The 56,299-nt window shown below is 69.8% G+C and carries 51 protein-coding genes (1 of these 51 only partly in view); 26 read left to right on the top strand and 25 right to left on the bottom strand.

Translation table 11 applies throughout. From position 1 onward, the window contains the following. Window positions 1–3,902, bottom strand: a 3,902-nt coding sequence (locus ACYVOK_RS33745) for an AAA domain-containing protein (RefSeq protein ID WP_460666657.1), incomplete at its 3' end; no start/stop codon positions are given. Then, window positions 3,899–5,068, bottom strand: a complete 1,170-nt coding sequence (locus tag ACYVOK_RS33740; protein WP_460666656.1) for a M48 family metalloprotease — start codon at window positions 5,066–5,068, stop codon at window positions 3,899–3,901. The genes ACYVOK_RS33745 and ACYVOK_RS33740, both read right to left, overlap by 4 nt. Before the next feature lie 70 nt (window positions 5,069–5,138). On the opposite strand from ACYVOK_RS33740, the gene ACYVOK_RS33735 reads away from it, so the two are divergent. The 3 genes from ACYVOK_RS33735 to ACYVOK_RS33725 are packed head-to-tail and all read left to right on the top strand — an operon-like array spanning window position 5,139 to window position 7,765. Next, window positions 5,139–5,558 carry a hypothetical protein gene (locus ACYVOK_RS33735; protein ID WP_460666655.1) on the top strand — a complete coding sequence of 140 codons (420 nt, stop codon included), beginning with the start codon at window positions 5,139–5,141 and terminating at the stop codon, window positions 5,556–5,558. A gap of 7 nt (window positions 5,559–5,565) precedes the next feature. Beyond that, a complete protein-coding gene (locus ACYVOK_RS33730; protein WP_460666654.1) occupies window positions 5,566–6,534 on the top strand; it encodes a hypothetical protein in 969 nt (322 codons plus the stop codon). Continuing rightward, a complete protein-coding gene (locus tag ACYVOK_RS33725; RefSeq protein WP_460666653.1) occupies window positions 6,443–7,765 on the top strand; it encodes a M20 metallopeptidase family protein in 1,323 nt (440 codons plus the stop codon). Before ACYVOK_RS33730 ends, ACYVOK_RS33725 begins: the two co-directional genes overlap by 92 nt. Window positions 7,766–7,819: 54 nt before the next feature. On the opposite strand, the gene ACYVOK_RS33720 is transcribed toward ACYVOK_RS33725, so the two are convergent. Continuing rightward, the gene (locus ACYVOK_RS33720; protein ID WP_460666652.1) at window positions 7,820–9,259 is read right to left on the bottom strand and encodes a M12 family metallo-peptidase; all 1,440 of its coding nucleotides are present in this window, start codon (window positions 9,257–9,259) and stop codon (window positions 7,820–7,822) included. A 198-nt stretch (window positions 9,260–9,457) separates the two neighbouring features. On the opposite strand from ACYVOK_RS33720, the gene ACYVOK_RS33715 reads away from it, so the two are divergent. Then, on the top strand, window positions 9,458–9,901 hold the full coding sequence (locus tag ACYVOK_RS33715; protein WP_460666651.1) for a YciI family protein: 444 nt from the start codon (window positions 9,458–9,460) through the stop codon (window positions 9,899–9,901). Here ACYVOK_RS33715 and ACYVOK_RS33710 read toward each other — a convergent pair. Together ACYVOK_RS33710 and ACYVOK_RS33705 are read right to left on the bottom strand one after the other, a co-directional pair. Then, complete coding sequence (locus tag ACYVOK_RS33710; protein WP_460666650.1) at window positions 9,883–10,989, bottom strand: zinc-dependent alcohol dehydrogenase family protein; 1,107 nt, start codon at window positions 10,987–10,989, stop codon at window positions 9,883–9,885. The genes ACYVOK_RS33715 and ACYVOK_RS33710 overlap by 19 nt on opposite strands. Next, window positions 10,986–11,402, bottom strand: coding sequence for an acyl-CoA thioesterase (locus ACYVOK_RS33705; RefSeq protein ID WP_460666649.1), 417 nt, complete (start codon window positions 11,400–11,402; stop codon window positions 10,986–10,988). Before ACYVOK_RS33705 ends, ACYVOK_RS33710 begins: the two co-directional genes overlap by 4 nt. 23 nt (window positions 11,403–11,425) lie before the next feature. On the opposite strand from ACYVOK_RS33705, the gene ACYVOK_RS33700 reads away from it, so the two are divergent. Further along, the gene (locus ACYVOK_RS33700; RefSeq protein ID WP_460666648.1) at window positions 11,426–12,058 is read left to right on the top strand and encodes an alpha/beta fold hydrolase; all 633 of its coding nucleotides are present in this window, start codon (window positions 11,426–11,428) and stop codon (window positions 12,056–12,058) included. Between the two features lie 52 nt (window positions 12,059–12,110). Here ACYVOK_RS33700 and ACYVOK_RS33695 read toward each other — a convergent pair whose 3' ends face one another. Next, window positions 12,111–12,461 (bottom strand): VOC family protein, encoded by a 351-nt coding sequence (locus ACYVOK_RS33695; protein WP_460666647.1) that lies wholly within the window; start codon window positions 12,459–12,461, stop codon window positions 12,111–12,113. A gap of 105 nt (window positions 12,462–12,566) precedes the next feature. On the opposite strand from ACYVOK_RS33695, the gene ACYVOK_RS33690 reads away from it, so the two are divergent. Both ACYVOK_RS33690 and ACYVOK_RS33685 read left to right on the top strand, forming a co-directional pair. Then, window positions 12,567–13,499, top strand: a complete 933-nt coding sequence (locus tag ACYVOK_RS33690) for an acyl-ACP desaturase (protein WP_460666646.1) — start codon at window positions 12,567–12,569, stop codon at window positions 13,497–13,499. Between the two features lie 70 nt (window positions 13,500–13,569). Next, on the top strand, window positions 13,570–14,928 hold the full coding sequence (locus ACYVOK_RS33685; protein WP_460666645.1) for an MFS transporter: 1,359 nt from the start codon (window positions 13,570–13,572) through the stop codon (window positions 14,926–14,928). Here ACYVOK_RS33685 and ACYVOK_RS33680 read toward each other — a convergent pair. From ACYVOK_RS33680 to ACYVOK_RS33665, 4 genes are all read right to left on the bottom strand, one after another. Next, window positions 14,830–16,020, bottom strand: a complete 1,191-nt coding sequence (locus ACYVOK_RS33680) for an ABC transporter permease (protein WP_460666644.1) — start codon at window positions 16,018–16,020, stop codon at window positions 14,830–14,832. The two genes, ACYVOK_RS33685 and ACYVOK_RS33680, sit on opposite strands and share 99 nt — an antisense overlap. 260 nt (window positions 16,021–16,280) lie before the next feature. Beyond that, window positions 16,281–16,973 carry an ABC transporter ATP-binding protein gene (locus ACYVOK_RS33675; RefSeq protein ID WP_460666643.1) on the bottom strand — a complete coding sequence of 231 codons (693 nt, stop codon included), beginning with the start codon at window positions 16,971–16,973 and terminating at the stop codon, window positions 16,281–16,283. Further along, window positions 16,970–18,265, bottom strand: coding sequence for a peptidoglycan-binding protein (locus tag ACYVOK_RS33670; RefSeq protein ID WP_460666642.1), 1,296 nt, complete (start codon window positions 18,263–18,265; stop codon window positions 16,970–16,972). Before ACYVOK_RS33670 ends, ACYVOK_RS33675 begins: the two co-directional genes overlap by 4 nt. Next, window positions 18,262–19,326, bottom strand: coding sequence for a hypothetical protein (locus ACYVOK_RS33665; RefSeq protein ID WP_460666641.1), 1,065 nt, complete (start codon window positions 19,324–19,326; stop codon window positions 18,262–18,264). Before ACYVOK_RS33665 ends, ACYVOK_RS33670 begins: the two co-directional genes overlap by 4 nt. Window positions 19,327–19,439: 113 nt before the next feature. Here ACYVOK_RS33665 and ACYVOK_RS33660 point away from each other — a divergent pair, with 113 nt between their 5' ends. Genes ACYVOK_RS33660 through ACYVOK_RS33650 form a run of 3 tightly spaced genes read left to right on the top strand, consistent with a single transcriptional unit; the run spans window position 19,440 to window position 22,430 of the window. Further along, the gene (locus tag ACYVOK_RS33660) at window positions 19,440–20,153 is read left to right on the top strand and encodes a response regulator transcription factor (RefSeq protein ID WP_460666640.1); all 714 of its coding nucleotides are present in this window, start codon (window positions 19,440–19,442) and stop codon (window positions 20,151–20,153) included. Further along, the gene (locus tag ACYVOK_RS33655) at window positions 20,143–21,999 is read left to right on the top strand and encodes a sensor histidine kinase (protein WP_460666639.1); all 1,857 of its coding nucleotides are present in this window, start codon (window positions 20,143–20,145) and stop codon (window positions 21,997–21,999) included. The genes ACYVOK_RS33660 and ACYVOK_RS33655 overlap by 11 nt, the downstream gene beginning before the upstream one ends. An 8-nt stretch (window positions 22,000–22,007) precedes the next feature. After that, a complete protein-coding gene (locus ACYVOK_RS33650; protein ID WP_460666638.1) occupies window positions 22,008–22,430 on the top strand; it encodes an MmcQ/YjbR family DNA-binding protein in 423 nt (140 codons plus the stop codon). Here ACYVOK_RS33650 and ACYVOK_RS33645 read toward each other — a convergent pair. The 6 genes from ACYVOK_RS33645 to ACYVOK_RS33620 are packed head-to-tail and all read right to left on the bottom strand — an operon-like array spanning window position 22,423 to window position 27,865. Further along, the gene (locus tag ACYVOK_RS33645) at window positions 22,423–23,370 is read right to left on the bottom strand and encodes an LLM class F420-dependent oxidoreductase (protein ID WP_460666637.1); all 948 of its coding nucleotides are present in this window, start codon (window positions 23,368–23,370) and stop codon (window positions 22,423–22,425) included. The genes ACYVOK_RS33650 and ACYVOK_RS33645 overlap by 8 nt on opposite strands. 2 nt (window positions 23,371–23,372) lie before the next feature. Then, window positions 23,373–24,116 carry an SDR family oxidoreductase gene (locus ACYVOK_RS33640; RefSeq protein ID WP_460666636.1) on the bottom strand — a complete coding sequence of 248 codons (744 nt, stop codon included), beginning with the start codon at window positions 24,114–24,116 and terminating at the stop codon, window positions 23,373–23,375. Between the two features lie 8 nt (window positions 24,117–24,124). Continuing rightward, entirely contained in the window at window positions 24,125–24,793 is a 669-nt protein-coding gene (locus ACYVOK_RS33635; protein WP_460666635.1) for a histidine phosphatase family protein, read from the bottom strand. Then, complete coding sequence (locus ACYVOK_RS33630; RefSeq protein WP_460666634.1) at window positions 24,794–25,840, bottom strand: phosphotransferase family protein; 1,047 nt, start codon at window positions 25,838–25,840, stop codon at window positions 24,794–24,796. Then, on the bottom strand, window positions 25,833–26,618 hold the full coding sequence (locus tag ACYVOK_RS33625) for an SDR family NAD(P)-dependent oxidoreductase (protein WP_460666633.1): 786 nt from the start codon (window positions 26,616–26,618) through the stop codon (window positions 25,833–25,835). Before ACYVOK_RS33625 ends, ACYVOK_RS33630 begins: the two co-directional genes overlap by 8 nt. After that, window positions 26,615–27,865, bottom strand: a complete 1,251-nt coding sequence (locus ACYVOK_RS33620) for an acyl-CoA dehydrogenase family protein (RefSeq protein WP_460666632.1) — start codon at window positions 27,863–27,865, stop codon at window positions 26,615–26,617. The genes ACYVOK_RS33625 and ACYVOK_RS33620 overlap by 4 nt, the downstream gene beginning before the upstream one ends. 56 nt (window positions 27,866–27,921) lie before the next feature. Between ACYVOK_RS33620 and ACYVOK_RS33615 the strand changes: the two genes are divergently transcribed. After that, entirely contained in the window at window positions 27,922–28,509 is a 588-nt protein-coding gene (locus ACYVOK_RS33615) for a TetR/AcrR family transcriptional regulator (RefSeq protein ID WP_460666631.1), read from the top strand. 112 nt (window positions 28,510–28,621) lie between these two features. Next, window positions 28,622–29,080 (top strand): GNAT family N-acetyltransferase, encoded by a 459-nt coding sequence (locus ACYVOK_RS33610; RefSeq protein WP_460666630.1) that lies wholly within the window; start codon window positions 28,622–28,624, stop codon window positions 29,078–29,080. On the opposite strand, the gene ACYVOK_RS33605 is transcribed toward ACYVOK_RS33610, so the two are convergent. Then, window positions 29,077–29,682, bottom strand: coding sequence for a hypothetical protein (locus ACYVOK_RS33605; RefSeq protein WP_460666629.1), 606 nt, complete (start codon window positions 29,680–29,682; stop codon window positions 29,077–29,079). The genes ACYVOK_RS33610 and ACYVOK_RS33605 overlap by 4 nt on opposite strands. Before the next feature lie 40 nt (window positions 29,683–29,722). Here ACYVOK_RS33605 and ACYVOK_RS33600 point away from each other — a divergent pair, with 40 nt between their 5' ends. Continuing rightward, entirely contained in the window at window positions 29,723–30,496 is a 774-nt protein-coding gene (locus ACYVOK_RS33600) for an aminotransferase class IV (RefSeq protein WP_460666628.1), read from the top strand. Here the strand turns inward: ACYVOK_RS33600 and ACYVOK_RS33595 are convergent. Next, window positions 30,493–31,953 (bottom strand): CCA tRNA nucleotidyltransferase, encoded by a 1,461-nt coding sequence (locus tag ACYVOK_RS33595; RefSeq protein ID WP_460666627.1) that lies wholly within the window; start codon window positions 31,951–31,953, stop codon window positions 30,493–30,495. The genes ACYVOK_RS33600 and ACYVOK_RS33595 overlap by 4 nt on opposite strands. 24 nt (window positions 31,954–31,977) lie before the next feature. On the opposite strand from ACYVOK_RS33595, the gene ACYVOK_RS33590 reads away from it, so the two are divergent. The 8 genes from ACYVOK_RS33590 to ACYVOK_RS33555 all read left to right on the top strand — a co-directional run bounded on the left by ACYVOK_RS33590 (window position 31,978) and on the right by ACYVOK_RS33555 (window position 42,055). Next, window positions 31,978–34,314, top strand: a complete 2,337-nt coding sequence (locus tag ACYVOK_RS33590; RefSeq protein ID WP_460666626.1) for a DUF6049 family protein — start codon at window positions 31,978–31,980, stop codon at window positions 34,312–34,314. Further along, window positions 34,307–35,953 (top strand): murein biosynthesis integral membrane protein MurJ, encoded by a 1,647-nt coding sequence (gene murJ / locus ACYVOK_RS33585; RefSeq protein WP_460666625.1) that lies wholly within the window; start codon window positions 34,307–34,309, stop codon window positions 35,951–35,953. The genes ACYVOK_RS33590 and murJ overlap by 8 nt, the downstream gene beginning before the upstream one ends. 161 nt (window positions 35,954–36,114) lie before the next feature. Beyond that, window positions 36,115–37,761 (top strand): protein kinase family protein, encoded by a 1,647-nt coding sequence (locus ACYVOK_RS33580; protein ID WP_460666624.1) that lies wholly within the window; start codon window positions 36,115–36,117, stop codon window positions 37,759–37,761. Then, a complete protein-coding gene (gene sigM / locus ACYVOK_RS33575; protein ID WP_460666623.1) occupies window positions 37,758–38,489 on the top strand; it encodes an RNA polymerase sigma factor SigM in 732 nt (243 codons plus the stop codon). The genes ACYVOK_RS33580 and sigM overlap by 4 nt, the downstream gene beginning before the upstream one ends. Before the next feature lie 135 nt (window positions 38,490–38,624). Further along, on the top strand, window positions 38,625–39,389 hold the full coding sequence (locus ACYVOK_RS33570; protein WP_460666622.1) for an anti-sigma factor family protein: 765 nt from the start codon (window positions 38,625–38,627) through the stop codon (window positions 39,387–39,389). A 143-nt stretch (window positions 39,390–39,532) separates the two neighbouring features. Beyond that, on the top strand, window positions 39,533–40,528 hold the full coding sequence (gene trxB, locus ACYVOK_RS33565; RefSeq protein ID WP_460666621.1) for a thioredoxin-disulfide reductase: 996 nt from the start codon (window positions 39,533–39,535) through the stop codon (window positions 40,526–40,528). Window positions 40,529–40,569: 41 nt separating this feature from the next. After that, window positions 40,570–40,887: a thioredoxin gene (gene trxA / locus ACYVOK_RS33560; RefSeq protein ID WP_460666662.1), complete on the top strand. Its 318-nt coding sequence runs from the start codon at window positions 40,570–40,572 to the stop codon at window positions 40,885–40,887. 43 nt (window positions 40,888–40,930) lie between these two features. After that, a complete protein-coding gene (locus tag ACYVOK_RS33555; RefSeq protein ID WP_460666620.1) occupies window positions 40,931–42,055 on the top strand; it encodes an N-acetylmuramoyl-L-alanine amidase in 1,125 nt (374 codons plus the stop codon). Window positions 42,056–42,116: 61 nt separating this feature from the next. Here the strand turns inward: ACYVOK_RS33555 and ACYVOK_RS33550 are convergent, their stop codons facing one another. Then, entirely contained in the window at window positions 42,117–44,267 is a 2,151-nt protein-coding gene (locus tag ACYVOK_RS33550) for an MMPL family transporter (protein ID WP_460666619.1), read from the bottom strand. A 78-nt stretch (window positions 44,268–44,345) separates the two neighbouring features. Between ACYVOK_RS33550 and ACYVOK_RS33545 the strand changes: the two genes are divergently transcribed. After that, a complete protein-coding gene (locus ACYVOK_RS33545) occupies window positions 44,346–44,672 on the top strand; it encodes a PadR family transcriptional regulator (RefSeq protein ID WP_460666618.1) in 327 nt (108 codons plus the stop codon). Here ACYVOK_RS33545 and ACYVOK_RS33540 read toward each other — a convergent pair. The 4 genes from ACYVOK_RS33540 to ACYVOK_RS33525 form a co-directional block, all read right to left on the bottom strand. Beyond that, the gene (locus ACYVOK_RS33540; RefSeq protein WP_460666617.1) at window positions 44,652–45,314 is read right to left on the bottom strand and encodes a permease prefix domain 1-containing protein; all 663 of its coding nucleotides are present in this window, start codon (window positions 45,312–45,314) and stop codon (window positions 44,652–44,654) included. The two genes, ACYVOK_RS33545 and ACYVOK_RS33540, sit on opposite strands and share 21 nt — an antisense overlap. Before the next feature lie 30 nt (window positions 45,315–45,344). Next, window positions 45,345–45,752, bottom strand: a complete 408-nt coding sequence (locus ACYVOK_RS33535) for a DUF2784 domain-containing protein (protein WP_460666616.1) — start codon at window positions 45,750–45,752, stop codon at window positions 45,345–45,347. Window positions 45,753–45,757: 5 nt separating this feature from the next. Then, window positions 45,758–46,414 (bottom strand): GNAT family N-acetyltransferase, encoded by a 657-nt coding sequence (locus ACYVOK_RS33530; protein WP_460666615.1) that lies wholly within the window; start codon window positions 46,412–46,414, stop codon window positions 45,758–45,760. 82 nt (window positions 46,415–46,496) lie between these two features. After that, a complete protein-coding gene (locus ACYVOK_RS33525) occupies window positions 46,497–46,688 on the bottom strand; it encodes a hypothetical protein (RefSeq protein ID WP_460666614.1) in 192 nt (63 codons plus the stop codon). Window positions 46,689–46,884: 196 nt separating this feature from the next. Between ACYVOK_RS33525 and ACYVOK_RS33520 the strand changes: the two genes are divergently transcribed. The 4 genes from ACYVOK_RS33520 to ACYVOK_RS33505 all read left to right on the top strand — a co-directional run bounded on the left by ACYVOK_RS33520 (window position 46,885) and on the right by ACYVOK_RS33505 (window position 50,552). Beyond that, window positions 46,885–48,195, top strand: a complete 1,311-nt coding sequence (locus ACYVOK_RS33520; RefSeq protein ID WP_460666613.1) for an aminotransferase-like domain-containing protein — start codon at window positions 46,885–46,887, stop codon at window positions 48,193–48,195. A gap of 134 nt (window positions 48,196–48,329) precedes the next feature. After that, window positions 48,330–49,277, top strand: coding sequence for a D-alanine--D-alanine ligase family protein (locus ACYVOK_RS33515; protein WP_460666612.1), 948 nt, complete (start codon window positions 48,330–48,332; stop codon window positions 49,275–49,277). A gap of 7 nt (window positions 49,278–49,284) precedes the next feature. Further along, window positions 49,285–50,199 (top strand): SURF1 family protein, encoded by a 915-nt coding sequence (locus tag ACYVOK_RS33510; protein ID WP_460666611.1) that lies wholly within the window; start codon window positions 49,285–49,287, stop codon window positions 50,197–50,199. Then, complete coding sequence (locus ACYVOK_RS33505; protein ID WP_460666610.1) at window positions 50,196–50,552, top strand: DUF3817 domain-containing protein; 357 nt, start codon at window positions 50,196–50,198, stop codon at window positions 50,550–50,552. The genes ACYVOK_RS33510 and ACYVOK_RS33505 overlap by 4 nt, the downstream gene beginning before the upstream one ends. 2,548 nt (window positions 50,553–53,100) lie before the next feature. Here ACYVOK_RS33505 and ACYVOK_RS33500 read toward each other — a convergent pair. Then, window positions 53,101–54,063, bottom strand: a complete 963-nt coding sequence (locus tag ACYVOK_RS33500; RefSeq protein ID WP_460666609.1) for a ParB/RepB/Spo0J family partition protein — start codon at window positions 54,061–54,063, stop codon at window positions 53,101–53,103. Between the two features lie 1,892 nt (window positions 54,064–55,955). Further along, on the bottom strand, window positions 55,956–56,299 hold the 3' portion of the coding sequence (locus ACYVOK_RS33495) for a ParA family protein (protein ID WP_460666608.1). 592 nt of this gene lie beyond the right edge of the window; 344 of the gene's 936 nt are visible here — the last part of the coding sequence; the start codon falls outside the window, past its right edge; its stop codon occupies window positions 55,956–55,958.

The raw sequence follows: 56,299 nt of genomic DNA, 5'->3' as shown, positions 1-56,299 counted from the left end.
GTTTGGTGGCGGGTGGGATGGGTTGGGGGGTCGGGGCGGACTTGGAAGTACTGGGTGGGGGGCAACTGCATTCGGTCGCCTACGACGATGAGTTGGGGGGCTCGGTGGAGGGCGGGGATGGCTTCTTCGACGGGGATCTGGCTGGCTTCGTCGTAGATGACCACGTCGAAGGAAGTTGTCAGCGGCAACGTATCCGAGACCGACGACGGACTCATCAGCCAGACCGGGCGGAGAAGGGAGACGACCGAGCCGGGTGCGCCGGAGGCCAGATCGCGGATGGAGCGGTAACGCATGACCTTGCCGAACTCGTGTTCCAGTTCGCGGCGGCCGGCGGCGAAGGTCTTCTTGCGGTCGCGGTCCTCGGGTGACATGCCGCTGGCGCTCAGTTCGGAGTGGGCCAGTTCGCTCAGGAAGCGGCGCCGTACGCCGGACACGACGATGGCGGCGTTGAGGGTGGTGAGCTCGTCGTACACCAGGCTCAGCTCACCGACGATCGAGTCGACTCGGGTTGACGAGAGTTGCAGCGGGGCGGCTGTGCGGCAGCGCTCCCACTCGGCCGCGCAGACTGCGTACTCGAGTTGGTCCGGTGTCGCCGCGAGCTGACGTACTGCGTTCTGCACGGATTCCGGCGTTGTCGCCAGTTCTCGCAACGCCGGTCCGACAGCACGCAGGACTGGCTCGGCAGCGGTCAGCTTGTCGATCACTTGACGTACGGCGGACACGGTCAGGTCCTCGTACTGCGTCGCCAGCAGGCTGGACGTGGATGCCTCGGCTCGTTCGAGGGCGTCGGCGATCCGGGTGAGGCCGGCGGAAACCCCGTCCTGCAAGGCGATCCGCCAGTCGGCGAGGTGCGGGTCCTTGCGGACCGCGGCGAGTTGGGCGGCGAGCCGGTGCGGGTCGTCGGTGCCCCATTCGCGGACCGTCTGCTCGGTGTGTTGCTTCACCGCTGCCGTCGCGTCGTGCGCGGCGATTAGGTCCGTGAGCAGTTCCATCACCGATGGCTGCACTGCTCGCGTCGTACTGTCGAAGCGGCTCTTGACCAGTGCCTTGACTCGGCGCCAGTCACCGCTGAGGAAGGAGAAGAGGCCACCTTCCTTGCTCTGAGCAACTTTGAGGGCGGAGCGAGCGTCGGCCGGCGCCAGTGGGTCGTTCCAGCCGGACGCTTGCTCCCAGGCCGAACGCTCCGCGGAGACAAGTTGTTCTCGCTCGGCGACCACGGCCGACAGGCGCTGCGCGGCAGCCGAGCGGGGGTCGATCGCGTCGGCCAGGTCGCGATCGGCGAGGGGGCCGATCACCCGGCCGAGCTCGCCGAGTGCGCGGGCCTGCTTGACCGACCAATCCCTTTCATCCTCGGCGGGGCCGGGCTCGGTGGGCGGGGGTTGTGGGACACCGGATGACGCGAGGGCGGTGGCGGCTGCGGTCCAGGCGGCTGCGAGTTCCCGAGCCTCGTCGGGTACGGCGGGATCGCCCCAGCGTGAGGGCGTGACGAAGGCAAGTGGGCTGCGCGCGAGCACTCCACCCGAGGCGGGGTCGGCGGACGCGAGATCCTGCGCAACCTTCCGAACCACCTCCCGCACCGGCCACCAATCACCCGGCGACGGAACCAACCGCCAAACCTCCGCCCCCACCCGCTCAGACCCGGCGGTGGTGGGCCAGGGGTGGAGGTGGGCTAGGCGGTTGATGAGGTGGCGGAGTGGGGGGTGGCCGGTGGCTAGGGATTGTTCGAAGGTGGTGACGGTGGTGAGGAGGTGGTTGACGCGGGCTAGCAGTTGGTCGCGGCGGGCGGTGAGGGTGTCGAGGTCGTCGTCGGCGGTGAGCCAGGATTCGTAGGTGTCGCGCAGGCCGTGGATAAAGGCCTTCTTGTCGGCCTGGGAGTCGTGGATCAGAGTGCAGAGGCCGCCCAGCCGGCGGCTCGCCAGGCGGGCGTGGACGACGTCGAGCGCCGCTCGCTTCTGGCAGACGAACAGCACCCGCTGACCGCGGGCGACGAAGTCCGCGATCATGTTCGTGATCGTCTGCGACTTGCCGGTCCCCGGCGGGCCCTGGATGACGAAGCTCTCGCCGCGCTGGGCGCGCGCGATCGCGGCGACCTGGGATCCGTCGGCCGGCACCACCAGCTGCCGCTCGGCGACCGGCAGCTCCGGCGGTGCGCTGCTGATCGGACGTGGCCGATCGGAGAACAGCTGGTCGAACGACGGGCACGACTGGCCCGTCGCGAGCAGCTCGTCGTAGTCCCGGACGAGCCCGAGTGTCCGGTAGTTGAAGTTCGCCAGCGACACCGCGCACAGGTCGACGTCCCAGGAGTACGGACCGCCCTCGGTGTCGAGGGTGTAGGTGTCGGTCTCGATCACAGCCGGCCGCCGTGGCTCGTTGCCGAGGGTGATGCCGAGCGGAAGTTCCGGCACGGCCAGCTGGGTGCGGAAGATCTGCACACCGAGCGGCTGGTAGTCGGTCCGGCGGTACGAGTACGCGTACTGACGGCCGCCGAACTCGTGCTCGGCGTTGCCGTGCCGCCGACGGCGGTAGCTCCGCAGTTTGAGCATGGCGCGCTGCCGGACCAGGTCGATCCGCGGTTTCTCCCGCAGATGCAGCTCCAGCCCCGGCTCGGTCGACCGGATCTCCTGCGCGAGCCGCGCGTGCAGAGTCGCGATCGCGCCCGGCTCGGACAGGTCGACGTTCTCCGGCAGGTTGATCCCGTACAGCTGGTGCAGGTGGTGCCGCAGCGTCGGGTTGATCTCGGCGACCGGGTCCGTGATGCGCAGTGTGTACGAGTCGCGGACGCCGCGCTTCTTGACCAACTCGACCTTCGCCAGCACCAGCGGCGAGGTGAGCCTGGTCTCCGGGTCGTTCTTGAGGTCGTGCCAGCGCAGGAAGGCCGGCACCAGACGCAGCTGGTCCTGACCGTACTCGGCGCGGTCGCGGCGGGCCGTCGCGATCAGCTTGTCCAGCGCGTTCGCCGCGTACGGCGCCTCGTCGTACCGGACCCACCGGCCGAGCGGCTGGGGTTTGCCGAGCAGTGACGCACCGAGGTCGTCGCGCCAGGTGAACAGCTGGTCCGGGCGGATCGTGCGGACGTCGAGCATCAGCGGGACGGACACCTCGGTGAGGTTCAGCGTCTGCGCGGTGGGACGGAAGTTGATCAGGCGGTTGCGGCGGGACAGGTCGAACAGCCGGTCCCGCAGCGCCCGCAGCACCGCGGTACGACGGTCTGCCGCACCGCGGGTGATCGCTTCCACGTCGAAGTCGAGCGGCTGGTCCCGGTAGTTCTCCAGCTGTCCGATCAGCGACCGGAGGTCCTGTGCGCGGCGGTGCCGGTCCGGCTCGGCCATCCGCGCGGCGACCGAGACGATCACCGGGTGCAGGCCCGGGTCGAGCGCGTAGAGGTTGCCCTTGGCATCGATCAGCCGGGCGACGTCCGCGCTCCGGGACAGGTCGAGACCGCAGCCGAGGCCGATCATCAGCTGACCGAGGCTGAAGATGTCGGTGAGCTGGTCGTGGTGGCCGACCACGTGCTCCCAGCTCTGCCAGCCGGCGACGTGCACCGGCGCGGTGATCGCCGCCGGGACCGGCTCGACCACCGTGGTCCGTGGCCGGCCGCCGCTCTCCCCCAGGTCGATGTCGGACTGCCGATGCGAGATCACCTCGACCGCCGTCGCCCGTGGCCCTTCCCGGGCTACGAGGGCCGCCTCGTCGAGCATCGGACGGATGGCGTCCGACGGCTCGAAGCCGAGCCGGCTCTGCTCGTCGACGGTGATCCGGTCGAGTCCGCGCAGCGGCGCGACCAACCCACGCTCGTGCACCGCGGCCGTCGCGTGGAACAGCGGCAGCACCGCCGCCAGGAGTGCGTCGTTCCCCAGGCCGCCCTGCGAGACGGCCAGCGCGACCAGGTCCTCGGCACTCACGCGACCACCTCGTCCGCGGCCTTGGCAAGCTTCGCCCGGCGCTTGTCACTCCAGCCCAGCTCGTCGTCGGCCAGATCGTCGTACGCCGTCAGCCCCGCGCGCCGGGCGATCGCCATGGACGCGATCAGTCCGGCGTCGCCGGTGTCCGGATCGGCGGTGGCCAGGTCGAGCAGCAGGTAGCAGAGGTACCGCTTGGTCGCTTCGGCCAGCGGTCTCGGTCGCGGCAGCGCTGCCCCGTCGACCGGCCGGACCGCCAGCGGCTCGTCGAACCGCGGCACGGGCGACGCCGGTACGCCGAGCGGAGCGGGCGGATCCGAGAACCCTGCGGCGAAGGTGGCGACCGCGTCCGTGCGCAACCCCTCGGTGTGGGCGATCGATGCCGCGAACTCCCTGCTCAGGTCGCGCAGCAGGGCTGCGTCGAGCAGATCCGGCGCGTCGACGTCGAGGGGACCGGTGATCAGGGACTCCATGTCCTCGCCGGCGAGCCAGCGCTTCAACGCCCAGGCCCGCGCGACACCCTCTGGATGGGACGTGCCGCGGCTCCCCGTGCTCAGGTCGATTTCGTCTGCCTGTCTCAGATAGGCATCGGGGTCAGCCGTGCTCAAACCGGTCTGGAGCTTGAGCAGCGCACGGATCGTGATGCCGACGTCGCCGCACGCCGTCAGAGCACCGCGGTCGGCGAACAGTTCCGTCGCCAGACTCCACCGCCGCTGGGTCTCGAGGTACTGCTGTGGCGTTCTCGCGTCCCCGGCCGCCGCGTCCAGCAACCGGTCCACCGCGAGATAGGCGCCGTCCTCCGCATCCCACAGCACCCGATGCGCCAGCTCGTGGCCCATCACAGCGGTCAACTCGTCGGGGTCCAGCGTCTCCAGCAACGACCCCTCGAAGACGACGACCGCCGTACCCGCCTGGTGGACGTAGCAGGCGTTGGGCTCCCCATTCACCTGGAAGAACTCCAGCTCCGCGTCCACGCCCAAGGCTTCCGCGGCTCTGCGTCCCGCCTCGTGCACCTCCGGATGGGCCGCCTCCTCCAGCCGGTAGGCGTTCCGCAGCAGTACGTCGTCCAGCCGCCCCGTCGGCCTGTCCAGCAGAGCCGCCCACGCGCGCTCGTCCACGCGGCGTACGCACGCCAGCACGGCCCGGTGGTAGCGCAAGGGCGACAACATGCCGACACAGTAACCACGGCCACCGACGAAACGATGTCTGGTTGACATGGTTGGCCGCGATACTGGCCGGGTGGACTACGACGGGTTCGATGCGGAGTACGGACGGGTGCTCGAGGCTGCTGGTTCGCTGGAGCCCGCGGAGCTCGCGGTCGAGGTCGAGCGGTTGCGGGCGCTGGTGGAGTCCGTTCAGCCGCCTGCGGACCAGGAGGCGGCCAGGTTGCTGATGAGCTCGCTCGACAGCGCCCTGAGCGCCGAGCAGCCGCCGCTGTCCGATGCGATGTCGGCCGCCTTCCGCGTGCACCGGGAGGCGCGGACCGCGCAAGGCAGCGCTGCCGAACGCATCGAGCGGCTCGAGTTCGGAATCGCCGAGATCGGCCGGATCGCCGAGACCGCCGAACCGGCCGAACGAGGTCGCATCCTCGACCTGAACGAGTCGCTGTCCATGCTGCTGGAGTCTCTGCGGATCACCGCGGCCCGCGACAGCCGATAAGCCCCGCATGGTCGCCAGCTATGCGCAGCTGACGGAGGAGCAGGCTCGGGCTGCCGTCAAGGTGACCGGCGCGCACCACTCCTCGTGGAACCAGAAGGTCGAACTGCTCGCCCCGGAGGACAAGCGGCGCGGCCTGGTCAAGTGGGACCACACGATCCAGTACCACCCGCAGCACGTGGTCGAGGTGCTCGAGGAGATGTTCGACCGCGCGGGACAGCGGCACGACGAGGAGACCCTGAAGCGGTACCGCGAGGCACTCCGGGTCGTGTTCCACGAGAACGTCCACCTGCTGGCCGCCGCGGGTACGTCGCACGCGTTGGGCGTCGACGCGTACCAGGAGCCGGCCAACCAGGTCCTGGAGGAGGCGACCACCGAGCTCGCGGCCCAGAACGCCCTCGACGACTACATCCGCGAACTCGACCTGGAGGCGATCGCTCCCGGCATCACCGCGGTGCGGACCGAGCCCGCCTACGGGCAGTACGTGCCGGCCGTGAAGCAGTTCGGTGACGCTCTCGGCCGCCGCGCCGGAGTGGACGGTGCCGAGGTCGTCCGCCGGATGGCGGTGGTGAACGCCGAGAACAAGTTCAGGGTCGCCGCGGACCTGATGTACGACGCGAACAACCTGTCGGATCTGGTTCCGGAGCCGGCCAAGGCCGCCGCCGTCGCACGGATCGCGACCGCGATGAAGCGCCCGTTCGAGCAGATCCACGACTACGACGCCGGCGACCCTCAGGACGTCAGGATGTCCGCCCTGGCCGGTGTGAACGCCGATCGCGAGGCGTACAAGGAGGTCCGCGCGATCGCGACGTACTGGTCGGAGAACCAGGATCTCCGCCGCAGCATGGAAGCCGGCCTCGGCGCCGCGCCGCCGCCCAGGACAACCGATGGTCCCGCTCCCAGCCGGCACCAGCGGCCGCGCGACCCGAACCCGCCGGGTGCGGATCCGCGCCGAAGGCCGCCGGCCCTCGGCGGGTGAGCCGGCCGGGTACGGTGGCGGGACGTCGCGTTCGAAGGGGTGGTCGATGAACCTGATCGAGGAAGCTGCCGGGATGGCTCCCGGGCTCGTGGAGCTGCGGCGGGAGCTGCACCGGATTCCGGAGGTCGGGCTCGACCTGCCGAAGACCCAGGCGATGGTGCTCGACGCGCTGGCCGGTCTTCCGCTGGAGATCACCACCGGCAAGGAACTGACGTCGGTCGTCGGCGTACTGCGGGGTGGTCAGCCGGGGCCGACCGTGTTGCTGCGAGGCGACATGGACGCGTTGCCGGTGGTCGAGGAGACCGACCTGGAGTACGCGTCGACCAACGGGAACATGCACGCCTGCGGCCACGACCTGCACACCGCCGGTCTGGTCGGTGCGGCGCGGCTGCTCAGCGCACACCGCGAGGAGCTGCACGGGAACGTGCTCTTCATGTTCCAGCCGGGTGAGGAGGGTCTCGGCGGCGCGGGCTACATGATCCGTGAAGGACTGCTCCACGCCACCGGGGACAACCCGATCGCCGCGTACGCGATCCATGTGTGGTCGCAGGCCGCGAAGGGACTGTTCCAGACGAAGCCGGGCACGATGATGGCCGGCTCGAACCAGTTGCACATCACCGTGCACGGCAAGGGTGGACACGGCTCGTCGCCGTACACGACCGTGGACCCGGTGCCGATGGTGGCAGAGTTGGTGCTGGCGTTGCAGACGTACGCGACCCGCAAGGTGAACGTGTTCGACCCGGTCGTGATCACGGTGACCCAACTCGAGGCCGGGGTCGCGGTCAACGTCATCCCGAACACCGCCCGGCTCGGTGCCACCGTGCGCACTCTGTCGAACGAGACCTTCGACCAGTTGTCCCGCGACCTGCCGGCGTTAGCGCAGGGAATCGCGGCGGCGCACGGCTGCACGGTCGAGGCGGACTTCAGCAAGCAGTACCCGGTGACGATCAACGACGCGGCGCGTACGGCGGAGACCTCGGCGCTACTGGGTCAGCTGTTCGGCGCAGACCGCGTGCCGCCCTTCGACAACCCCCTGATGGGGTCGGAGGACTTCTCGATGGTGCTGGAGGAGGTGCCCGGGACGTTCGTGATGCTGGGCGCGCGCCCGGACGACGTCGGTGAGGACGGGCCCTCGAACCACTCGAGCGTGGTGCGCTTCGACGACGCCGTACTGGGTGACCAGGCCGCGGCGCTGGCCCACCTGGCCACGGCTCACCTCGTCCCGGCCTAGGACCCGGGGCCGTCGATCTCGGTGGGAACGACGGCCCCGGGCGGTTCGGGTGGGTCAGCTGACGCGGACCGTGTAGGCGCCGCGGCTGCCGTAGGTGGAGTAGCCGGTGTCCAGCGGGTTGCCGTAGCCGGTGTTCTCGATCCGGAGGTAGTACCGCCCGGCCGTGACCTGCTGGCTGATGCTCGCGCTCAGCCCGGTCGGGGTGGCCGAGTTCGTCTGGCCGGCGGCCGGGTCGGCAGTGGCGAGGACGGTGCCGGCGGAGTTCAGCAGTTGCAGCTTGATGTCCAGGTCGGCACCGGACGCAGCCGCGTTCGCCGCGAAGGTGAAGGTGCCGGCGGACAAGTCGATGCGGAACATGTCGACATCCGCATCGCTGGCGTAGACACCGCTCAGGCTGGTGCCGAGAGTGAGCGCGGTGGAGTCACTCGTACCGTTGCCATGGTCGTCGGCCCGCAGTCCCAGGCCGTTCTGGCCGGCCACCAGGAAGTCGTCTTCCCTGTTGTTGGCACCGGAGTACTCACCCTTGCTCCACTGGCTGATCGCCTTGGAGTAGCCGACACCCATGATCGGAGCCCAGGCGCCGTGACCTTGGTAGTACCCGACCGAGGCGGTGCCGTCGTGACTGAGCCCGATGTTGTGACCGGCCTCGTGCGACGCGGCCTCGGCGATGTTCTTCGCGCCGGTGCCGACGCCCTTCGTGAAGACGAGGGCGGGCTGGTAGTAGGCGTGGTTGCTGCTGTTGTCGTACACACCGACGTACGCGACGCCGCCGCACCCGCAGCCGGACTGGTACCAGGTGGTCGGGTCGATCAGGACGCGGGTGCCGTACTGCTGGTCGGACCCGCCGGACCGGGTGATCGCCGACTCCGGCGGCGCCTGCGTGGTGACGTCCACGTCGAACGGCGCGTAGTCCTCGGCAACGCGTGCCCAGACGTCGCGTACGACGTCCTGTTCGGCGGTGCTCCACGTGCTCGGGTCGCCGTTGGTGTCGTACGGCGTGACGTTCACGGTGGCGGGCTTGCCGTTCGTGTTCCACGCCGTACCGGTGATGGTGTGGCCGTCGAAGTCCAGGTAGATGACCCGGTTGGAGCCGGGCTTGCTATGCAGCTCGAACGCCGGGCCGGTGGCGCCGGCGACCGCCTTGGTGGCCCAGCGCGGGGACGGCGCCGCGGCCTGCTTGGTCCCGGAGACCGGCTCGCGGTAGAAGAGCCTGCCGTCCTTGTCCAGCCAGCTGGTCTTGTCGGTGGCCAGGATCTGCTGCAGCTTCGCGGCGGGGATGCCGTTGCGCTCGGACAACTCGGCGAGCCGGGACTGGACCTTGCCGAGGGCGGTCCGGCCGGGCAGCTCCTGACCGAGGAGCTGGTCGATCGGGGTGGGGACGGGCTGCTGTGCGTCGGCCTGGCTGCCGGCCGCGGTGTTGGCGACGGCCAGCGCACCGAAGACGATGGCCCCGGTGCCGACGAGCGCACCGGTGCGGCGGAAACGGGTGTGCATTAGGGGGTCCTCCTCAGGGACTCCTACGCCTCACTTGTGACATGCCTCACGTGCGGTGGGCGGATCCGCACTGTGCGTAGCCTGCCCGATGGTTGCCCGGCTGGGAATAGCTCTTCGCGGAAATTGACCTTCGTCTGCGCCGCGACCGCGGACCCGTCGGCGGGCCATGATGGGCGCGACGCCACGAGGGGAGATCCGATGCGGTTCATGATGATGTTCAAGGCCAGCGACAGGTCCGAGGCCTGGGAGAACCCGAGCGAGAAGAGCCTGACCGAGATGACTCGGGTGATGGCGGAGATGGCCGAGAAGGGCGTCCTGCTGGCGGGCGAGGGCTTGCTGCCGAGCTCGAAGGGTTTCCGGCTGGAGCTGAACTCCGGCAAGCAGCGGGTCGTCGACGGACCCTTCGCCGAGACCAAGGAGCTGATCGCGGGGTTCTGCCTGATCGAGGTCGCCTCCCGCGAGGAGGCAATCGAGTGGGGCTGGCGCTGCCTGGCCGCCGACGACGGCAACTCCGGCGGGCTGGAGATCCGGCAGGTGGCCACCGCGGACGACTTCGGCGACGAGTTCACCCCCGAGGCGCGGGCGCGCGAGGAGCAGACCTTCCTGAAGGCGGCCGAGAACCTTCAGAACAGCAACACCTGACGGATCGACGTACCGGCGGCCAGCCGGTCGAAGGCCTCGTTGAGGTCCTCGAGCGCGACGGTCGAGGTCAGCAGCCGGTCGACCGGAAGGCGACCGGCGCGGTACAGCGCGATGTAGCGGGGGATGTCGCGGCTGGGGATCGACGAGCCCAGGTACGAGCCCTTCACCGTGCGCTCCTCGGCAACCAGGCTGACCGCGGGGATGCTGAACGTCTGGGACGGATGCGGCAGGCCGACCGTCACCGTGGTGCCGCCGCGGCGGGTGGCGGCGTACGCCTGCTCGAGCACCTTCGCGCTGCCCACGGTCTCGAAGGCGTAGTCGGCGCCGCCTGAGGTTGCTTCCAGCACCTGATCCACCGCGTCGTCGTCGCGGGCATCGACCGTCTGCGTGGCGCCGAGGGAGCGGGCGAGCTCCAGCTTCTCCGGTACGACGTCGACCGCGACCAGCGGATGCGCACCGACCAGGACCGCACCGAGCAGCGCGGAGAGTCCGACGCCGCCGAGTCCGAAGACGACCGCGCTCCGGCCGGCCCGGACCTGGGCGGTGTTCACCACGGCGCCCACGCCGGTCATCACCGCGCACCCGAACAGCGCCGCGATCTCCGGAGGCAGTGACGGGTCGATCTTGACCGCCGACCGCGCCGACACCACCGCGTGGTCGGCGAACCCGGACACACCGAGATGGTGGTGCACCCCGTCAAGACGCCGTACGCCGTTCAGCAGCGTGCCGGCCGTGTTCGCGGCGGCACCCGGCTCACACAGCGCGGCCCGGCCCTCGGCACACGGACCGCACTCGCCACAAGCGGGAACGAAGGCGAACGCGACCGTGTCACCGGCGGCGAACCCCGGCGCTTCCGAAACCACGACCTCGCCGGTGGCCTCATGACCGAGGAGCATCGGCATCACGCGCGGTCGCGAGCCGTCGATGACGGACAGGTCGGAGTGGCACAGTCCTGCCGCACGGATCCGGACCAGCAACTCACCCGGGCCGGGCGGCGCCAGCTCGACCTCCTCGATCCGCAGCGGACGGGACGCGGCGTACGGGCTGGGCAGACCCATCTCCCGCAGTACGGCGCCGCGCACGATCATCCTGCGATCCCCTCGAGTGCCTCGCGGAGCCGGTCCGGAACCGGAACCGGGCGGCGGTCCTCGCGGCCGACGAACACGTGCACGAACCGGCCGGTCGCGGCGGGCTGGTCCGAGCCCTCACGAAACAGGCCGATCTCGTAGCGCACACTCGAGTTCCCCAACTGGCCGGCGCGCAGCCCCGCATCGACGACGCCTGGGAACTGCAGTGACTCCTTGAAGGTGCACTGCGAGTCGACGCAGAGCCCGATCACCTCACCCCGGTGGATGTCGAGGCCTCCGGCCCGGATCAGGAAGTCGTTGATCACGGTGTCGAAGAAGCTGTAGTACTCCACGTTGTTCACGTGCCCGTAGACGTCGTTGTCCTTCCACCGCAGCGTGATCCCCAGGAAGTGCGGAAAGGAACTCCTGTCCATCGCCCCACCATAAGGTGATCCGCATGAGGTTTGTCCTGATCCCGGGTGCGGGGTGTACGTCGTGGCACTGGCATCCCGTGACGGACGAGTTGCGGCGCCGCGGGCACGAGGTGATCGCGGTCGACCTGCCGTGTGACGAGCCGTCGGCGGGGTTGCCGGAGTACGTCGAGACCGTGCTGGCCGCCGTACCGGACGGTGACGAGGTCGTGGTGGCGGCGCATTCGCTGGGTGGTTTCACCGGCGCGATGGTGTGTGAGCGGCTGCCGGTGCGGGAGTTCGTCCTGGTCGCGGGCATGGTGCCGGCGCCGGGTGAGCGGATCCTGGACTGGTGGGCGAACACCGGCTACCAGAACGTGGACGACAGTGTCGACACGTTCTTCCACGACCTGCCGGCTGACTTCGCCGCGGAGGCCCGGCGGCAGCTACGGGAGCAGTCCGACGGGCCGATGGGCGATCCCTGCGCAATTGAACAGTGGCCGGATGTCCCGACCCGGGCGGTGATCGGGCGGGACGACCTGCTGTTCCCGGCAGACTTCATGAGGCGGATGACGCGGGAGCGGTTGGGGTTCGCGCCGGACGAGATGCCGGGGGCGCACTTCCCGATGCTCGGCCACCCCCGGATCCTGACCGACTACCTGACGAGCGGACAGGTGTGATCGACCAGCGCGGCGACACCGCGGCCGGCCGCCTGCATCCGCCCGACTGACTTCAGTCCGCCCAGAGGCCGACGCGGTTGCCGTCCGGGTCCAGCAGGATCGCCATCGTGCCGAGGCCTGGCACCGTCCACGGCGGTACGGCGACCTTCGCGCCCAGCTGCTCGGCGCGGGCGAGGGTCGCCTCGACGTCGTCGACGGAGAAGTAGGTGGTGATGCCGGCCGGACGCGTCTCGTCGGACTGGCCGATGCCACCTGGCAAGGTGTTCGGTCCAGGCTCGATCAGGGCATAGTCGAGGGCCTCCACCACCTGGAGGCGCCAACCGAACAACTGTGCGTAGAACGTGCGTGACGCCGCAACGTCGGTCGCGGTGATGTCGACCCAGGCCGGCTGCTTGTCATCCATGCCGCTACGTCGGAGCGGAACTTCCGTTCTCGACAGGCCGTAACCTACGGTGGCGTAACTTACGGTGCCGTAGGGTGGGTGGGAATCCCGAGGAAGGAGATTCCGGTGACCGACAAACTGGTGACGAATCTGCTGCACGAACTGGAACCGGTGGTCGAGCAGAATCTCGAGCGACACCTCGCCATCACCAAGGACTGGAATCCGCACGACTACGTGCCGTGGAGCGAGGGCCGTGACTTCGCCTTCCTCGGCGGTGAGGACTGGTCCCCGGAGCAGTCCCGGCTGGACCCGGTGGCCAAGGTCGCGATGATCACCAACCTGCTGACCGAGGACAATCTGCCCTCGTATCACCGAGAGATCGCGACCCAGTTCGGCCTCGACGGCGCGTGGGGTACCTGGGTCGGCCGGTGGACCGCCGAGGAGGGCCGGCACGGGATCGCGCTGCGGGACTATCTGGTGGTCACCCGCGGAGTCGACCCGGTCGAACTGGAGACCGCCAGGATGGCCCACATGACGGCCGGCCACGAGGTCGACAAGAACATGCTGGAAGCGATCGCCTACGTCAGTTTCCAGGAACTGGCCACCCGGGTCTCCCATCGCAACACCGGTAAGGCCACCGGCTGCCCGATCGCGGACCAGTTGCTGGCCCGGATCGCCACCGACGAGAACCTGCACATGATCTTCTACCGGAACCTGGTCGCCGCGGCCTTCGAGACGGCGCCGAACGAGACGATGCGCGCGGTCGCGAACGAGGTCAAGGACTTCTCGATGCCCGGCGCCACGATGGAGGGGTTCGCACGCAACTCGGTGACCATCGCCAAGGCCGGTATCTACGACCTGCGCCTGCACCACGACGAGGTGGTCGCGCCGATCCTGCGGAAGTGGCAGGTCTTCGACCGCGAGGACCTCACCGGCGACGGCGCCCGGGCACGCGACGAACTCGCCGAGTTCATGACGAGCCTCGACGCCCAGGCCACCCGCTTCGTCGAGCAACGCGACCGCCTCCGGGCCCGCCAGGCGGCGCGCGCGTCGGCCTGACGCCCGTCACGGCCGCTACGTCCGGTCCAACTTCAGCAGGCGGCCGTGGGTCGACGGTTAGGCTGCGGGCGTGCGGTTCATCCGGGATCTGACGACGCTGTTGCGGCGGGGGGATTTCCGGCGACTGTTCGCGGTGCGGCTGACGTCGCAGTTCGGCGACGGGGTGTTCCAGGTCGCGCTGGCGTCGTACGTGCTGTTCTCGCCGGAGCGGGCGCCGGACGCGGCGGCGATCGCGGGACTGTTCGCGGTGGCGCTGCTGCCGTACTCGGTCCTCGGCCCGTTCACCGGCGTACTGCTCGACCGCTGGTCGCGGCGGCAGATCCTGTTCGGGGCCAACCTGACGCGGGCTGTGCTGGTCGTCGGCGTCGGGGGGATCGTTGCGATCGGCAACGCGGGGGTCCCGTTCTACGTCGCCGTACTGCTGACCCTCGGAGTGAACCGCTTCCTGCTGTCCGGACTGTCCGCCGGCCTTCCGCATGTGGTCGACCGGGACGAGCTGGTGATGGCCAACGCCGTCACCCCGACCTCGGGTACGGCGTCCTTCCTCGTCGGCGGCGGTGTCGGAGCCGGCGTGAAGCTGATCGCCGACTCCGATCTCGCCGTCCTCGGACTGACCGTTCTCATCTACACGGCGGCCGCCCTCCTCGCTCTCCGGCTGCACCGCAACCAGCTCGGTCCGGATCTGAACGGTGACGAGCCGGGCGTGCTCGAGGCGATCCGGACGATCGCTGCCGGCCTGGTGGACGGCGGCCGGCACCTGCGGGAGCGCAAGCAGCCCGCGCTCGGGCTGGCCGCGATCGGCTCGCTGCGGTTCTTCTTCGGCCTCGTCACGGTCGCGATGATCCTGCTGTACCGCAACCACTTCTACGGTCCCGACCGCCTCGACGAGGCCTTCGGCGCACTGGCCGTCGCGACCGGTGCGGTCGGCGCCGGACTGTTCGTCGCCGCGCTGGTCACGCCGTGGGCGACCCGGGTGATGACGCTGCGGCAGTGGATCACACTGCTGTTCGTCGCCGCCGCGGTCGTCACGGCGATGCCCGGCGGTCTCTACACCCAGCCGGCGCTGATCGTGGCCGGTTTCCTCACCGGTTTCTGCGCGCAGGGCGTGAAGATCAGCGTCGACACCCTCGTCCAGACGGGTGTCGACGACGTCTACCGCGGCCGGGTGTTCTCCCTGTACGACATGATCTTCAACGTCGGGCAGGTCTCCGCGGCCGCGCTCGGCGCGGTGATCCTGCCCGACGACGGGAAGTCGTACCCGGTGCTCGCCTTCATCGTGCTCGGCTTCCTCGTCACCGCGCTGGTCTACGCACGGCTGAGCCGGGACGGGTCAGGTGCCACGCAGGGCCGTGATGGGTTGGATGGCGGAGGCCTTCCAGGCGGGGTAGGTGCCGGCGACCAGGCCGATGAACGCACCCAGCAGGGGTGAGCCGAACGCCAGCCGGTTGTCCAGGATCGGGGTCCAGTCCCGGACCCACGACACGCCGACGGTGAGCAGTACACCGACCGCCGTACCGAGCAACCCGCCGAGGAATCCGACGATCACGCTCTCCACCAGGAACTGCACGGCCACGTGTCTTCGGGCCGCGCCCAGTGCCCGGCGCAGGCCGATCTCGGAGATGCGTTCGAGCACCGACAGCAGCGTGACGTTCGCGATGCCGAGACCGCCGACGAGCAGCGCGACCGCCCCGAGCAGCAGGAACAGCGCGTTCAGGTCGGACTCGACACCCTTGCGTACGGCGCCCTGCTTGGGCGGGGCGTCGACATTCAGCGTGCTCGGGTCGTTCGGCTGGATCGCGACCGGCGCCTGACCGGCGATCAGCTGGGCCGCGCCGACCTGGGTCCGGATCTCGACCGCGTCCGGCGATTCCAGGTCGTACGCCGTCCTGGCCGCACCGTTCGGCATGATCACCGCGTCGTTCAGCTCGGCCCGGCCGCTGACGGAGTCGAGGATGCCGATCACCGTGTACGGCTCGTCGCCGATGAACACCGCCGGCTGGGAGTCGACCCGGTTGATGCCGAGCCGCTCGGCCGCGTGCTTGCCGAGGACAACCACCTTGTCGCCGCGCCGGTCGTGGCCGGCGTCGAAGAACCGCCCGGTCGACAGGACGGCTCGGACGGCCTCCCACAGTCCGGCCGAGCCGGCCATCACCTTCAACGCGTGACCGTTCCGCTGTCCGTCCAGACCAGCCACACTTCGCACGAGGTCGTCACCGACGTCGAGCGTGCTGACCGTGCCCGCGGCCTCCACACCGTTGAGTCGCTCGATCCGGTCCGGGGCGTCCCATGGCAGCTGGGTTGCGGCTTCACCTTCCTGACCACCTTTCTCCTCAGGCTGTACGACGACCCGCGTCGCCGCCGCGAGGTCGAACCGCTGCGTGATCTGCCCGGACGCCGTCTGACCCAACCCGACCGTTCCGACCAGAGCAGCAATCCCGAGCACAGTCCCCAGCGTGGTGAGGATCAGCCGGGTCGGCCGTGCGGCCACACCAGCCAGCGCCTCGTCCAGCAGGTCCCGCACTGCGGGCCGGGACCGCCGGGCTCCGCTTGCCCGGTGGGCGTCCCCGGTCCGGCGCCCTCCGGCGGCGCGGCTGATGACGGCAGCCAGCCCCAGCCGGAGCCGGGCCGGGCGCGGACTCCGCCGGGCTCCCCCGGACCGAGGCGCCTCCGGTGAGGAGACCGGAGGCGCCCCGAACCCGGGCACCGGATGGGAGGAGGGCGACCCGGTGGGGGGTGAGGTGGACGGCCCGCCGGCGGGATCCGGGGGGCCTGCTTCGGGGGTTACCACTGGAGGGTTCCGTCGACGATGCGGACCTGCCGCTGGGCCCGGCTGCTGACGTGGTCGTCGTGGGTGATGACGGCCAAGGTCATCCCCTCGTGGTGCAACTCGTCGAACACTTCGAGGATCGCCTCCGCATTGGCGCTGTCGAGGTTGCCGGTCGGTTCGTCCGCGAGCAGCAGGCTCGGCTCCGCGACCAGCGCCCGGGCGATCGCAACCCGCTGACGCTCACCGCCGGAGAGCGTGGTCGGGGCAAAGTCCATCCGGTGCGCGAGCCCGACCCGCTCCAGCGCGACCCGTGCCCGGGCCAGCCGCTCGCGTCTCGGCACGCCGACGTACACCATCGACAGCGCGACGTTCTCCAGCACGGTCCGGTGGTCGAGCAGGTGGAACGACTGGAACACGAACCCGATCCGTTCACCCCGCAGTACGGCGCGACGCCGCTCGCGCAGGCTCATCGTGTCGACGCCGTCCAGCCGGTAGACGCCACCGGTCGGGTTGTCGAGCAGCCCGAGCAGGTGCAGCAGCGTCGACTTCCCGGATCCGGACGGGCCGACGATCGAGAGGTATTCCCCCGGCCCGATGGTCAGGTCGACGTCCCGGATCGCCCGCACCTCGGGTGGTCCGGGGAAGAACCGCCGTACGCCGATCATCTCCACCACCGGCGCGGGCAGGGCAACAGCGGTCGCGGTCATCGTCCGACCACCACCTGGTCGCCTTCGGCCAGCTTCGCGTCGCCGCTCGGCGTGACCTGGGCATAACCGTCGGCGGACAGCCCGACCGTGACCGGGATGAGCTCGACCTTGCCGTCCCGCAGGACTTCGACGCGGGAGCCGCCGTCCGGTCCGGACGACAACGCGGCCACCGGTACGGCGAGGACCTTGCCGGCCGTGCTCTTGACCGGGATCGTCACCCGGACGTTCGCGTCCCGGAACAGCGCCAGTTGCCGCGCCGTCAGCGTGTTCGGTGCGACGACCACGTCGTACTGGTCGCCGTTCTTGGTGATCCGGCGGACCTTGCCGGCCACCGCCGTCCCTTCGCCGAGGTCGAGGGTCGCGGCCATCCCGGCCTTGAGCCGCTCGGCGGTCTGGGCGTCGACCTTGAGCGTGACGACGAGCGAGGCGCCGCTGGCCGACATGACCACGCCGTTGACCGTGCCGCCGCGCTCGACCTTCACGTCGTCGACCCGGCGCGGCAGCGTCTTCACGTAGACGATCTCCGACACCGGCAGCGGCGTACCGGCCTTGAACTCGGCCTCGTTCAGGGCTTCCTGCGCGTCGGCCAGGTTCTCCTCGGCATCGTCGACCGCGCCCTGCTGGACCGACGTGTCGCGGGCCTTGGCATCCTTCGCCTGCTTCAGCTGGGCCTGCGCCTGGCGGAGCGCGTTCCGCATCGCGTCGACGTTCTTCTTCGCGGCGTCGACGGCCTGGGTGAGCCGTTCCTCCGGCTCCGGGGCGTCGTACCCGGCCTTCTCGTACAGCCGCTCGACCGCTTCCGACGTGTCGGTGTCGTACTCATCGTCGACGTCGCCCGGGTCGAGACCGAGCCGGTCCAGCGTCTGTTCGAGCTGCAGGACGTCCGGACCTTTGCTGCCCGGCGCCAGCGTCCGGTACATCGGGAGGACGCCGGCGAGGCCGATGACCGGGCGGCCGGTGATCTCGAGCAGGGCCTTGCCCTCGGTGATGGTCGACCCGACCGCCGGGACCTTCCCGGTCACGATCGCTGGTGTGGTCAGGCCGCTGGTCTCCACCCGGATGTTCACCGCGCCGTCGAACGAGGCGTCGCCGCGGCCGACGACCTTGCTGGACAGGGCCTTCTTCTCCACCGGCACCGTGATCTGGGACGCCTTCGGGGGCGCGGTCTTGGCGGCGGCGTCCTCCGGCGACGTGATCCGGCTGCCGGCGGCCACCCCCACGCCGAGGGAGACCGCGGCGACGGCGGACACACCGACCAGCACCCGGCGGCGGGACTTGGGCGAAGCGGTCACCGGTTCGCCATTCCGTCGCGGTACGCCTCGAGCTCGGCCTTGTGCTGCTCGACGAACTCTTTCTCCAGCTCGTACTGGACCGTCTTGTACGCCTCGTCGTACACCTTGGCCCGGCACTTCTGGTCGGCCACCGCGAGGTCGATCTCGAACTTGCGCAGCTCGGCCAGCTTGGCCGCGTCCACCTTGTCGAAGGACGGCGGTCCGGTGATCTTCTTGCCCGGCGCGCTGCCGTTCTGCTGGTTGCCGGTCAGCTCGTCGAGCTTCTGGCTGACCTTCGTCCGCGGCTCGTCGATCTTCTTGTACCCGGCCTGACCGGCCTCGGCCAGGCAGTCGGCCCACGCACTGGTGGCGTCGACCACCCGCGGGTCGTCCTCGATCCGCTTCGCCAGCGCCTGGATGTCCTTGAACAGGCTCTCGTACTTCTTGAACTCGGCCTCGCGGTCCTGGCCCTTGCCGTAGACCTCCTCGACCGCCTTGCCCCGGCAGCCGAGGTCCATCTTGCCGCTGTTCTTCGGACCCTCACCCTCCCCCGGGGCGATCACGATCGCACCGTTGCCGTTCGCGTTCGGCCCGTTCAGGGCCTTGTCGTACGCCTTCCGCGCGTTCGGCGACAGCGCGTCGCGGATCTTGGTGTTGGGGTTGCTGTCGTCACCGTCGGCGCCGGCCTCGGACCAGTCGATGGTGCTGATGCCGTAGCCGTACTGCTCGGCGAACTTGTCCGGCGGCAGGTTGAACGCGTCGTTGAACTTGCTCTTCGGCTGTGACTCCGGCGGGACCGGGACATACTCGAACCCGGCCGCCTTCATACAGGCCGCGGTCGCGTCCTCGACCTTGCGCTGCTTGGCCAGCTCCTCCTCGGTCGGCTCGTTCCCGCCGCCGGCCCGGACCGCCATCTGCATCCCGCCGCCGGGCGAGCTGACGAAACCCTCACCCATGTACTCCGCGAGCGGGCTCTTGTCACTTTTCTGATCACCGGTCCCCGCACCGGGGTCATTGGAGTTTCCACAGCCGGCCAGCGCCAGGACGGCGACCACCGTGAGTGCTTTTCGTGAGGTTCTCATGGCTGTGGAGCGTGCCGCCGGGGCCGTGAAGAACCTGTGAAGGAGCCGTTTGCACCCGATGCTCTCAGCCGATCTTCATCGGATTCTCATGAACATCAGCCACATTGAGGGACATGCCAGCCCGGATCCTCGTCGCCGAAGACGACCTGAAGCAGGCGGAGCTGATCCGGCGGTATCTCGAGCGGGAGGGGCATCTCACCGTCGTGGTGCACGACGGGCGGGCCGCGATCGACGAGGCCCGCCGGCGCAGCCCCGACCTGCTCGTGCTCGACGTGATGATGCCCAAGGTCGACGGGCTCGACGTCTGTCGGGTCCTGCGGGCCGATCGCGACACCGGCGCAGACGTGCCGATCATCATGCTGACCGCCCGCTCGACCGAGGACGACCTGCTGCTCGGCCTCGACCTGGGCGCGGACGACTACCTGACCAAGCCGTACAACCCGCGCGAACTGGTCGCCCGGGTCCGGACCGTACTGCGGCGGACCCGGAGCCGGTCCGAGGGCGAGGTGTACCGGGTCGGCGAGCTGGAGATCGATCCGGTCCGGCACGAGGTCCGGCTGGCCGATCGGCTGGTCGAGGTGACACCGGCGGAGTTCAAGATCCTGGCCTGCCTGGCGGCCTCACCCGGGCGGGCCTTCTCCCGGCAGCAACTGCTGGAGCACGCCTTCGGCTTCGACCACTACGTGTTCGACCGGACCATCGACGTCCACGTGATGAACATCCGGAAGAAGATCGAGTCGTCCCCGAGCGCCCCGGCGTACCTGAAGACCGTGTACGGCGTGGGCTACAAGCTGGCCGACAAGGTGGTGACCTCCGATGCGTCGTAGCGTGCTGGTCCGGTTCCTCGGGCTGTCGCTCGCGGTGGCCCTCGGCGCGGTGATCGCGACCGCGCTGATCGCCACGTACAGCACCTCGGAGCAGCTCCAGGGCGAGATCGACGCGAACACCGGGCAGTTGCAGGTCGACGGCCGGATCTACGCCGAGCTGTCGAAGTACGCCGCCGATCACCCGAACTGGTCGGGTGTGGACAGACTCGTGCACGACCTGGCCGACGATCTCGGCCGCCGGATCGCCCTGACCGAACCGGACGGCAGCGTGATCGCCGACTCGGCCCGGATGCTCGGCGCCGGTCCGGAGCTCCCGTCGGTGCCGGCGGCAACGATCGACGTGCGGAACGACGGGTCCACGAAGTTGGCCGGGGCGCTGAGTCTGGTCGCGGGCCGGAAGGCGGCGCTGGCCGGCAAGGCGAACGACCTGGTGGTGACCGGGGCGGTCGCACCGCCGTACCCGAACTACCCGGACTGGGGCTTCACCGACGAGGAGCTCCGGGAGCGGGAGCGACTCGCCGAGAAGGCCGCCGAGTGCTACCGCGCCCAGGGCAAGGTCGCGTCGGTGGCCAGTGGCGGCCGCAACACTCCGCAGGTCGTGGTGGAGTCCGAGAAGACCGTGAACGGCACGCCGGTGATGGAGTTCTCCAAGGCCACCGTGGACAAGTGCACGCCGCCCGGGCTCCGGGCCCCGAGTGCCAAGGCGAAGGTGGTGAACGACGACGAGATCCGCCGCGCGACCGCGTGCCTCGACGCCGCCGGGGAGAAGTACGGCATCACCGAGGTCGATGGCCTGCGATACCTCGAGCCGCCGAAGGACACGCCGGTGAGCAAGGCGCTCGTCACCTGCACCACCGAGGCCAGGGCGCAGGCTCTGGCGCCGTACGTCGCTCCGTCGGCGAAGCTCTACCTCGGTGAGAGGGACACGTTCAACGTGTTCTCGGGGGAAGGGCTGCTGCGGACCGCGGCGACCGCACTCGGGGTGTTGCTGATCGCGGCGCTGGTGATGGTGTTCGCCGGGCGGCGGCTGGTCCGGCCGATCGTGGCGTTGACCGGCGCGGCGCAGCGGATGCGGAACGGCGACCATGCGGCCCGGGTACCGGTGACCGGGAAGGACGAGGTGGCCCGGCTCGGGCACGCGTTCAACGCGATGGCCGAGTCGATCCAGCGGCACGACCACCAGCGCAAGGCGATGGTGAGCGATGTCGCGCACGAGTTGCGGACCCCGCTGGCCAACATCAAGGGCTATCTGGTCGCGTCCGAGGACGGCGTCGTACCGCTGGATCGTGAGCTCGTCAGTTCGCTGCTGGAGGAGACCGGACTGCTCGAGCATCTGGTCGCCGACCTGCAGGACCTCGCGCTCGCGGACGCCGGCATGCTGCGGTTGCACAAGGCCCCACGGGACCTGTCCGAGCTCGCACAACAAGTGGTGTCCGCACACCGGCACGCGGCGGAGACGGCCGGGGTGTCGCTGACGGCCGATGTCCATGGTCCCGCGATGGCGTCCGTGGACAGCGCCCGCATCCGTCAGGCTCTCGGCAACCTGGTCTCGAACGCGATCCGCTTCACCCCGTCCGGCGGTCGCGTCGTTCTCGGCGTACGGCGGGTGTCCGACGGCTACAACCTGACGGTCACCGACAACGGCACCGGCATCGCCGAGGAGCATCTGCCACACCTCTTCGACCGCTTCTACCGCGCCGAACAGTCCCGCAGCCGGACCACCGGCGGCAGCGGACTGGGCCTCGCCATCACCAAGCATCTGGCCGAGGCTCACGACGGCCGCATCACCGTGACCAGCCGCCTCGGTTCCGGCTCCACTTTCACGATCTGGATCCCGGCTGGTTAACTCGGCCCGTGGCCAGGTCGAGGAAGGCGCGCGTCGCGGACGTGCACGAGGTGGCGCTCGGGATGCCGCATGTCACCGTCTGGAAGAAGGAGGGGAACGATCGCCCGGTCTACCAGGTCGGCGGGAAGTCGTTCGTGTTCTTCCGGAACCCGCGGCCGGACGCGTTCGACCCGGTGAGCGGTGAGCGGTACGGCGACGTGATCGTCATCTGGGTCGAGTCGGAGGAGGAGAAGCTCGCCCTGGTGTCGGACGAGTCGAACCCGTTCTTCACCACGCCGCACTTCAACGGCCACCCGTCGGTGCTGGTCCGCGGCAGCGAGATCGGCAAGCTGACCAAGCAGGAACTGACCGAGGTCATCCAGGACGCCTGGCTGTGCCGCGCCTCCAAACGCCGGGCCGCCGACTGGCTCAAGGCCCACCGGCTCAGCTAGGCGCCAGCGACCGCGCGGTTTCCAGCAGGTCGGTGCCGGTCGGGAGGGTGGCGATGATCGGGGTGTCCAGGCCGTTGGCGACGTACCGGTCGATGTGCTCCCGGCACTGCGCCGGAGTGCCGTGCACGACGAGGTCGTCGATGACCTCGACGGGTACGGCGGCCATCGCGGCATTGCGGTCACCCGCCGCCCACGCTTCCCGCATCTCCTTCATGGCCGCACCGCGACCCAGCCAGTCGTGGAACGCGGCGTACCCGGGGACGGTCAGATAGGTCGCGATCAGGAAGCGGCCGATGTTGCGGGCCATCTCCGCGTCCTCGGTGACACAGACGAAGATCCGGGCCGCCAGCTCCTTGTCCGACCCGAGCTCGGCGCGGACCCGGCGTACGTCGTCCGCCGAGAGCCAGTTCGTGATCGCCCCGTCCGCTTCCCGGGCCGCCAGCCGGAGCATCTGCGGGCGCAACGCGGCGAGCATGATCGACGGCGGCACGTCCGGCGCCTTCTCCAGCCGGAACCGCCTGATGGTGAAGCTGTCGAACTCGCCGTCCACCTTCCCCCCGGCGAACGCCAGCCGCAGGAACCGCAGGACGTCGCGGGTCCGGGCCAGCGGCGGGTCGTAGGCGATCCCGTTCCACCCGGTCACGATCGTCTCCGACGACGCACCGATCCCGAGCACGAACCGCCCCGGCGCGAGGTCCGCCAGTGCCGCCGCACTCATCGCCAGCGCGGCCGGTCCGCGCGTGTGCACCGGTACGACGGCCGTCCCCAGCCGCAACCGGTCGTCCCACTCGGACGCCAGGACCAACGGAGTGAACGCGTCCGCCCCGGCCACCTCGGCCGACCAGAGGTCCGTGTACCCCAGCGAGGACAGCTCGGCAATCAGCGGCCGGTGGTCCCGCAGCGGTACCCCGGTCAGTGGAACGGTCAGGCCCCAGCGCATCGTCAGATCATCCTCTTCAGCAACGGCAGCGGTGCGTACCGCATCACCCGGGCGAGCGGGCTCCACGGCCACGGCGGCACGTACGCCTTCGCCTTCTCGGCCTCGATCGCCGCGACGATCGCGCGCACGCCGGGCACAGTGTCGGCGATCAGCGGGGTGTTCGCGACGTGCTCGTTCATCTCGGACCGGATGTAGCCGGGGAAGATCGTGCTGATCGTGATCGGCGTGCCGAGCAGTTCCATCCGCAGTCCCTCGGCCAGTGACGCCAGCCCGGCCTTGGTCGCGGCGTACGTCGTCACGGTCTTCGGCAGGCCGCGCAGCGCGGAGATGGAGGAGATGAAGACGAGGTGGCCGGCGTTCCGGGCCCGGAACAGTTCGAGCGCGGCCTCGGCCTGGGCGAGTGCACCGACGAAGTTGGTCATCGCGGTCTGCAGGTTCGCGTCGAACCGGCCGGTCCCGAGCGGCGCGCCCTTGCCAAGGCCGGCGTTCACCACGATCCGGTCCAGGGGGAGTTCGGCGTCCGCCTTGCGGAAGACCTCGAAGACCTGCTCGTGGTCGTTCACGTCGAGCGTGTGAACGACAACGGTGATCCCGGGGTGCCGCTCGGTAAGTTCGGCCCGCAACGCCTGCAGCCGGTCCGAACGCCGCGCGGTCAGCACCAGGTTGTGCCTCTTGGCCGCGAACTGCCGGGCCATCTCCTCACCCAGCCCCGAACTCGCCCCCGTGATCAGGATGTTGCGTCGCATCACTGTCCCTATCTGTAAGAGAGCAACTGGGTGCCGTCGAGGTGTCCGTGCTCGTTGTAGCTGACCATGGTCAGCCCGCTGCGACCGGACACGATCTTGGTGATCGCGGTGTTGACCGTGACCGGGTTCAGCTTCAGCCAGAGTCCGTCGCCGCCGGAGACGAGCCGGCTCACCACCGCGGCGATCGGTCCGCCCGAGGTCACGACCACCGCCGTCTCACCTTTCCCGAGCCGCTCCGCGGTACGGCGTACTGCCGCTTCGGAGCGGTCGCAGAAGTCGGCGAAGCTCTCGGTGTACTGGTCGCCGCCGAGCGTCCAGCGTTCGGTCGCGGCGGTGAACATCTGCTGGAACGCACGGCCGGGATGACCCGTCCGGGCCAGATCGGCCAGCATCACCGCACGCCGCCGGTAGGCGGGCTTGTGCGCCACGATGACCTCGTCGTGGTCGAACTCGTCGAACCCCTTGTCCACGTCCGCGGCCGCGTCCGGGAGTGCCAGCGCCGCGGTCTGCGCGTGCCGCCGCATCGACCCGCACACAACCAGGTCTGGCGACACACCGCGCCCGGCCAGCGCCTTGCCCAGCAGAGCCGCCTGCTGCTCGCCGTTGGGCGAGAGCCGGTCGTAGTCACTCTTGCCGAACGACGCCTGCGCGTGCCGGATCAGGTAGACGGTCGGCATTCAGCCCCTCATGATCCGGCGGCAGCGCCGCTCGAGCAGGTTGACCGGGAGCCAGAGGTTCTTGAACCGCGGGTTCCGGGTCTGCTTGTGGTGGTAGCGGTAGTAGATCTGCTGCGCGATCACGGCCAGCCGGAACAGGCCGAACACCTCGTAGAACGCCCAGTTCTCCGGCTTCAGTCCGGACCGCTCGGCGTAGTACTGCACGATCTCGTCGCGCGTGGGCATCCCGGGCGCATCGGACGGCTGCAACCGGAACCGGCGGAACGCCCAGTCGTCGTCGGCCTGGACCCAGTACGCGAGCGCACTGCCGAGATCCATCAGCGGATCGCCGAGCGTCGCCAGCTCCCAGTCGAGTACGCCGACCACCTTCAACGGGTCGTCCGGAGCGAGGACGACGTTGTCGAGGCGGAAGTCGTTGTGGATGACACAGGTGCCGACGTCGTCGGGCCGGTTCGCCGCCAGCCAGGCCATCACCCGCTCGTAGCTGGGGACGTTCCAGGTCTTCGCCTTGCGGTAGCGGTCGGTCCAGCCGGTCACCTGTCGTTCGACGTATCCGGCGCCGCGGCCGAGGTCGGAGAGCCCGGCCCGGTCCGCGTCGACCTGGTGCAGGTCGACGAGGGTGTCGATGACGGTGAAGCAGAGCTGCCGGGTCTGCTCCGGGGTGAGGTCGACACCGAGCTCCTGCCGGCGCGGGATGGTGCCGTCGATCCGCTCCATCACGTAGAACTCGGAGCCGATCAGTCCGGGGTCATTGCAATGGGCAACCATCTCGGGCACGTACGGGAACACCGGCTTCAGGCTCGCCTGGATGCGGTACTCGCGGCCCATGTCGTGCGCGCCCTTGGCCTTCGTTCCGGCCGGCGGGCGACGCAGGATCAAGTCGTGACCGTCGTACCGCAGCAGGTAGGTCAGGTTGGAGGCGCCGCCGGAGAACTGCCTGACCTCCGGCAGGCCGGGCGGCAACTCGGTGCGCTCCCGAAGCCAGGAGTCGACGACGGGAACGTCGAAGGCGTCCTCGGCGCGGACCGCCCGGGCGCCATCACTCATGATCGGACTCGGCCCGCTCCCGGGCGCGGGCGGCGATCTTGCGCATCTGGCGGTCGTACAGCGGCCGGGCGAACCGCTTGGTCCGCCACGCCATCAGCGCGGGCCGGTCGGGAATGATCAGGAACTGCTTCTTCTTGATCCCCGCGATCACCCCGGCGGCAATCTCCTCGGCCGAGCGCGGCGACTTCTCGATCAACTGCCGCGCGGTCGCACCCATCGCGGTGTCCGCGCCCTGGATCGAGTCGGCCAGGTTGGTCCGGAAGAAGGACGGGCAGACCACCGAGACCGACACGTCGTACGGATGGAGCTCGTGCGACAGCGTCTCGGACAGCGCGACGACACCGGCCTTCACCGTGTTGTACGAGCTCATCATCGGCGGGTGCACGAGCCCGGCCGCGGACGCGGTGTTGACGATGTGGCCGGACCGCTGCCGTTTGAACACCGGCGTGAACGCCCGGCAGCCGCGGACCACACCCATCAGGTTGACGTCGACGACGCGGTCCCACTCGTCCAGCGACTCGACGTCGATCCGGCCGCCGGTTGCGATCCCGGCGTTGTTGACCAGGATGTCGAGGCCGCCCCAGTTCTGCTCACACCACTCGACCGCCTTCACCCAGTCCTCCGGGCTGCGCACGTCGAGTTTCAGGTACGGCGCCCGGTCGTCCGGCGCGTCCGCCGCGACGTCGGTCCGGAGCACTTGGTGGCCTTCGGCAAGGAACTGCGAGACCAGCGCGGCGCCCAGGCCACTGGCGCCGCCGGTGACGAGCACACGGCTCACTTCGCCTCCTGATGCACCTGATTCCGGCCGAGATACGGCGCCAGCTCGAGCTTGGCGACGACTCCACGGTGCACCTCGTCGGGTCCGTCCGCCAACCTGAGCGCCCGCGCACTCGTCCACGCCGCCGCGAGCGGGAAGTCGTCCGACAGCCCACCGCCGCCGTGCAACTGGATCGCCATGTCGATCACGTCCTGCGCCATCCGCGGCACGGCGACCTTGATCTGGCTGACCTCGCTCAAGGCGCCGGCCAGCCCCTTGGTGTCCAGCAGGTACGCCGTCTGGAGCACGAGCAGCCGGGCCTGGTTGATCGCGATCCGGGCGTCCGCGATCCGCTCCCGGTTGCCTCCCAGGTTCACCAGCGGCTTGCCGAACGCCGTCCGGCTGGTCCCGCGATGCAGGGCGAGCTCCAGCGCCCTCTCGGCCAGTCCGATCAGCCGCATGCAGTGGTGGACGCGTCCCGGACCGAGCCGGCCCTGCGCGATCTCGAAGGCGCGACCGGGTCCGACCAGGATGTTGCTCGCCGGCACCCGGACGTCGGTGAACGACACCTCGCCGTGGCCGTGCGGCTCGTCGTACTGGTGCATCGCCGGGAGCAGTCGCTCCACCTTCACGCCGGGGGCGTTCCGCGGGACGAGCACCATCGTGTGGCGTGCGTACCGGTGCGCGTCGGGATCGGTGAGGCCCATGAAGATCAGCAGCTCGCAGTCCGGGTGCCCCACACCGGTGCTCCACCACTTGCGGCCGTTGACGACGACCTCGTCGCCGTCGAGGATCGCGGTCGCGGCCATGTTGGTCGCATCCGAGGAGGCGACGTCCGGCTCGGTCATGCAGAACGCCGACCGGATGGTGCCGTCGAGCAACGGTTCCAGCCACTGCTTCTTCTGCTCGGGCGTGCCGTAGCGGAGCAGGACCTCCATGTTGCCGGTGTCCGGCGCGTTGCAGTTGAAGACGTACGGCGCAAGGAAGGAACGGCCGGTGAGCTCGGCGATCGGGGCGTAGTCCACGTTCGACAGGCCCTCGCCGTACTGCTCGTTGCCCCGCTCGGCCACCGGGAGGAAGAGGTTCCACAGCCCTTGTGCACGGGCCTTCGCCTGGAGTTCCTTCAGTACCGGCAGCGGTTGCCACCGGTCGGCGGCAGTCCGGATCGCGGCGTGCACCTCCGCCTCGACCGGCTCGATCTCGGTCCTGATGAACTCGTCCACCCGGCCGATCAACTCGGTGGCGCGGGCCGAATGTTCGAACTCCATCAGACTCCCTCCGGTCGCCTTGACCGTAGCGCAGCGTCTAAGCAATGCTCAATAGCGTGAGTCAGCGTTGGACAGCCGAGGACCGCCGCAGGCAACTGGTGCGCATCGGCCTGATGATGTTGCGAACGCAACCGATTCACGAGCTGTCGATCGACGCGGTCGCGGGCCAAGCGGGCATCTCGCGCGGCCTGCTGTTCCACTACTTCCCGAGCAAGCGGGACTACTACGTCGCGGTGATCCAGGCCGCCGGTCGCCGGCTGCTGCGGGTCACCAAACCGGACGAGTCGCTGCCGCCGCCGGAGCAGTTGCGGCAGATGCTGCTGGCGTTCGTCGCCTTCATCACCCGGCGCCGGGACGCCTACATCTCGTTCGTCCGCGGCGCCGCCGGCGGCGACAACTACGTCGTCGAGGTGTACGCCGAAACCCGCGCCGGCCTCACCGCCCGCGTCCTCGAGCTCATCGGCTCCCCGGACGTCGCCTCCCAGCCGGCCGCACCGGAGCGGATGGCGGTCCACGCCTGGCTCGCGTACGTCGAGGACCTCGCCATCGAGTGGTCGGGACTCCCGGCCGGCCAGCGCCCGAGCACCGACGAGGAACTGGTCGACCACGCCATCGCCGCCCTCGAGGCCCTCCGCAAACTCTGACCCGTCCGTTGGCTCAGCCGGCCGGACGGGCTGAGCTCTCCTCACGCTGTCCGGTGAGGCGGAGAGGAAGACGAAACAGGAGCGTCATGCCTGATTGCTACCGTCTGGCGGCATGACGGTGAAGCTGATCGAGGGAATGGAACTGCGCGCGGTTCCCGGCACCGACCCTGCATTGGTGGCGCTGACAACGGCCCAGCAGGCCGAACTGTCCGCGATGTACGGCGAGGACCAGCCGCTGGTCGCCCTCCACCCGGACATCTCCTTCACCATGCTCCTGCTCGACGGCAACCCGGTCGGTTGCGTCGGCCTGCAGCCTGTCTCTCCCGGCCTCGGCGAGATCAACCGGATGTACGTCGACCCGTCGGCTCGCGGCTGGGGCCTGTCGCGAGTCCTGCTCACCGCTGTCGAGTCCCAGGCCCGGGCCGCCGGCCTCACCCGCCTCCGCCTCGAGACCGGCACCCGCCAGGTGGAAGCGATCGCCCTCTACACCAACCACGGCTACACCTCGATCCCGCCGTACCCGCCGTTCGAGAACGAACCCGCCTCGCTCTGCTTCGCGAAGGACCTCTAAGCCTTCGGGAGGTCGAGGACCAGGTGGCGGCCTTCTGGGCGGAAACCGAGTTTCGTGAGGTACGGCTTGGATTCGCGCATGCGAGGCGGGGCGAGGACCTGGCGGAAGCCGTGCCCGGTGAAGACGTCGCTGCGGCGGTAGACGAACTCGCCGGGGGTGAAGTCGCGGTACTTGGGCAGGACGTAGTCGAGGTCGATCTGTGCGCGGCCGTCGCCGGCGTCATGGGCCAGGACGACGCCGACGGTGCGGTCGCCGTGCTGGACCAGGAAGGCGTACGGGCTGTCGCTCGCGGCGAAGCCGGGGTTGAAGCGGCTGATGTCCTTTTCGTGTGAGCGCAGCACGTGACGGAGGTACGCGTCGTCCCCGTTGACCTCGAGCACCTCGTACTCGGCCTGGTCGTGCCGATGCCGGAGCAGCCGCCACAGGTGGACCACGTTGATGACGGCCAGGACGGCGTTCATCCCGACCATCGGCCACACCCCGATCGCCGCGTTGAAGCCGACCAGGACCACGCACCCGACCAGGTTCAGCATCCGCAGTCGCAGCAGGGACAGTACGACGAGTGCGGATCCGCCCCACCCGATGATGCTCAACACGTCCACAGCGCGAGGGTAGACCAGGGGATCAGGTCAGACTGGGACCGTGAACGAGTCACTGCTGCTGAACGGAGTACCCCTGCGGACCGTCGACCCCGGGTTGCTCAAAGCAACGAGCTACGGCCACTTCACCTCGATGCAGGTCCGCGACGGGAAGGTGGACGGTCTCGACCTGCATTTCGAACGCCTCGACCGGAGCTCCCGCGAGGTGTTCGGCCGGCCGCTGTCCGCGGACCGGGTCCGCGCCGACCTCCGGGCGGCCCTCGACCATGCCGGCTCCGGCGACGTCTCGATCCGCGTCAACGTCTTCGAGACCACCGAACTGCAACTCCTCGTCCGGGTCGGCCCTGCGGTCGAGCCGGGCACCCAGCCCCTCCGCCTGCTCGCGCTCCGGCACGAACGTGCCGTCCCGCACCTCAAACACACCGGCACCTTCGACCTCGTCTACTACGCGAACCAGGCCAGGAACGCCGGCTACGACGACGCGATCTTCCACAACTCCGCCGCTGAGGTCTCCGAAGCCTCGATCTGGAACATCTGCTTCGCCCGCGGCACCACCCTGGTGTTCCCGGACGCCCCGGTCCTCGCCGGTATCCGCCAGCAGGTTCTCCAACGGGGCCTCGACACGCACACCACGAGCCGGGTGACGCTCGCCGATCTCCCGGCGTACGACGCCGCCTACCTCACCAACTCGATCGACCCGGCCCTGCCCGTCGCGTCGATCACCACGAGCAACGGCACGACGACGTACGACGAGCACACGCCGTCGGCCGAGGTGATCGCGAAGGCGTACGCGGCCGTGCCCGCGCAGGAGATCTAGGAGCGCTCGGCCCACCAGCGCAGGAGCTCCTCGCGAGCGCGCTCCTCGCCCAGCGGACCCTCGTCGAGACGCAGATCCATCAGGAACCTGTACGCCTGCCCCACCTCGCGCCCCGGCGGGATCCCGAGGATCTCCATGATCTGGTTGCCGTCGAGGTCCGGGCGGAGCGCGTCGAGCTCCTCCTGCTCCTTCAACCGCTCGATCCGGGCCTCGAGGTCGTCGTATGCGGCGCGGAGCGCCTCGGCCTTGCGCCGGTTGCGGGTGGTGCAGTCGGCGCGGGTCAGCACGTGCAGGCGCTCGAGCTGGTCGCCGGCGTCGCGGACATAACGCCGTACGGCGGAATCGGTCCAGTCACCGGTGCCGTAGCCGTGGAACCGCAGGTGCAGCTCGATCAGCTTGCTGACCTGCTCGATCTGCTCGTTGCTGAACCGCAGCGCCTTCATCCGCTTCCGGGCCAGTTTCGCGCCGACCACGTCGTGGTGGTGGAACGTCACTTTCCGGTCGCCCTCGAACTTCCGGGTCTTCGGTTTCCCGATGTCGTGGATCAGCGCGGCGAACCGAACGACGAAATCCGGCGTCGGAACGGACAGACGGGATTCGAGGTCGATGGCCTGGTCGAGGACGGTGAGCGAATGCTGGTAGACGTCCTTGTGCCGGTGGTGCTCGTCCTCGGCGCGGGCCAGCGCCGGCAGCTCCGGCAGCACGTACTCGGCCAGCCCGGTGGACACCAGCAGATCGAGGCCGATCCGCGGGTGGTCGGAGCAGACCAGCTTGATCAGTTCGTCGCGGACCCGCTCGGCCGACACGATCGTGATCCGCTCGGCCATCCCGGTCATCGCGGCCACCACCGCCCGGTCCGGGGTGAACCCGAGCTGCGCGGCGAACCGGGCCGCCCGCATCATCCGCAGCGGGTCGTCGGAGAACGAGTCCTCCGGGGTGCCGGGGGTCCGGATCGTCTTCGCGGCGACGTCCTCGAGACCGCCGTACGGGTCGACGAAGGTGCGCTCCGGCAGCCGGACCGCCATCGCGTTCATCGCGAAGTCCCGCCGGGCCAGGTCGCCCTCGAGGGTGTCGCCGTACGACACCTCCGGCTTGCGCGAGGTGGGATCGTAGGACTCCGACCTGTACGTGGTGATCTCCAGCACCCACTCACCCTTGCGACAGCCGATCGTGCCGAAGGCCTTGCCGATGTCCCAGATGTGGTCCGCCCAGCCGGACAGCAACCGCTCGATCACGTCGGGGTGCGCCGAGGTGGCGAAGTCGAGGTCCTTGCTCCCGCGACCGAGGAGAATGTCCCGGACAGGGCCCCCGACCAGGGCGATCTCGTGCCCGGCGCCGGCGAACCGCGCACCGAGTTCGTCGACGACCGGCGCGATCCGCAGCAGGGACTGGACCGCCTGCCGCTGGATGGCGGACAACGATCCGGCGGAGGCTGACTGGTCGGCGAATGGAGACACGGGAAACTAGGTTACGGTGACGGCGTGTTGAGACGGCGACTGAGGCTCTCCGCTGCGGCGGTTGCGGGCCTGCTGATCGCTGCGTCGGCAGCGGTTCTCGGGACCGAGCCGACGTCCGCGGCGCCGGTGGAGGACCCGGTCGTCGACGTCACCATCGACTCGTTCGGCCCGGTCGCGCCGAAGCCCGGCCAGGCCGTGCTGATCAAGGGCCGGGTGACGAACACCAGTTCCGAGACGTTCCACGACCCCCAGGCGCTGGCGTGTATCGACCGCGACCGGCTGGCCACCAACGCCGACATCGCCGCGATCCCCACCGAGCAGGACCGGGCGATGAACGACCGGGACAGCTGCAAGCGCCTGACCAAGCCGGAGTCCGGGACGTTCCAGCAGTTCGGGCAGCCGCTGGCCCCCAAGCAGACGGTTCAGTTCAGCCTCACGGTGCCGTGGAACGAGTGGCAGATCAGCAGGCAGACCGGGGTGTACGTCGTCGGTGTCGTGTTCCGCGGCCAGCCGGAGGGCAAGGACCGGCTGACCGCCGGCCGGGCCCGGACGCTGATGCCGGTGATCGGCGACCAGCCGCTGACCCGCAAGGTGAACACCGCGCTCGTCGTCCCGCTGCGCCACCGGCCCACCCAGCTGGGCGGGAAGCGGTTCGCGAACGACTCGCTGGCCGAGGCGATGGCGCCGACCGGACCGCTCGGCCGACTGCTCGAGCTCGGCAAGACCCGCAAGGTCACCTGGCTGGTCGACCCCGCGATGCTCGACGAGGCACGCCAGATCAAGAACGGGTACTTCGTCAACGCCGACGGCAACCGGAACACGGACGGCACCGGTCAGGCGGTCGTGACCGCGTGGCTCAGGGAGTTCGACGCCAGCCGCGCGCGGGGCAACCAGGTCGTCCTGCTCCCGTACGGCGACCCGGACGTGGCCAGCCTGATCGACGCCGGTGAGCCGGTCAGCAAGATCGTCGGCGACGCCCGCGCCGCCAGCGAGGAGTACATCCTCGCGCCGGGTTCCACCGTGCCACCCGCCTTCACCAACGGGTTGTGGCTGGAGAACGGTTCGGCCCGGAGCCGCTACCTCGCGGCCGCCTCGACCGGCTTCCGCGGTTCGACCGACCAAGACCTCAACCTGGTCAACAGCTCGGCCTGGGTGTCCGGCGAGCGGCCTTCGTTGACGCCGTCACCGGTCTACAACGTCATCACCCCCGAAGGCCCGAAGAAGCTGGTCCGCACCGTCATCGCCAACTCGGCGCTCACCGCCGGCGGTCCGGACCCGGACACCGGCGACAGCCCGCTCCAGGTCCGGCAGCGGTTCGCGGCCGAGACTGCGCTGCTGGCCACCGGTGGCACGAGCCCTGTGTCCGTCGTCGCGCTGCCGCCGCGGGGCTGGGACGCCGACGGCCTCGCCACCGCGGCGCTGGCCGGTGACCTGGCGCTGCCGTGGATCGCGCAGACCGACGTCAACCAGATCGTCGCCGCCGCCCCGAAGACACCCCCGGCCACCACAGCGCCGAACGCGCCCCGGTCCAACCCAGCCCTCACGAGCGGCCAGCTCGACGCCGTCAAACGGCTGAACGACGCCACGCTGACCTTCCGCAACCTGCTGACCGCGCCGGAACGCATGGACGAGAACATCGAGCGCGGGCGGCTCCGCTCGGCGTCCAACGGCTGGCGCGGGTACGCCGACGAGGCGCAACAGTTCGCCGCCATCGAGACCGGCTCGGTGAACCAGCAGCTCGGCAAGGTGCGCCTGGTCAACTCGAGTGTCGACCAGGGCCTGCGCCGCGAGATCAAGGTCAACCTGGCCGGTAGCCAGGGCACGTTCCCGCTCACCATCAGCAACGAGCTGAGCGAATCGGTCCGGGTCGGCATCGTGGTCACCCCGGCGAACCGGACCGACCTGCGGATCGCCCCGCTGCAGACGCTGATCCTGCCGCCGAAGCAGAAGGCGACGTACCGGATCCGGGCCAGTGCGGAGCAGAACGGCCTGATCCGGGCGAACGCCCAGGTGATCACCGCGTCCGGCCGCCCGGTCGGCAACTCCCAGGAGCTGGTGATCGAGGCCGCGCAGTACGGCAGTGTCGGCTGGGTCCTGGTCGGTGCCGCCGTCGCGCTGCTGTTCGGTACGTCGTTCGTCCGCATCTACCGGCGGGTCCGGACCGAGCGCCGCAACCCGGCACCGTCCGGGCCGGCCACCGACCCGCTGCACCCGGAACCGATCGATCCCGGGCCCGGCGCGGCGCCGGACTCAGGTCCGGTGAACTCGGCCGAGCCGCCGGCGAACGGCGTACCGGAATCCGCCCCGGAGACTCCGGCGGACGCGTCCCTGAAAGAAGGAGTCGGTTCGAAGGATGGCTGACCGCACCCTGCGATCCGCGGCGGTGATGGCAGCCGGAACTGTGCTGTCGCGCCTGCTCGGATTCGTCCGGATCGCCCTGCTCGCGGCCGCCATCGGCACCGCACTGCGCGGCGACATCTTCACCGCCGCGAACACGATTCCGAACAGCCTGTACATCCTGCTGGCCGGCGGGGTGTTCAACACCGTGCTGGTGCCGCAGCTGGTCCGGGCGATCAAGAACCACGACGACGGCGGCCAGGACTTCACCAACCGGGTACTGACCTTCGGCTTCGTCGTACTGACCGTGGTAACAGTGGCGTGCGTGCTGCTGGCGCCGCTGATCGCCGAGCTCTACCTGCCGAAGGAGCTGCACGACCCGTCCCGGGCGTCCGAGCGCGAGTCGATGATCATGTTCGTCCGGCTCTGCCTGCCGCAGATCTTCTTCTACGGCGCGTTCGTGCTGGTCGGCCAGGTGCTGAACGCGCGGCGCCGGTTCGGCCCGATGATGTGGGCGCCGATCGCGAACAACCTCGTCGCCTGCGCGTCGATCGTGGTGTTCCTGCTGGTGTACCGGACCGGCGACAACCCGGCCACCTACAGTCACGGCGAGGAGTTGCTGCTCGGTCTCGGGCACACGGTCGGCATCGCCGTACAGCTGCTGGTGCTGCTGCCGTACCTGAAGGCCAGCGGGCACAGGTACCGGCCGAAGTTCGGCCTGCGCGGCACCGGCCTGGGCCACACCGCCAGGCTGGGCATCTGGACCGTGCTGTTCGTCGCCGTGAACCAGGTGACCCTGGTCGTGGTCACCCAGCTGGCAATCGCGGGGAGTGCGTCGAACGACCCGGGTGCGAAGGCCGGTCTGTTCGCGTACAGCACGGCGATGCTGATCATCCTGGTGCCGCACGGCATCGTCACCGTGTCGCTGGCGACCGCCGCGCTGCCGCAGATGTCGTCGCTCGCGGCCGACGGCGATGTGACCGAGGTGGCCCGGCTGTCGGCGCGCTCGACCCGGCAGGCGCTGGCGATCGTCGTACCCGCCGCGGCGGCGATGATCGCGTTCGCCTATCCGATCGTCACGGTGATCGCCGGCTACGGCTCCGGTAAGAACAACCTGACACTGATGTCGTACACGCTGGTGACGCTGGCGCTCGGCATCGTCCCGTTCACCGTGCAGTACTTCCAGCTGCGCACGTTCTACGCCTTCGAGGACACCCGTACGCCGTTCTTCCTGCAGTGCGTGATCGCGGCGACCAACATCGCGGCGGCCGTGGTCGGGGTCCGGGTGCTGCTGGACGAGGAGCACCTCCGGTTCAGCGGTGTCGTGCTCGGCGCGGCGTTCGCGCTGGCCTACCTGGTCGCCGTACTGCTGTCCCGCCCGGTCCTGCGGCGGAAGGTCCCACGGGTGCACGGCGCCGGGATCGGGCTGCCGCTGCTCGCGATGGTGATCGCCGCGGCGTTCGCGGTCGGTGCCGGCCGGGGTGCGCTGTGGTTGCTGGCCCTCGTCGTCGACTGGTCCGGCCCGCTGGGTGCCCTGCTCCAGCTCGCGGTCGCAGCCGCCGTGATGCTGCCCGTGTATGCGGGGATCGCCCGGGTACTGCGGATCCACGAGGTCAACGACGTGGTGTCGCTGGTCACATCGAAGCTCCCGGGTCGCCGCTGAACCGATCCGCTTGTGCACTCGTGCGCACCTCAGTAGCTGACGGGGGCACTAGCATGGGGGCTGCGATCGGGCCGCCGGGCTGATCGCGACCGGGTCCCCGCCGACCGGATCCGGGCGCCAGACGCAGGCCGACCAGTGCATCGAGGAGGGCGAGAGACACCGTGTCGAACCAGACCGTCAGTCCTGGCGCCCTGCTCGCCGGCCGCTACCGGATCGCCGAGCTACTCGCGGAGATCGACGGTGCGCGGGTCTGGCGGGCAGTGGACGAGGTGCTCAGCCGGGCCGTCGTCGTGGATGTCCTGCCGGTCGGCGATCCGCGGACCAACCTGCTCTTCGACGCCGCCCGGCGCGCCGCCGCGGCGGCCGACCCCCGCTTCCTCCGCGTCCTCGACTGCGACGTGTACGACGGCGTCACCTACTGCGTCCGTGAATGGGCCGGCGGCCGCCCGCTCGAGCGGATGCTCGGCAGCGGCCCGCTCACCGGTCAGCAGGCCGGCTGGCTGGCCCGCGAGGTGTCCGAGGCGCTGGAAAACCTGCACCGCACCGGTCACGCCCACGGCTCGATCAGCCCGGCGACGGTCGTGGTCACCGATGCCGGAGCCATCAAGGTCGTCGGTCTGGCCACCGAGGCGGCGCTGCGCTCGACCGGCCCGGGTTCGCCCGAGCAGGACGTCCGTGCCCTCGGACAGATCCTCTACGCCTCGCTCACCGGCCGGTGGCCCGGCCCCGCCCCGGCGTGGGGTCTGCAACCCGCTCCGGTGGAGCACGGCCGGCTGCTGAGCCCGCGGCAGGTGCGAGCCGGCGTTCCGCGGTCGCTGGACGACATCACCGACCGACTGCTCGGCAACCCGCCGCGGCACCACGCGCCGCCGATCACGAGCGCGGCCGGCCTGTCCGCCGCGCTGTCCGGTGTGGTCGGCAGCTCGCACGAGCCGCCGAGCCAGATGGACGAGACGGTCGCGATCGCCCGGCAGAACGGCAGCATCGACGACGCCACCCAGATCGTCCCGCCGACCCCGCCCGCGCTGGCCCCGACGCCTCCGGCGTACGAGTCCAACGGCCAGGAGCACGCGGCGTACCCGACCGCCGCCGAGACGCGTCCGGTCCGCCGGCAGGCGCCGCCGCCGCCGAACGGCAACGGCCACCGGCGCCGTCCCGACGAGCCGAAGCCGAAGGGTTCGTGGGGCGGCCGGATCCTGATCCTGCTCGCCGTCCTCGCCCTGCTGTCGGTGATCGCGATGGCGCAGTTCCTGCTCAAGGGCGCGATGAACAACGACCAGGGCACCGACGACGCCGGCAGCGGCGACAAGAGCGCGCCGGCGACCAGTACCACTCCGTCGGCCACCGGTGGAACGGCCAAGATCGCGGGCGCCAAGGACTTCGACCCGAAGCCGGACGGCAACGGCGAGGAGCACCCGGAGGAGGTCGGCAACACCTACGACGGCAAGGCGAGCACGACCTGGACCACGATGTCGTACAGCCGGGCGAACCTCGGCGGCCAGAAGCCGGGCGTCGGCATCATCTACGACCTCGGGGCGCCGACCACCGTCTCCAAGGTGTCGGTCGTGCTCGAGGGTGACGGAACCAGCCTCGAACTGATGGTTCCGAAGGACGACACGAGTTCGTCGCCGGCCACCCCGAGCGGCTGGACCGCGGTCGCGACGCAGGAGGACCGGCCCGAGGGCACGACGACGCTCACGCCGTCGCAGCCGACCGAGACGCGGTACGTCCTGGTCTGGCTGACCAAGCTGCCGAAGGACGGCGGCAAGTACCGGGGCGAGATCTCAGAGGTCACAATCCAGAAATGACCTCCGACCTCAGTTCCGGTCCGACCCCACCGCCCCGGTCGGACATCCCGCGGATCGGCGCGGCGGAGCCGGTTGCCCTGTCCGGAGAGCATGCTGGGCCGGTGAACTACGACCAGATGGACGACCACGAGCTGCTTCGGCTGCACGTGGCCGGCAACCCGGACACGTTCGGGGTCCTGGTCCGGCGGCACCGGGACCGGATGTGGGCGGTCGCGATCCGGACCCTGGGTGAGCCGGAGGAGGCCGCCGACGCGCTGCAGGAGGCGTTCATCTCGGCGTTCCGCCGGGCCGACTCGTTCCGCGGCGACGCCAAGGTCACCACCTGGCTGCACCGGATCGTGGTGAACGCCTGCCTGGACCGGATCCGCCGCCGCCAGGTCCGCGCCGCCGACCCGCTGCCGGAGGACGAGGACCGCGCCGCCGAGCTGGCCGGCCCGGCCGAGGACGACCCGGCCGAGGTCCGCGAGCGCCGGCTGGACGTGCTCAACGCGCTGAAGCAGATCAACTCCGACCAGCGCAGCGCCCTCGTCCTGGTCGACATGGAGGGCTACTCGATCGAGGAAGCGGCCGCCATCCTGGGCTGCGCGCCGGGTACGGTGAAGAGCCGCTGCGCCCGCGGGCGGGCCCGGCTGCTGCCGCTGCTGCGGCACTGGCAGACGACCCGGGGCGGTTCGGGCGAGTCCGACGTACCCGAAAAGACCGCCGCGGAAGCGGTGGGAACCGAATGAACGGGTACTCCGTCGAAGCGGAGTCGCAGAACTGCGACCTGCCAGTGATGCCTCGACCCGGAGTATTCCGATGACCACTCTGCGCCCGATTCTGCGACCGCTTCCGGGCGCCTCCCGTGAGGGGGCGAGTTCACGATGACCGATCCCGGTCTGCCGGCCAGTGAGCACCTCGAGCACCTGGACACGGACACGATCGCCGACCTGATCGAGAACCTGCTGCCGGCGGCCGAGGCGCATCGCGCTCGTGAACACGTGAAGGCGTGTCCCGAGTGTCAGCAGACCTACGACGCGCTCGTGCAACTGTCCGAGGACCTCGCCGACGAGGGCCGGACGGACATCCCGATGCCGGCCGACATCGCCGAGCACCTCGACCAGGTCATCGTCTCCGAGTCCGTGCTGCGCGCGTCCACCGTGGGCGTGCACTCGTTGGTCCAGATCCGCGAGGAGCCGCACCGGCACCTGCCCAAACTGCTCAGCGCCGCGGCGGCGGTTGTGGTGATCGCCGCGATCGGGGTCGGTGTGGTGATCGCCACCAAGGACCAGGCCGCCGACAGCCAGGCCGGGCTCGGCAGCCCGACCAGTCTGCCGACCGGCGTACCGTCGATGTCGGCCAGTGACGTCGGCCCGGACGCGCAGCGCTGGCTGGAGAGCACGAACGACCCGCTGCTGAACGGCTCCGCGGCCGAGATCTCCTGCGCCCGGGTCTTCGCCTCCGGCCGGCCGAACCCGCAGGTCCGGCTGGTGCAGCCGGTCAAGGTCGACGGCCGGCGAGCCACCATGATCGGGCTGCAGGGCGGCTCGGCGCGGGACATCCAGGTCTTCGTGGTCACTGGATGTAGCGAGCCTGGTGGGGTTGCGAGCCCGTTCTACGACACAACGGTGACACTGCGCAATCGTTGAGGCGCCTCCGGACTGTCCCGGCCCGGCGGTGGGTACGGTAATTGACACATCCCCACACCACCGCCCCGGTCAGGGGGGAATGGTCGGCCTCTAGGATCCGTTGAGTACGACGTACCAGTCTCGACGACACGAGGAACGCCTGCATGAGCGACTCCGCAGTCCGCAACGTCATCATCGTCGGCTCAGGTCCGGCCGGTTACACCGCCGCCGTGTACGCCGCGCGTGCCCGGCTCGAGCCGCTCGTGTTCGAGGGCTCCGTCACCGCGGGTGGCGCGCTGATGAACACCACCGAGGTGGAGAACTTCCCCGGTTTCTCCGAGGGCATCATGGGCCCGGCGCTGATGGACGAGATGCGCACCCAGGCCGAGCGCTTCGGCGCCGAACTGGTGGCGGACGACATCGTGGCGATGGACCTGACCGGTGAGATCAAGGCGGTCACCGACTCGGCCGGCACCGTGCACCGGGCCAAGACCGTGATCCTGGCGATGGGCTCCGGGTACCGCAAGCTCGGACTGCCTGACGAGGATCGGCTGTCCGGCCATGGCGTGTCCTGGTGTGCCACCTGCGACGGCTTCTTCTTCCGGGAGCAGGAGATCGCGGTGGTCGGCGGTGGCGACTCGGCCGTCGAGGAGGCCACCTTCCTGACCCGGTTCGCCAAGAAGGTCACCCTGGTGCACCGGCGCGACGAGTTGCGCGCCTCCAAGATCATGGCCGACCGGGCGTTCGCCAACGACAAGATCGAGTTCGCCTGGAACTCCGAGGTCGCCGCGATCCACGGTGACGACAAGCTGACCGGCATCACCCTGCGGGACACCGTGACCGGTGAGACCCGGGAGCTGCCGGTGACGGGCCTGTTCATCGCGATCGGCCACGACCCGCGGTCGGAGCTGGTGAAGGGCCAGGTGCGGCTGGACGAGGAGGGCTACGTCCTGACCCGCGAGGGCAGCACCGAGACCAACCTGCCCGGCGTGTTCGCGGCCGGCGACCTGGTGGACCACACCTACCGGCAGGCGATCACCGCCGCCGGCACCGGCTGTGCGGCCGCCCTGGACGCCGAGCGCTTCCTGGCCACCCTCGAGCACGAGGCCACCGCTGCCGCCCGTGAGACCACGATCGTCACCGAGCCTGTCACCGTCTGAACCTGACAACCACTGAAGGAGTTACGCCCGTGGGCGAGAAGATGAAGGCCGTCACCGACGCCGAGTTCGAGCAGACCGTGCTGAAGAGCGACAAGCCGGTGCTGGTGGACTTCTGGGCCGAGTGGTGCGGTCCGTGCCGCCAGGTTTCCCCCATCCTGGAGGAGCTGAACCAGGACCACGGCGACAAGATCACCTTCCTGAAGATGAACGTCGACGAGAACCCGGTCACCCCGAGCAACTACCGCGTCACCGGTATCCCTACGATCAACGTCTACGTGAACGGTGAGCTGGCCAAGTCCATCGTCGGCGCCAAGCCGAAGGCGGCGCTGCTGAGGGAACTGGCCGACTTCACGTCCTGACCGATCGACCAGGACATCCCGTCCGCCACGGCAAGGAGCACTGATGGAAGGCCCCCACGGCGTGTACCGGATCGGCGACAGCGGTGAGGCGGTCGCCGAGATCATCGGCAAGCTCCAGCGGCTCGGACTGCTGGAGGGCGGCCACGACGTCTACGACGAAGCGACCGCGCACGCCGTCCGGGGCTTCCAGCAGCAACGCGGCCTGATGATCGACGGGATCGTCGGCCCGCAGACGTACCGGGCGATCGACGACGCGCGCTGGCGGCTGGGCGACCGGCTGCTGACGTACGTTCCGTCGCATCCGCTGACCGGTGACGACGTCCTCGCGCTGCAGGCGAAACTGCAGGAGCTCGGCTTCGCGGTGGCCCGGATCGACGGCATCTTCGGTCCGGACACCCAGCGGGCGGTGACCGAGTTCCAGCGCAACATGGGACTGCCGGCCGACGGCACGTGCGGCCCGTCGACGTTCAAGGCGCTGCAGCGGATCAAGCCGATGGCGACCGGCGGACGGCCGGATGCCCTGCGCGCCTCCGAGGCGGTGCGGGCCGCCGGCCCGCGGCTGTCCGGGAAGACCGTGGTCATCGACCCGGGCCACGGCGGTTTCGACTACGGCTGGGAGGGTTTCGGGCTGCGTGAGTCCGACGTCGCGTACGACCTGGCCTCCCGGATCGAGGGCCGCCTGGGGGCGACCGGCGTACGGGCGTATCTGTCCCGTGGGCGTGACCAGGGGCCGGACGAGCTGGCGCGGGCCGCGTTCGCGAACGAGACGGACGCCAACCTGTGTGTGTCGCTGCACACCGACGGGTCGATGAACCCGGAGGCGCAGGGCGTCGCGACGTACTACTACGGCAATGATCTGCACGGAGCCTCGTCCAGCGTCGGAGAGCAGTTCGCCGGCCTGGTCCAGCGCGAGATCGTGGCGCGGACCGACCTGCTGAACTGCCGGACCCACGCCAAGACCTGGGACCTGCTGCGGCGCACCAAGATGCCGGCGGTCCGGCTGGAGATCGGGTACATCACCAACCCGCACGACTCGGCCCGGCTCGCCGACCCTGCCTTCCGCGACGTGGTCGCCGAGGCGATCGTGGTCGCGATCCAGCGGGTCTACCTGCCGCCGGAGCAGGACGCCGCGACCGGCATGCTCCGCTTCGGCCAACTGACCGTCTGAGACCGCGCGACGCGGGCCCAGGCAGGTGTCCAGCCTCGCCAGGGCCCGCGTCCGTTCGGGGTCAGTCCTTCTCGAGCTCGACTCGCGGCAGCACTCGTTCGAGGCCGCGCGGCAGCCACCACGCCCGGTCTCCGAACAGCCGCATGATCGCGGGCACGATGACGCACCGGATCAGGACGGCGTCCAGCAGTACGGCGGTCGCCAGGCCGAGACCGAACTGCTTCAGCATCCGGTCCGGGCTGAGCAGGAACGCGCCGAACACCACGATCATGATCGCGGCCGCCGCGGTGATCACGCTGCCGGTGTTCGCCAGGCCTTCCCGAACGGCTTCCTTCGCATCCCTGGTACGACGCCATTCCTCGTGCATCCGGGAGACCAGGAACACCTCGTAGTCCATCGACAGGCCGAAGACGATCGCGAAGATCATCACCGGGACGAATGCCTCGATCGGGCCCGGCTGGGCACCGAACCAGCCCTGCTGGAAGACCAGTGTGATGGCACCGAGGGACGCCCCGATGCTGAGCAGGTTGAGTACCGCTGCCTTGAGCGGGATCAGGATCGACCGGAACACCGCCATCAGCAGCAGCGCCGACAACCCGACGACGACCAGGACGAAGATCGGCAGTCGCTTGCTCACCGCGGACGCGAAGTCGTCGGCCGCGGCCGTCGCACCACCGACGAGGTAGTTGGCCCTGGTCTGCGACTCGAGGGCCGGCAACGTGTCGTCGCGCAGCCGCTCCACGAGTTCACTGGTCGCCGCGTCCTGCGGCGCCGACTTGGGGAACGCCAGCACAGTGGCGATCTTCCCGTCGGGCGTCTGCTGCGGTGGAGTGACCGCCGCGATGTTCGGATCCCGCTGCAGGGCCTGTCCGAGCGCCTGCGCGGCAGCCTGGTCCCCTTCGGACACGACCACCAGCGGACCGTTGAAGCCGGGCCCGAATCCTTGGGCCAGCAGGTCGTACGCCTTGCGGCTGGTCTTCGCCGGGTCGTCCGTCCCGGCGTCCGCGAACCCGAGCCGCATGTCCAACGCAGGCAAGGACAGCGCGATCAGCGCGACCACTCCGAGCACCAGCGGCACCCACGGTCCGCGCTGCACCACGGCGGCCAGCTTCCGCCAGCCGTCGCCGTGGGTACGGCGCTTCTTCGCGGCGTGCTTGCGGACACTCTTCTCGATCCGCTTGCCGAAAAGGGTCAGCAGAGCGGGCAGCAAGCTCACCGCGGCCAGCATCGTCATCAGCACGGTCAGGGTGACACCGAGGGCGACACCTTGGAGTGCACCGAGTCCGAGCGCGAGCAGACCGAGCAGCGCGATCACCACGGTGCAGCCCGCGAACATCACCGAGCGGCCCGCGGTGTCGAGGGCAACCATCGACGCGGTCGCCCGGTCGGTGCCGTCCTTCAGCAACTCGTGGCGGTAGCGGGAGAAGATCAGCAACGCGTAGTCGATGCCGACACCGAGACCGACCAGCATCATCACCGGCGCGGTGTAGTCGGGCACCGTGAACACGTGCGAGCCGAGTACCAGCAGGCCGAGCGTCGCGCCGACGGCGAACACCGCGGTCAGCAGCGGAAGAGTTGCCGCTAGCAACGATCCGAACAGGAACACCAGGATCACCAGGGCGGCCAGCATTCCGGCGCCTTCGGCCGCCCCGCCCTCGCTTTCGGCCGCCGCCCGGGCCAGCTCACCGCCGACCTCGACCTGCAGTCCGGTTCCGGCGAACTCCTGCGACCGGTCGATGATCGTCCGGACGTCCTCCACCGGCATGTCCTCGGTCGAGGCGTCCAGTTCGACGGTCGAGTACGCCGTACGCCCCTCCTGGGAGAGTGATCCGGGCGCGGTGAACGGGTCGGCCACCGACGCCACGTGCGGGAGGTCGCCCACCGCGGTCAGCATCGAGGCGATCCGCTGCTTCTGCGGCTGCAGACCGCCCTCGGCGTGCACGACGATCTGCAGGGACGCGGTGTCGCCCTGCGGCTGGTGCTCGCGGAAGATGTCGGTCACCCGCTGGGAGTCGGTCCCCGGCAATGAGTTGTCGTTGCGGTAGTTGTCGCCGATGACGGACGAGGCCGCGGTGACGCCGGCGAGAGCGACCACCCAGAGCACCACCGCCAGGACCGCGTGCCGCATCGACCAGCCGGACACCCGGTGCAGCAGCCCGGGACGTCCACCGTCCTTCCCGGGTGGTCGTCGTACTGGAGTGTCCACGGTCATGGCTTGCGCCTCCCTTGATAAGTAGGTTAGCTACATGTTGCCTCTCGACATTAACAGACATATGAGTAGACTGGCTACATGAAGGCGGATGCGCTGCGAGGACACCTCGACCCGATGATCCTGGCCGTCGTCGAGGACGAGCCGCTGCACGGCTACGCGATCATGGAAGCGTTGCTGGAGCGCAGCGGTGGCGAACTGGATCTCCCGACCGGGACGCTGTACCCGGCCCTGCGACGGCTCGAGCGAGCCGGGTACCTGGCCAGTGAGTGGAGCACGGTGGGCGGGCGGAAGCGCCGGACCTATCAGCTCACCAGCGCGGGCCGGAAAATGCTTGCCTCAGGCAAGCAGGAGTGGCTGAGCTTCCGTGCCGTGGTGGAAGGGGTGCTACGCCCGGGCCAGGCGTAGGCAGCGGCCGGCCTGCAGGCCGACGACGAGCAGCGGCAGTACGACGAAACCGCTGACGACCGCGTAGTCGAGCAGAGCGGCCGAGTGTGTGCTGGTCGTGGCCATCGCGACCCCGATCGCGCTGATCACCACCGAGGTCGCGATCGCGAACAGTGCGGTCGCCCGGCTCACGTGGTCCCGGACGAGCGGGTACCGCATGCCGACGCCGGCAGCGATCACGGCCAGGACCGCACCGGCGATCGTCACCATGCCGACGTTCCGGACCAGGACCTGGAGGAAGTCGTTCAGCGGGCTCTCCCGGACCGGGTCCTGATTCCAGCTCCAGACACCTTCCCGCCACACCAGCGGCTGCGCGATCAGCACCAGGAACAGCAGCATCGCGGTCCGCCGGCTCTGGCTGACCGCCAGTTCGGCGCGGTAGCCCGGCACGATCTCGTCGAGTTCGCCGAAGTCGGCGACTGCCTCGCGTTCGGCAGTGTTCCGGTCGAGACCGTCCGCCTCCAAGGCCTCGGTGGCGTCGACCAGGTGGTCCCGCGCCTCGGCCAGCAGATCGGCCTTACGCCGGCGCGGACCGGGCAGGGCGCGACCCAGGTCGGTCAGGTACGCGTCGACCGGCGTCAGGGTGCTTACACGGCTGGACACGACTACCAGTATGGAGACCGCCCACTCCGATCACGTCCGGGGTCCCACTGAGTCACCCCTGACATCGGCCTGAGCGGCCGCCCGGCGACGCCTGCGGCGCAGGACGAAGAAGCCGACGTACGAGATGATCAGCAGCGCGAAGCCGACCTTCTCCGCGGTCGGGGTCGCGCCTTCGGGCCAGATCCGGCCGTCCAGGTAGTGATTGATGAAGCCGGCCCCGTAGACGGACTCGCCGCCCAGGCGGCGGAAGTACTTCTCCACGCCGGTGAACGGGCAGTCGTAGTCGATGACGACGATAGCCAGGCTCCAGAGTCCGACCGCCAGATGCGCCCAGATCACCTTCGGCCACTTCCAGGCCAGGAACCCGCCCAGTACGAAGAACAGCAGGAAGGCGCCGTGCAACACCACCATCACGTCGCCGAGGAAGCGCCAGGCCATGGTCGTCAGCCTGCCGGGGTGCGGGTCAGGGCGTCCCGGACCGTCACCGGCGCGGGTGGCGTGGGCTCGGGGCGGATGGCGCCCATCAGCCGCTCCACCGCCGCCTCCATCTCACTGCGCCAGGTGACCGCGGACCGCAGGTCCAGCCGCAGCCGCGGATTGCGCGGGTGGTCTCGGACCACGCCGAACCCGACCGCGCGGAGGAACTCGGTCGGCCAGACACAGCCCGGTCCGTCCCAGCGCGAGTCGCCGAACGCCTCCACGGCCCGGAACCCCCGCTTCAGCACGTCCTTGGCGACCGCCTGGACGAGGATCTTGCCCAGCCCGAGCCCCAGGTACCGCGGCAGGATCCGCCCGGTCGCCAGTACGACGGCATCCGGGCTGACCGGCGCGGTGGGGAAGGCTTGTATCCGCGGCAAGTACGCTGCGGGCGCGTACACCGCGAACCCGGCCGGCTCGTCGTCGACGTACAGGACGACGCCGGCACTGCCCCAGTCGAGCAGCACCTGGGAAAGCCACGCTTCCTTCTCCAAGGCGGTGTCCCCGGTGCGGCCGGCCTGCCTGGCCGCGACCGGGTCGAGCTCCCAGAAGACGCAGTGACGGCACGGCACCGGGAGCTCGTCGAGGTTGGCGAGCGTGAGCGGTTCGAGCCGTCGAGCCATCAGCGTGCTCTGTCCCTGCCTTGGCGGGTACGGACTGTGGTCTTCGTCACGGTGAGTGTCGTCCTGCGGGTCGTCGGGAGGCTCATCGTGCCGCCGGTGCCGCGGCTGCCGGTGCCGGCCGCCGCGCGTCCGGGGTCTCCGCCGCCTCCGGGGCGACGTACCGCTGTTGCACCTTCGCGGCCGGTTGCCGCCGGAACAGCTCGCCGGCGAACCCGGCCAGCACACCCAGCAGCAGTCCGCCGAGCGTCCATCCGGCTGCCTTGCCCACGCTCATCCGATCCTGCCTTCCGCGTCCACCTCTCAGGCCACACCCTGCCGCCCGGCCGTCTCAGCAGCCAGATCACGGCATGGTCGAACCTGCCCCTATAAGGCATGGTAGTGAGAGGTAGCGCCGATCCACAGCCCAGGCACACCTGGGTCGGTCGGCGTAGCCTGGTGACTTCCCCCTCGATCACCGTTGGAGTGGCTTCGTGAGTGCTGACCTGCCCGATGTCCGGCAGACCCGTCTCGACAACTACGTCGACCGGTACGCAGCCCGGACCAAGGGCATGACGGCATCCGAGATCCGCGCCCTGTTCGCGGTCGCCAGCCGCCCCGAGGTGGTCTCGCTGGCCGGCGGCATGCCGAACATCGGCGGCCTGCCGCTGGACGTGGTCGGCAGCGCGGTCCGCGACCTGGTCATCGACAGCGGCTCCACCGCGATGCAGTACGGCTCCGGCCAGGGCGATCCGGTACTGCGGGAGCAGATCTGTGACGTGATGCGGCTGGAGGGGATCGACGCCCACCCGGACGACGTCGTGGTCACCGTCGGCAGCCAGCAGGCGGTCGACTTGGTCACCCGGGTGTTCTGCGATCCCGGCGACGTGGTGATCTGTGAGGCGCCGTCGTACGTCGGTGCACTCGGCGTCTTCCGCGCGTACCAGTGCGAGGTCGTCCACGTCGCGATGGACGACAACGGCGTCGTACCGGAGGCGCTCGAGCAGGCGATCGCGTCGGTCCGGGCGGCCGGCAAGCGGATCAAGTTCTTCTACACGATCCCGAACTTCCACAACCCGGCCGGTGTCTCGCTGTCCGCGGAGCGGCGCCGCCGGGTGCTGGAGATCTGCCAGCGGGCCGAGCTTCTCGTCCTCGAGGACAACCCGTACGGGCTGCTCGGGTTCGACGGCGACCCGTACCGCGCGTTGCGCGCCGACGACCGCGAGGGCGTGATCTACCTCGGCTCGTTCTCGAAGACGTTCGCTCCAGGGTTCCGGGTCGGCTGGGCGGTCGCGCCGCACGCCGTACGGGAGAAGCTCGTGCTGGCACAGGAATCGGCGACCTTGTGTCCGCCGGTGTTCAGCCAGCTGGCGATCTCGTCGTACCTGAGCCGGCATGACTGGCTCGGGCAGGTGAAGCAGTTCCGGGAGATGTACCGGGAGCGCCGCGACGCGATGCTGTCGGCGCTGGCCGAGAAGATGCCTGCGGCAACGACCTGGACCAGGCCGGGCGGTGGGTTCTACGTCTGGCTCACCCTGCCGGACGGGTTGGACGCCAAGGCGATGCTGCCGCGCGCGGTGACCGCACGGGTGGCGTACGTCCCCGGGACCGCCTTCTTCTCCGACGGATTCGGCTCCCAGTGCATGCGGCTGTCGTACTGTCATCCGACGCCGTCGCGGATCGTCGAAGGTGTCGGCCGGCTGGCCGCGGTGGTCAACGAGGAGCTCGAGTTGCGGCAGACGTTCGGGCCGCTGACACCGGGTCCGGGACGCGACTACGACGCTCCGGGACCGGAGCTGAGCTGAGGGTCCCGCGCAAAGTTTGCGCAATGGATCCACGGGCGGCCGGAGGTCCGGGAGCGCGGTAGCGGTACCGTTCCAATGGGCCTCGGGACCGGCGACCGTGCCGGAGTCGCCCACGAGTGATCGGGATATGTGTGATGAGTGATCTTGGTCGAGTGCTGGTACTGGCCGGCGGACTGTCCCACGAGCGGGACGTCTCGCTCCGGTCCGGCCGGCGGGTCGCCGACGCCCTGCGCAGCGTCGGTGTGGAAGTCGAGCAGCGCGACGTCGACGCCACCCTCGTCGAACGGCTCCGCGACGACCCGCCGGACGCGGTCTTCCCCGTCCTGCACGGCGTCACCGGCGAGGACGGCGCCCTCCGCCAGGTCCTCGACCTGTACGGCGTTCCGTACGTCGGCGCGGCCGCGGAGGCCTGCCGGACGGCCTTCGACAAGCCGGTCGCGGCCACCATGGTCTCCGCTGCCGGGCTGCGGACTCCCCCGTCGGTGGTGCTCGGGCACGACACGTTCCGAGAGCTCGGCGCGACGGCTCTGATGGAGGCAGTCGTCCGTCAGGTCGGCCTGCCACTGGTGGTGAAGCCCGCTCGCGGCGGTTCGGCGCTGGGTGCGTCGATCGTGCGGTCCGTGGAGGAACTGCCGACGGCGATGGTGAACTGCTACGCGTACGGGCCGGTCGCGCTGATCGAGAAGTACATCGACGGGACCGAGGTCGCGGTGACGGTTGTCGACACCGGCGACGGGCCGCGGGCCTTGCCGGCGGTGGAGATCCGGCCGGATTCGGGGTTCTACGACTACGAGGCGCGCTACACGGCCGGCGCCACGCAGTTCGTCGTACCAGCACGTCTTGATGCCGCTGTCGCATCGGCCTGCGCTGAGGCGGCCGTGACGGCGCACCAGGCGCTCGGGCTACGGGACCTGTCGCGGTCGGACCTGGTCGTCGACGCGTCCGGAGTTCCGTGGTTCCTCGAGGTCAACGTGGCGCCGGGGATGACGGAGACGTCACTGGTGCCGCTGGCCGCGGAAGCCGCCGGGATCGAACTGGGTGTGCTGTGCCGCGACCTGCTGGCTGCCGCCGCGGCACGTTGAGGTCCTGATGCCCGAGCGGTCCTTCTGGCGGACGGTGCTGACGCCGCGGTGGTTCGGGCTGCTCCTGCTGGCCTTGGCCATCGCCACCGTCATGTCCGTGATGGGCGTGTGGCAGCTGGACGTTTACCAGTCGAAGACCGCCGCCGCGACCGCCAAACGGGCCGAGGCACCGCCGGTACCTTTGCAGTCGCTCTTCTCCATCGACGAGGGCCTCCCGGCGAAGGCCGTCGGCCGCCGCGTCACCGTCACCGGCACCTGGGGCCCACCCGCCGACCAACTCTTCATCACCGACCGCCGCCACGGCCCCACCACCGGCCTCTGGGTCGTCACCCCCGTAATCCTGACCCCCACAACCCCCGGCTCGCCGGGCACGAGTTCGGCTGACGCGGGTGCGGTGATGGTGGTGCGCGGCTGGGTCTCGTCCGTCTCCGACCCGGCCGCCCGCGCCCCCTCCGGCCCCGTGCAGCTGACCGGAGCCATCGCCGCCTCGGAAGCCCAGGACTCCTCCGGCGACGCGGTCAACGGCCGCGTCCTGCAGTCGCTGCGCATCCCGACGATCGTCGACATGGTCGACTACCGGATCTACGACGCGTTCGTCGTACAGGCCTCCATCGACTCTGGTACGACGCCCCGCCCCGCGCCGGCCGTCGTACCCCCACCCGCTCCCCCGACCGACCACGCCGGCCTCCGGAACGTCGCCTACGCCTTCCAGTGGTGGGTCTTCGCCGCCTTCACCCTCTGGATGTGGACCCGCATGGTCCAAGACGCTCGCCGCCCCAACCCCGACGGCGACCCCGAACCCCCCGCCTCAGCCCCGGATCCCGCCGACCCCTCGTCCCCGACCACCGCGGTGGATCCCACCGATCCGTGGGGCAACCAGGACGAGGAGCGTGTGAAGTCAAGCGGTACCGTTTCAACGTGACTTCACCAGCCGACCCCGCCACCTCCGCCACGCCCAAGAAGCCGCTCACCCCGGCCGTCCGCGGCGCCCTGACGCGCTACCGCGTGATCGCGTACATCGTCGGCGTGATGCTCCTGCTCCTGCTCTTCGTGGCCATGCCACTGAAGTACTTCGCCGACGACCCCAGCGCGATGGACATCATCGGCCCGATGCACGGCTTCCTCTACATGGTCTACCTACTGGCCACCTTCGACCTGTTCCGCCGCGTCCGCTGGTCCTTCGCCCGCCTGATCCTCATCGCCCTCGCCGGCACCATCCCCTTCCTCTCCTTCTACGCCGAACGCAAAACCACCCAAGAACTCACCCACCCCTAACCCACCACCCACCCCCGCTCCAACAGGCGCTCGCTCACGCGTCCGGTAGGCACCAGACCCCCTCCGGCAATTTCCCCACGCCGAGCCACCGGCATCGACACCTCCGAGATCCGCACGTCCGCGATAACCGCCGACTCTCGGCACGCCGGCACTTCAGCACTCCGGCACCCCGAGCGGTCCCGCCGAGCTTCGCCGCAATCCGGCACACCCGCGCAGTCCGCAGCCGCGCCCCTCTCATGCGCCACCTTCTTCAGCCGTTCGGCGCCCCGCCCTCCCCACCGGCGACCTGGCGCGTCGCGCCCTCAGAAGCACCACTCCGCCAGTCCTTAGGCCCGAACCCTCGAACTCCCGCCCCGATGTTTCACATGAAACATCCACCGCAAGTCCGTTAATAGATTTGTCGACAAATCCCGCCGACTGCTCCCCGGCCCGCAGCTCGACTCCCAACCCGGCCACCTCAAAAACCCCGAAATTCCTCCCTGAGCGCGATTCTGAGCAACCCGCAACCTCGCCATCCCGCAGAACCGCCCCGGAAGACGCCCACAATCCCTCTGACTGACGCATTCCACGCTCAGCCACCACTGACACAACCGACGACCCACGCTGGTGGTCCGCCAACCCCCGAACCGCCCCGCACTACTTCGCCGACCGCGTCACGCCCCCTCCGCCCCGGCTCAGAATCACACCCCCAGAGGAATCCGGCGCCCCCACCCGCGAACCGTCACTCCTGCGCATACTCCACAACCCACAGCCCAGCGCCAACGCCGACTCCGCACCCGATCGCCGTACACCTCGCCTGGCCCAAACCCCAGACAGACTGCCTCAACTCCCACCGCCCCGCCCAGTCACCGAGACAAAGCTGCTGGCCCCACCCACCAGTCTGAACCTCCCGCCGCGGCACGACTGACTTGTAAGCCCCGAGCCAAGCAAGCCGCCCCCGACCCACGAAGTCGTGTGCGAAGGCCGCTCGCGGACCCTCCTCGCCTGGTCCTCCCTGCTGCGACCTGGTCCGCTCGGCGCGGCTCGCCGTCCCCAGGCGGGCGTGCCCGTTCTCCCGCTTCCCATTCGGCGTGTCCCCGGACTGACGTGTCTCCGGTTCCCCGCCCGCCCCGGACAGCGGTCCCCGGCTGCGCCCGTCGTCGGATCGCGCCATTCCTCGGGTCCCGCTCGTCCTACGATCCGAGCGTCATCGGACTCCGCTCGTACGATCCCAGGGCTCCGCTCCCGTACTTGGGCGAGGTCCGGCGGGCCCAGGCCTCGCAGGTTCTCGGGCACTCGGACGTCACTCAGTTCGGCCGGCACGCCGCCCCCCGCGCAGGGTTCCTTCCTGCGTTCCACGCTCCTGCGTATCACCCGGCTCGTCCCGTGGGCATGCGCCGCCTCCAGCCCCTCTCCCGTTCAGGGGCCCGCGTGCTCCCGGCCAGTACGTCATCGTCGCGGCGTCCTGGTTCCGCGTTCCCGGGCCATGACTCGTGGCTGGACGCTGGCTCGTCGTGCGCCATTCGTCGTACGGCGCCGGCACACGACTCCGGCATCGCTCGTTCCGGGACACTGCGGAGCCTGGTCCCTCGATTCGCCACGCTCCCGCGTCCTATCCGGCGCGTCCCTGGCCTGGACAGCCCCGGACCCGCCCATCTCCGACTAGCCCTTCCTGGATCCCGCCCATCCCCGTCCCGGTGCTCGCCCGGTTCCGGTCCACCCTCGTCCGCAGGTCCCGGGCCGTCACCTCGTTCCCGGGCCTCCCGCGGTCCCCCAGGCTCGCCGGCTCGTCAGCCCCCGGGGATCCGCGCAGAGCGTTCTCGCGCGTTCGCCCCGCGCTCCGGCGTCTCCATCCCGCGCGTCCCAACCCTGGGCCATCGCCGGGTCCCGCTCTTCCGGCCTCGCGCTATCCCAGTCCCCCGCGCGTCCCACGCTCGCAGTCGTGCGCCTCGCCGTACCGGGAAGTCCGCGCAGCGCACGTTCCGTTTACCCACGCTCCCGCGTCCCATCCGGTTGACCGCCAACCGGGCGTACGGGCCGGTCCTTAACCCTCGCCCGTCCAGAGCCCTCGCCCGGCGAGAGCCCCGCCGGGTGCCGCGTCTCGCGCGTCGGGACGTCCGCGTGTCTGGGGTCGGCGCGTGCAGCTCTTGGGCGGGCTCGGGCGGTGGGACTCGGCGTAGCGAGCGGCCCCGAACTGTGCGTGGGGGCTGGTCATGCGGACCGCGTGAAATCGCCTGCTGGCCAGCGAGATGCGCCGTCGGTTCAGCTAGTGCCGCGGGCAGATAGCGATGCTGAAGAGCAGCTACGGCGCCGGGTGAGGTGGTGGACGGCGATCCCGAAGAACTAGGGCTGCGTGCTGGTGCGTCAACTGCGGACGCCAGGGGGTGTCGTGGAGCCGGTTCAGCAGATCATGGCGAGCTGTCGGGGTGGGGAGTCGACCCGCGCGACGGTGGGTTGGGCACCGTGAATCCGGTGGGCCAACCCGACGTCTGGGTGGCCCACCCCTCAGATGGGGTGCGACGGTGTGCGGCTCCCCGGGGGTTGCGATCCCGACCGCTGCTGATGGGCGCTAGGTGGTGGGTTTGTTGGGGTCCATCAGGGCGACGATTCGTTCTAGGTCGTCGAGTGAGGCGAACTCGACGGTGATTTTGCCCTTCGTTTTGCCGAGGTCGACCTTTACTCGGGTTTCGAAGCGGTCGGAGAGGCGGTCGGCCAGGTCGACGAGGCGTGGGGCGACCGGCTTGTTGCGGCGGCGTTGGGTCGGGGCCGGGTCGTCGGAGTTCATGTCGCCGAGGGCGACGATCTCCTCGACGGTGCGGACCGAGAGGCCTTCGGCGACGATGCGCTGGGCGAGGCGTTCGATCGCGTCGCCGCTCGGCAGGCCGAGGAGTGCGCGGGCGTGGCCCGCGGACAGAACACCGGCGGCGACGCGGCGCTGGACCGAGGCCGGGAGCTTCAGGAGCCGAAGCGTGTTGGAGATCTGCGGGCGGGATCGGCCGATGCGGCTCGCGAGGACTTCCTGCGTGCAGCCGAAGTCATCGAGCATCTGCTGGTATGCCGCCGCCTCTTCGAGCGGGTTCAGCTGACTGCGGTGCAGGTTCTCCAGCAGCGCGTCCCGGAGCATCACGTCGTCCGAGGTGTCGCGAACGATCGCCGGGATCGTGGTCAGCCCGGCCTGCTGGGTCGCGCGCCAACGACGCTCGCCCATGACGAGCTCGTATCTGTCCTGCTCCAGGCGGCGTACGACGATCGGCTGCAGCAGACCGATCTCCTTCACCGAGTGGACCAGCTCCTCCATCGCCTCCTCGTCGAAGACGGTGCGCGGCTGCTTCGGGTTCGGGGTGATCTTGTCGACCTCGATCTCCGCGAACGACGCCCCCGGTACGGCGGCGAGCTCCGGCTCGGGCTCGGCCTTGGGAGCGGGCGGTGCACCCGGAATCGAAGTGGACTTGCTGCCGAGCGTCGTACTGCTACCGGGAGCGGGCGAGCTGGGAATCAGCGCACCAAGTCCACGTCCGAGTCGGGTGTTCATCGCGCTCCTCGAGTTCGACAACCTGCTGACGTTCGTCAAGTACTACGGGCCGGCCGCTGTGCTGTTTCACGTGAAACGCCGCCGACCAACACGGCAGCCAAAAGCTGCCTGAGCAACGGTAACTGGTCCACCTCACCGCTTCCCGCATGCCTCCCCTGTCCGACTCGAGAACTTCGTTTTACCTGGAATCGCAGCCCAGGCGCCTCCAGCCGACGGGCATTCCCCGACAGTCGTTTCACGTGAAACGGACGGCGAGGCGACGTACTGGCGCCCAACGTCCAGGCACGGCAACAGCTACGCCCAGCCATGGTCGACGTGCCGGGCAACGCGGCAAGCGAGATCTTGCGGTTGGAGGGGCTGACCTGTCACGAGTACGAGCGGTATGAGTCGCTACTGCGAGGAGCATGCCGGTGCGGGTCGTAGCGCGCGGAGCAGCCACCTCCGCGTACAGATGTGCCTGGGCGAGCCAGGCGGTGCGGGGTCACCAACTCGATAGGTCGACAAATCACTCGGGGGCGGTGGTCGATGAGAGGCGCTTGCCTCGGCGGCTCCGAGACGCCGGTCTGTGTGCTCGGAGGACCTGTGTCGCAGCGGGGGCTGGCTCGCCCGCCGGCCTGATGACGGCTCCTGTCCCGAACCCGCACCCCTGCCCCGGTCTGTCGAAGGTGTGCGGCAGAGTTCACGGTCGGCCAGTGGCTGCGGGCGGCTGGCGTCCGGACGAGGCCAGCCAAGTGGGGCAGGCCGCCGTGTCGCTCTCGCGTCGTATGTCGGTATGAGATCCGGCGAATCACTCCCCCCGTTTCACGTGGAACGGAGCTCAGGCCCGACGACTCCTGCAGCCTCGCCCGGGAGGTGGCCGCTCGCGGAAGCGCGCCGCGGCCGACTCGGGCTGCCCAGCCCAGCACGACGCCGTCGGAGGCGCGCGCAGGGGTGTGCCCCTGTCGCACCGCGGCCTGGGAGGGCGCCAACTGGGGGACCGCATTGAAGGAGCACGGGGGGAGGGAGGGAGGGCGCCGGGCAGTGACGCCAGGCCGCCGTCACAGGTCGGGGCGTCAGCAAGGGAGGGCGGGAGGATGGAAGGGAGGAGGGAAGGCGGAAGGGGAGGCGGAGAGGCGGAGAGGGAAGGCGGGGAGGGATGGCGAGCCGGAGGGTGGACGGGAGAAGGGAGGGAGAAGGAGAGGGGGTCAACTCCGCTGCAGCTCGGGCAAAACCCCGTTCGTCACCACGAGCGACACACGGGGACGCTCGTCATGTCGGGCTCGAGGCAGCGCGTTCACCGCGCAGGGCCTCGACGAAGACACGGAACCGGTGGTGGGGCGCGCCGACGTCGCCAGCCTCCATGCCGTGCCCGATTCCTTGGCCCATGCCCTCCCGATTTCGTTTCACGTGAAACGGTGCTGGGCTGGCTAATGGACCGGGGGTTCGCCAGGGGGCCAGATGTTCGGGCTGATGCCGGTTTGCTCGGTCGGACAGATAGCCCCCAAGGCGCGCAGGGATCGTAGGGCCGATCAGTCGGCCGGATCGAGGCGCCATCGCGCGCTGTCGCAAGACATCTCGATGGACCGCCCGACCTAGGGGCCCCGCCCTCGACCTGGTCAGTCCCTGGCGGCTGTGGGTGGTCGGCCCGGTGCCGGCGAGGTTTCACGTGGAACGGGAGTGCTGGTGCGGGTTGGGAGAGGTAGGCGGCCGGGCGGGCCGTGGGTGCCTCGTGGAGCCGCTGGCGACGAGGCGGATCGGTGCGGCACGGGAGACGGCTTACGGATACGGACGGAGCCTGCTGGCCGCCCGGGCATTTCGGCCAGAACGTCGCTGGTGTGTCGCTGGGTTGGAAAGCAGTGCGCCGGCCGAGGGGCTCGGCCGGCGCACTGAAGAAGGTGGTGTGGCGGGGTGGGTTAGGGGTTGTTGCGCATGGCTATTTCTCGGGACGCCTCTAGGTAGGAGAGGGCACCGGCTGAGGCGGGGTCGTAGGCGAGGACGGTTTGGCCGTGGCTGGGGGCTTCGGAGATTCGGACCGAGCGGGGGACGGCCGTGCGGAGTACGGCGTCGCGGAAGTGGCCGCGGACTTCTGCGGCGACCTCGCCGGCGAGCTTGGTGCGGGCGTCGTACATGGTGAGGAGGATCGTGGAGACGTCGAGGCTGGGGTTCAGGTGCGACTTCACCATGTCGATGTGGCGGAGGAGCTGCGACAGACCCTCCAGGGCGTAGTACTCACTCTGGATCGGGACCAGCACCTCGC

It is taken from the genome of Kribbella swartbergensis (assembly GCF_054784135.1).
This window is presented reverse-complemented; position numbering and strand designations above follow the sequence as displayed.

Excerpts from the sequence above, each read along its gene's own strand:
- ACYVOK_RS33700 (WP_460666648.1), top strand. The coding sequence starts at position 11,426 with ATGAGGTTTGTCCTGATCCCGGGTGCGGGGTGTACGTCGTGGCACTGG.
- ACYVOK_RS33740 (WP_460666656.1), bottom strand. The coding sequence starts at position 5,068 with ATGTTGTCGCCCTTGCGCTACCACCGGGCCGTGCTGGCGTGCGTACGC.
- ACYVOK_RS33640 (WP_460666636.1), bottom strand. The coding sequence starts at position 24,116 with ATGCGACGCAACATCCTGATCACGGGGGCGAGTTCGGGGCTGGGTGAG.
- ACYVOK_RS33710 (WP_460666650.1), bottom strand. The coding sequence starts at position 10,989 with ATGATCGTGCGCGGCGCCGTACTGCGGGAGATGGGTCTGCCCAGCCCG.
- ACYVOK_RS33725 (WP_460666653.1), top strand. The coding sequence starts at position 6,443 with ATGGTCCCGCTCCCAGCCGGCACCAGCGGCCGCGCGACCCGAACCCGC.
- ACYVOK_RS33665 (WP_460666641.1), bottom strand. The coding sequence starts at position 19,326 with ATGAGAACCTCACGAAAAGCACTCACGGTGGTCGCCGTCCTGGCGCTG.
- ACYVOK_RS33500 (WP_460666609.1), bottom strand. The coding sequence starts at position 54,063 with ATGAACACCCGACTCGGACGTGGACTTGGTGCGCTGATTCCCAGCTCG.
- trxA (WP_460666662.1), top strand. The coding sequence starts at position 40,570 with ATGAAGGCCGTCACCGACGCCGAGTTCGAGCAGACCGTGCTGAAGAGC.
- ACYVOK_RS33535 (WP_460666616.1), bottom strand. The coding sequence starts at position 45,752 with ATGGCCTGGCGCTTCCTCGGCGACGTGATGGTGGTGTTGCACGGCGCC.
- ACYVOK_RS33515 (WP_460666612.1), top strand. The coding sequence starts at position 48,330 with ATGAGTGATCTTGGTCGAGTGCTGGTACTGGCCGGCGGACTGTCCCAC.
- ACYVOK_RS33645 (WP_460666637.1), bottom strand. The coding sequence starts at position 23,370 with ATGCGCTGGGGCCTGACCGTTCCACTGACCGGGGTACCGCTGCGGGAC.
- sigM (WP_460666623.1), top strand. The coding sequence starts at position 37,758 with ATGACCTCCGACCTCAGTTCCGGTCCGACCCCACCGCCCCGGTCGGAC.
- murJ (WP_460666625.1), top strand. The coding sequence starts at position 34,307 with ATGGCTGACCGCACCCTGCGATCCGCGGCGGTGATGGCAGCCGGAACT.
- ACYVOK_RS33570 (WP_460666622.1), top strand. The coding sequence starts at position 38,625 with ATGACCGATCCCGGTCTGCCGGCCAGTGAGCACCTCGAGCACCTGGAC.
- ACYVOK_RS33660 (WP_460666640.1), top strand. The coding sequence starts at position 19,440 with ATGCCAGCCCGGATCCTCGTCGCCGAAGACGACCTGAAGCAGGCGGAG.
- ACYVOK_RS33720 (WP_460666652.1), bottom strand. The coding sequence starts at position 9,259 with ATGCACACCCGTTTCCGCCGCACCGGTGCGCTCGTCGGCACCGGGGCC.
- ACYVOK_RS33555 (WP_460666620.1), top strand. The coding sequence starts at position 40,931 with ATGGAAGGCCCCCACGGCGTGTACCGGATCGGCGACAGCGGTGAGGCG.
- ACYVOK_RS33655 (WP_460666639.1), top strand. The coding sequence starts at position 20,143 with ATGCGTCGTAGCGTGCTGGTCCGGTTCCTCGGGCTGTCGCTCGCGGTG.
- ACYVOK_RS33530 (WP_460666615.1), bottom strand. The coding sequence starts at position 46,414 with ATGGCTCGACGGCTCGAACCGCTCACGCTCGCCAACCTCGACGAGCTC.
- ACYVOK_RS33510 (WP_460666611.1), top strand. The coding sequence starts at position 49,285 with ATGCCCGAGCGGTCCTTCTGGCGGACGGTGCTGACGCCGCGGTGGTTC.
- ACYVOK_RS33550 (WP_460666619.1), bottom strand. The coding sequence starts at position 44,267 with ATGACCGTGGACACTCCAGTACGACGACCACCCGGGAAGGACGGTGGA.
- ACYVOK_RS33525 (WP_460666614.1), bottom strand. The coding sequence starts at position 46,688 with ATGAGCGTGGGCAAGGCAGCCGGATGGACGCTCGGCGGACTGCTGCTG.
- ACYVOK_RS33715 (WP_460666651.1), top strand. The coding sequence starts at position 9,458 with ATGCGGTTCATGATGATGTTCAAGGCCAGCGACAGGTCCGAGGCCTGG.
- ACYVOK_RS33635 (WP_460666635.1), bottom strand. The coding sequence starts at position 24,793 with ATGCCGACCGTCTACCTGATCCGGCACGCGCAGGCGTCGTTCGGCAAG.
- ACYVOK_RS33620 (WP_460666632.1), bottom strand. The coding sequence starts at position 27,865 with ATGGAGTTCGAACATTCGGCCCGCGCCACCGAGTTGATCGGCCGGGTG.
- ACYVOK_RS33695 (WP_460666647.1), bottom strand. The coding sequence starts at position 12,461 with ATGGATGACAAGCAGCCGGCCTGGGTCGACATCACCGCGACCGACGTT.
- ACYVOK_RS33545 (WP_460666618.1), top strand. The coding sequence starts at position 44,346 with ATGAAGGCGGATGCGCTGCGAGGACACCTCGACCCGATGATCCTGGCC.
- ACYVOK_RS33630 (WP_460666634.1), bottom strand. The coding sequence starts at position 25,840 with ATGAGTGATGGCGCCCGGGCGGTCCGCGCCGAGGACGCCTTCGACGTT.
- ACYVOK_RS33730 (WP_460666654.1), top strand. The coding sequence starts at position 5,566 with ATGGTCGCCAGCTATGCGCAGCTGACGGAGGAGCAGGCTCGGGCTGCC.
- ACYVOK_RS33675 (WP_460666643.1), bottom strand. The coding sequence starts at position 16,973 with ATGACCGCGACCGCTGTTGCCCTGCCCGCGCCGGTGGTGGAGATGATC.
- ACYVOK_RS33705 (WP_460666649.1), bottom strand. The coding sequence starts at position 11,402 with ATGGACAGGAGTTCCTTTCCGCACTTCCTGGGGATCACGCTGCGGTGG.
- ACYVOK_RS33610 (WP_460666630.1), top strand. The coding sequence starts at position 28,622 with ATGACGGTGAAGCTGATCGAGGGAATGGAACTGCGCGCGGTTCCCGGC.
- trxB (WP_460666621.1), top strand. The coding sequence starts at position 39,533 with ATGAGCGACTCCGCAGTCCGCAACGTCATCATCGTCGGCTCAGGTCCG.